This is a genomic window from Paenibacillus campi (genome assembly GCF_034659835.1).
Taxonomy (GTDB): Bacteria; Bacillota; Bacilli; order Paenibacillales; family Paenibacillaceae; genus Saccharibacillus; species Saccharibacillus campi.
Genome location: NZ_JAXSQZ010000002.1, coordinates 346,029 through 403,699, shown reverse-complemented (window position 1 = coordinate 403,699; position 57,671 = coordinate 346,029). Strand labels below are relative to the sequence as shown.

The window sequence follows — 57,671 nt, the reverse complement described above, 5'->3', positions numbered from 1 at the left end:
CTCAACACCACGGAATGTGCGCAGCGGCTCTGCCAGCTCCTGCGGCTGACAACCTGCAGCGATCGCCATCGCACAGGCGGCGAGCGCATTCGCGACATTGTAGCGCCCCGGAATGCCCAGCTCATGTACCGGCACAATCGCTAGTTGCTGCGCACCATCAGTATACATAATTGTACGCTGCATATCATCGTCGACGCCTTCGATAAAGGAAGGCGAAACATACAATGCAGCGGTCGCAAAATGACCTTGTTCCGATGCCGCCGTCAGTGTCGCTCCCAGTTCTTCGTAAATCGAAAACGGGATGATACGCTCCGCTTCCATATAAGGAATAATGCTACGGCAATAGCTATCGTCCCAATTGAGCACTGCCGTATCCCCATCACCTTGATTGGCAAAAATTTTGCGTTTGGATTGTACATAATCGTCCATCGAGCCATGATAATCGAGATGCGTCTCCGCCACATTGAGCAGACAGGCGATGCGCGGACGAAAATCCTGTGTACCTTTCAGCTGAAAGCTGCTTAGCTCGGCAACGATGATCGGCTTGACTGCCGGATCGGCTTCAGCAACCGCCTGACAGAGCGGAATACCGATATTGCCGCCGACGATTGGATGCAAATGGCTCGCTTCCAGCATTTTGCCAACCCAGGTTGTTGTCGTTGTTTTGCCATTGGAACCGGTAATACCGATCATCGGAATAGCGGACAATCGATACGCCAATTCCACCTCGGTAATGACTTCAAGCGCTAGTTGTAATGCTTGCTTGATCGGTGGTGCACTATAAGGAATACCCGGATTTTTGACGACTAACGCCACATCTGGATGAATTAGCCCTGCCGGATGCCCACCGCAGATCACTTCAATCCCTAATTCCTCCAGCTCTGCCGCTTCTGGCGACTGTTCTCTTGGCTTTAGGTCATTAACGGTGACGATTGCGCCTAGACGATGCAGCGCTTTGGCAGCTTCCACCCCACTGCGTGCTAGACCGATGACGACGACCGGACGACCTTGATACGATTCAGGAGCATTCATCAGGACAACCCCTTGCTAATATAAATTCCGATTACAGCCAAAATGAGGCTCACTGCCCAAAATGTCGTCACTACGCGCCATTCCGACCAGCCGGACAACTCGAAATGATGATGAATCGGCGCCATCTTAAATACCCGTTTGCCGTTTCGTGTTTTGTACGATATGACCTGAATGACGACCGACAACAGCTCGATCACGAATACAAGCCCGATCACGAGAAATAGCAATTCATTTTTCGTAACGATGGCAATTCCGCCGATTGCGCCGCCGATGCCAAGTGAACCCATATCGCCCATAAACACTTTGGCTGGATGAGCGTTAAAGACGAGAAAGCCGAGCACTGCACCGATCATCGCCGCCGCACATACAGCAGCAGCAGGCGAAGACATCTGAATCGCAATGACCGCATAAGCTGCAAATGCGATCGCACTCACCCCGGACAGCAAGCCGTCCACACCATCCGTAAAGTTAACCGCATTACTGATCGCAAGCAGCATCACCACGATAAATGGATAATAAAACCACGGGCCCCAGTCAAACGTTACATCGATACCCGGAATGTTAAGCGCGGTGCTATGTCCTTTGTGGATCAGCAAATAACAAATAATCGCTGAGAAGATCAATTGTCCGACCAGTTTCTGTCTTGCCGTCAGCCCAAGTGAACGCTTTAAGCCGATTTTGATATAATCATCCAAAAATCCGATCAAGCCGAATCCTACTGTCGCTGTTAACAACACCCAGAAATTCGTATCGATGACCGAAAATTTAATAAATACGACCGTTGCCGCCAAAATGATTACAATGCCGCCCATCGTTGGCGTACCCGCTTTTTTCAAATGAGTTTGCGGGCCGTCATTGCGAACTTGTTGTCCGAATTTGATCCGGCGCAACACCGGAATTAGAATCGGCATCGCAATGATCGATAAAATAAACGAGGCGGCAGCCGCCAATAGCAATAATTGAAAATCCATCTTGTTATTCCTCCAGCGCTTCTGCGTTGCTTATTGAATCAGGCATCAGCGCCTGTAAAACTTCTTCCAACCTCATGCCTCTGGATGCTTTAAACAGTACAACATCGCCTTGCTGCACCGTGTCCAGCAGCGCCGAGATCAATGCTGACTTGGATGTATACTCGTACACTAGCTCCGGTGACATCTGCGTACGCGCTGCGGCGGCAATATGTCGTCCGCGCTCACCATAGGTGAACAACAGATCGGTATGCTCGGCTGCATAAGCTCCCATTTGTTCATGGTACATACGCTCGTCCGCGCCAAGCTCTAGCATATCGCCCAGCACGGCGATGCGGCGACGATAATCCTTCATGCCATCCAGCACATCCAGCGCTGCCTTCATTGAGCTTGGACTGGCATTGTACGCATCATTCAGCAAGACGACGCCATCTGCCCCTTCCACCTGCTCAATACGCATACCGCTTAGCTTAAGCTCGGACAACCCGGTACGCATCTGCTCGATCGTTACTCCATAATGAACGGCAATCGCCATCGCAGCAAGCGCATTGGTCACATTGTGCAAACCAGGTAGCGGCAATGTCCACGCTTCATCCGGGTAACGATTCGTCGTAAAAATCGTGGAACGTCCACGCGACATCACACCGGTAACTTGCCAATCATTGGATGGTTCGACGCCAAAAGCGATCGTTTGCATCGATTGGGAGTGACGTTCTGGCTCAGCTAACAGGCGATGTAACAGCGGCTCATCACCGTTATAAACAAGCAACCCTTGTGGACGCAAACCGCTAACGATCTCCATTTTGGCACGGGCGATTTGTTCGCGTGTACCGAGCAGCTCCAGATGGGATTCACCGATATTCGTAATGATTGCCGCATGCGGACGCGCAATATTGGACAATAGCTCAATTTCGCCGCGTCCCCGCATACCCATTTCCAAAATAAGCATTTCCGTCTGTTCCGGCATGCCTAGAATCGTTAACGGCAAACCGATATGACTGTTAAAATTGCCTTGCGTTTTATGCACACGGTACGCTTGCCGGAGCAATGCATCTACCATATCTTTGGTCGTTGTTTTGCCGTTGGAGCCGGTGACACCAATGACGGTCGCCTCACTCTGCTCCAAATAAGCACTTGCCAGACGCTGTAATGCTGCCAACGTATCGTCTACGATAATGATATTACCTTCCGGCGCCGCGCCGCGATCACGCTGCCATAACGAAGCCGCAGCTCCTCTGGATAGCACATCCGCTACAAAGTTATGCCCATCAGCGCGTTCGCCAATAATCGGTACAAATAAACTGTTTTCGTACACTTGACGCGAATCAATCACCACGCCGTGGCAGGCAGACTCCGCAGTTCCGCTAAGCTGTCCGCCGCACATTTGTGCAATGCGTCCAATCGTCGTTTTTATCACTTGGAAAGACTCCTTATCGCTTCTTTGGCTACTAACCTGTCATCAAAATCAATCGTTTCCTGACCGATGATTTGATACGTCTCATGACCTTTGCCCGCAATCAATAGTACATCGCCAGGCTGCGCCATTTCAACCGCTTTTTGAATCGCGAGGCGGCGATCTACAATCAACTCGTAACGAGCGGTATCGATTTGCTGCTCTTGCAGCCCTGCTTCAATCTCGGTCAAAATAAAAGCCGGGTCTTCCGTACGCGGATTATCGGACGTAATCAATGTATAATCACTATACTTGGCAGCGACTTTGCCCATTAGTGGACGCTTCGTGCGATCACGATCTCCACCACAGCCAAACACGGTAATGATACGCTGCTGGGCAAATTCCTTAATCGTAGATAGCACATTGTCCAGACCGTCCGGCGTATGCGCATAATCGACAATGACGGCAAACGGCTGTCCCGCCTCTACGAGTTCGACCCGTCCATCCACACCTGGAATCTGTTCTAGACTGTGACGAATTTGTTCCAGCGGCACATTTTCAATCAATGCTGCCGTAATCGCCGCCAGCGCATTGTACACGTTAAATGTACCGACCATTTTCAATGTCACATCGGTTTCGCCACGGAATGTCGTCAAATGAAAACTGGTTCCTGTTGACGTAATGCGGATATTCGATGCACGTACATCAGCAGGCTGTTCTACCCCATATGTAATCACATCAGCAGCCGTAATCCGACGATAATAGTCGGAAGCAGGATCATCTATGTTGAGAACAGCATATTTGCGCTGCTCCGGTTTTGCATAGTTGTTGCCAAGTCGGCTAAAAAACAAACCTTTGGCGGCAATATACTCAGCCATCGTATGATGATAATCAAGATGGTCCTGACTAATGTTCGTAAAAATAGCAGTACGGTAATCCGTGCCTTTAACACGTCCTTGTTCCAACGCATGCGAGGACACTTCCATTACACATGCTTCCACACCTGAATCCGCCATTTGTCCTAGCATCCGCTGCAAAATAAGCGCCTCTGGCGTTGTGCGCGGCATCGGTACAGCATTGCCGTTATAACGCATTTCAATCGTGCCGATCAAACCGGTATTCACGCCATTGTCATTCATAATACGCTCGATCAAATAAGAAGTTGTGGTTTTGCCATTCGTGCCGGTAATGCCGATCATTTTCAAGCGACGGCTTGGATGATCATAAAAAGCATCGCCAAGCACCGCCATCGCATGGCGACAACTGGATACGATCAATTGTGGTACATCAACAGCCAGCTCCCGTTCCACTACAAGGGCTACGGCACCTTTGGCAAGCGCCTGTGCTGCAAAATCATGCCCATCCACCGTCAGCCCGGGCAAACAAATAAACAAATCCCCTGGCTGAACCGCGCGCGAATCCACCTCCATACCGAAAAATGGTATCGCCGGATCACCCTGAATCCGGGACGTTATCAACAGCTCCGACGCCTCCGCTAACAACATATTCATTCCTCTTTTCCAAAATTAATAACGATACCCGGCAAAGTTCAGACCGTTCAGGAGTCATTCCTCCTGTGACTGATTTCTGCCGGGTGATCATCAATCAAGCATAGATCATGCCTTGATGTTACTTCTATTCAGCAAGATACCACTTGCCACTGTAATGCACAAGCGTCAATTCGTTGGTGCACCTTCCGGTTCCGGAATTTTCAAACTCGACGTGGAACCGGAATCCGCTTCTTCACCGGATGTAGATTCCGCTCCGACTTCCGGATCGCCCTCGTTAGTCGCTGACGACTTCTTATCGGCGTTGTTGCTGTCTGATGATTTGGAATCGGTGGATGTGCCTGTCGCTTTATCGTTTGTCGCTTTGGCACCATCCTTTTTAGCGTCTGTTGACGACTCGCTCTCCTCCGAATCATCCACACCAGTGACGGTAGCTTTGGCTGATTTGAGCGTTAATGTCACCGAACGCCGTCCGCCCGATTCGGATTCTACCTGTGAGGACACATAGCCTTCACCAGTCGCCACTACTTCCACCTTCATCAGATTGAGAATTTCCAGCGCATCGCGCAGCGATTCTCCTTTCAGATCGGGGATCGCCATTTTGGTCGGTTCTTCGGTCATCAAATAAATATTTTGCCCGCTGCCCATCGTCGCTCCAGCAGCCGGATATTGTTTGACGACGGTATTGCCCGAACCTACGACTTTATACGAAATGCCGTTAGCTAGCAAATTTTTCTTCGCCAATTCTAGCGGTTTGCCTGTCAAAACAGGTGCTGTATACATAGTTGGCGTTTGCTGTACAGTGGTCGTCGTTTTTTTGCTGTCGCCATCACTTACCTTTGCTACACCCATATAAGGAAGCGCCTGACTGACGATTTGTTTAAAAATCGGTGCCGCTGCTGTACCGCCACCAAGCTTGGAGTTGGACGGCTGGTCAATCACGACGATCATGGCGATTTTAGGATCATTTGCCGGTGCAAAACCGATAAATGATACGACCTGTTTCGTATAATCATACTGCCCGGAACCATCGGTTTTAACTTTAACCGCAGTCCCCGTTTTACCTGCTACACGATAGCCTTCAATATAAGCGTGACGCCCTGTACCGATCTGCTGGTCAGACACGACCTGCTCCAAATAGCCACGTACTTTGGCGGATACTTCCGGCGTGATCGCCTGTCGCACTTCGTGTACCGCCGTATCTGTCGTCACACCGGTATTCGGATCGGTGATCGACTCAACGACATGCGGTGTGAGCACTTTACCGCCATTCGCTACGGCGGATACGGCGACAAGTTGCTGTAATGGCGTCACCTGTACACGTCCATGACCATAGGCGGCAGTGGCAACTTCGGTTTTAATATTCGGACGGAATGTGATCGCACCGGACACTTCACCCGGCAGATCGATCCCTGTCTTCACCCCAAAACCAAATGCGTCGATATATTTACGCAGACGCTCTGCGCCTAGCATTTCATAACCAAGCTTAACAAAAGCAACGTTACTGGAACGCTTCAACCCTTCCAAAAACGTAATATTGCCCCAGCCGACACGGTTGATATCATGTAGTGTAGTGTTGCCGACACGAATCGTACCGGATTGGTAGGTCGCTTCGGGATTAAACAAGTTTTCCTGTACCGCTCCTGATAGCGTAACAATTTTAAACGTTGAACCCGGCTCATAAATCGCCTTAATGCCCAGATTCGTAAAATCATTATATTGATCGGCAGGCACTTCATTATACTTGTTCGGATCAAATGTCGGCATATTCGCCATCGCCAAAATGTTCATCGTATTCGGATCAGCGGCGATGATCGTAATGCTTTTCGGTTGCAGTTGCTTGTACGCTTCTTTCATCGCTTGCTCGGTATAATATTGGATCGTTTCATCGATCGTCAGCTTTAAATTATCGCCGTTTTTGACTGGCGTATACACATCTTGCGAATTCGGCAACTTATCGCCCTGACGATCTTTTTCATACTTTATTCTACCGTCAACACCTTTAAGCTGCTGATCGTAATATGCCTCAATGCCCGCTACCGCTTTACCGTCTTTGTCGGTATAGCCGAGCACATGGGCAGCCAGTTCATTTTTCGGATAATAACGTTTGGAATCGTCAGTTAGCGATATGCCTACATCATAACGTTTGCCGGTCTTCTGTTTGAGCTGCGCGATCAGCGCATTGATCTGATCCGCTTTATCTTGCGGAATTTGGCGTCCACCATTATTGAGTTCACGCCAAATGCGCAGTTGACCTTTATCGTCTTTGGAAGTCGCCTGTTTTTCCAGTTCACTTTCATCTGTGCCGAGAATCGTATGCAAGCTGCTAACGATATCGTTTTTGACGTCAAGTTCAGCAATCACTTTCGGATTAAGCACAACATTGTAAGCCGGCGCATCAATTGCGAGTTCATTGCCATTGCGATCGGTAATCGTACCACGCTTAGCTTTGATCACATTGTCAGTTGTCCAGTTTTCGACTGCACGCGCATGCCACTCCGAGCCTTGAACGATCTGGAGCCAAAATATACGCACAATAAGGACAACAAAAAAGAGGGCGATGCACCCTCCTACAAATAAAGTGCGAAGTTTTATTCTTTTATTCACTGCCATTTCCCCTCGCTTTACTTGCTGTCCTGAGTAGCGGGCGACGAGGTGGACGTTCCCTTTTCACGGGAAACCTGAATTGGATCGGTGTTCACAGGCTCTATGTACCCCAGCGCGGTCGCGCGCTCCACCACTTGGTTTTCAAGCAAGTGCTTGCGCAAATCGTTTTGCACGATCTGCTTTTGCAATGTGGTTGTCGTACTTGCCATATTTTGGATATCTTTGTTCACTTGATAAATATAAGCATAGCGCCACAATACGATACCCGCAATTACAATGCAAAATAACACGGTGCCCAAATAAAGCAATTTCTCCTGCACTGACAGATGTGCACGGCGCACAACTACTTTTGTTGTCTGCCGATACTTTCGGACAACCTTGTCAGCCGCTTTTTCCTTAACGGCGAGATTTCCTCTCGTATAAGCCATAATTCCGTCTCCTTGCTTATTGAATTTGTTGGTTTGTATCCACCTTTTCCGCGACTCGCAACTTGGCTGATCTTGCGCGCTTGTTTGTTGTGACTTCTTCATCAGACGGAAGCAATGGTTTACGATTGACTAATTTCAATACGCCGCCATTACTCACATAAACGGGAAATCCGGGTGGTGCCACATTTTTTTCCAAATATTCAGCTAAAATTTGCTTGCACAAACGATCTTCCAATGAATGGAATGTGATGACCGATACTCTGCCACCCGGTGCAAGACAACGTACCGATTGGTGCAACGCATCTTCAAATGCACCCAGTTCATCGTTGACCGCAATCCGTAGTGCTTGGAAGCTACGCTTGGCGGGATGACCGCCCGTTCTGCGCGCGGCTGCCGGAATGCCTTCTTTGACCAACTCGGCAAGCTCTCCAGTCGTCTCGATCGGAGCGATAGCACGTTGTTTGCCAATGACGGCAGCGATGCGCTTCGAAAACTTTTCTTCCCCATATCGGTATAAGATGCGGGCGATTTCTTCTTCGGGCCAGGTGTTCACAATCGTGCGCGCGGTCAATTCAGTCGATTGATCCATGCGCATATCCAGTTTGGCATCGTGATTGTAACTGAACCCCCTCTCCGCATCGTCAAATTGAGGTGAAGAAACGCCAAGATCAAACAGGATGCCATCGACTTGTGGAATTCCATCTTCCGTTGGAACTCCTGCTTCCAAAAGCTGCTCCTCCAGATGACGAAAATTGCTTTTGATCAACGTAATACGATCCTTATAAGGCGCAAGCACACTTTCAGCATTGCGCAAAGCCGTATCATCCTGGTCAAACGCAATCAGTCTGCCTTCTGCTCCTAAGGCAGCCGCGATTACCGAGCTGTGCCCCGCTCCCCCGAGCGTACAGTCAACATAAATGCCATCCGGTTTGATTTCCAGTGCATTTGTCGCTTCTTCTTTTAATACAGTAATATGATGAAACAAGTTGTTAAACCTCCTAGACGATTACAGATCAAGATCAAAATCAACCAGCTTCTCAGCAATTTCGTTAAATGATTGCTCTGATTCGTTATAATATTGCTCCCAATCGGAGCGACTCCAAATTTCTACCCTGCTGGATACGCCGATCACGATACATTCTTTGTCAAGGCTGGCGTACTGGCGTAAATGGAGCGGGATATTCACCCTGCCCTGCTTATCCCATTCGCCTTCTGTTGCACCAGAAAAGAAAAATCGTGTAAACGCACGAACATCCGCTTTCATGAGCGGCAGCGATTTGAGCTTTTGTTCCAATCGAGACCACTCCTCCATTGGATAGACGAACAGACAGTGGTCGAGCCCTCGTGTAATAACGAACGATTGACCGAGTGAATCGCGAAACTTGGCAGGAATAATTATCCGTCCTTTGTCGTCAATGTTATGTTGAAACTCCCCCATGAACATTGGCGGCTCACTCCTTTAACTATCGTTACCCACTTTACACCACTTTCCACCACTCATCTAGCATAATAGATTCTTCATACAAAATCAAAATCCTGCTCTATCCACTGTTTTTTTCAAAAAAAACATTCTTTTTTAACTTTTATGCGGTTAAGCATAATATTTTATAACAATTAAGCGCAAAAAGTCTGATTTTATACTATTGACAAAGTCATATTTTAAATTTGGCTCTTTAAACTTAATACATGTAAAGAGACTCACATCAATAGTCGCAGATTATAAATAATATAGGTATTAAGACCGTCGATCAAGAAACTTTTATACACGTCAGTGAATAAATGGATAATAATCGCATTATTTTTAATAAAATTTTTGCTGAACGTTGAAAATCACCGTTTCTACATGATCCGCCGCAACGAGCAAGTGCGGATATTGTTTTAGTTTAAAATATAATGCACTCAAAAATACTTTTGTATTATGCAACAAAATATAATCAGTAGCCGGATCATGACTAGGCTGCACATTGGAAAACAGATCGATCCATTGCTGCAAACATGGCTGATCGATCAGTCCATCGACTAGCCCCGGCATGACCGCATACAACATCCTTTCTTCCTCCTGATTCGTTAACACGAATTCATTATGCTCCAGTATACTTCGCACGATATACAATATGCTTACAAACTCAGCCGCCGTCCACCCGTAGTGCCAAACAGAATGAATGCCATCCGCGACATGAGCGAGCGAGTGCGCCCACCCTTTTCCGGAAACATATCCTCTGAAGTCTTTTTCAGTTTTGAGATAGTGTATAATCGCATGTTTAACGTCTTGAATATCGCTGTCGGTCAAAAAAGCGTCTGTTTTGTTTCGTTCCAACAACAGCGGTATAAGCAATGTGGAAAATGAACGCGTAAATATACAATCCGTATGTATTGCTCCTATATTGTAAAACATTCCCTTATTACTTAATGCCGTTTGCTTTATAAATAACAATTGTGCCGTACTCACTGGCTGATGCAAAATAATTTCAACAAATAAGCTATAAATGATATGATCACGAAGTTCTGCATCTGGCGCTCCAATATGGGCAAACATAAGTGCCACAACAGGCTCAAGCGGTTCATGCTGCAATAATTCAGGATTTTGTTTGCACTGTTTAAGAAATTGCTTTGTCTCCATTTCACACCTCATTTTTCAATTTTGCTAATTGGAATAGCTTATTGAAACTCCCTCGATTTCCTTTATATACATATGAAATTTCACAGTTTACACTCCTCCAACAGCATATACGATCCTACGAGCAAGCTGACGATTTAATCTAATATTGTACATCAAAAAAGTCTGACGACGTTTAAGTGTAGCCTACGTCATCAGACTTTTCAATGTGAATGTATAGGAGATCGATTACGACCAGCTATCCAGATACTTTTTCTGTGCATCTGTTAGCGAATCGATGCCGATGCCCAAACTTTCGAGCCGGTAACGTGCTACCTGCTCGTCCAGCTCGTACGGTACATTGATTACGCCTGCGCCAAGCTGCTCGTAATTTTCGTTCACATAACGCAAACCGACCGCTTGCAGTGCAAACGTCATATCCATAATTTCTGCCGGATGCCCGTCGGCTGCACCCAAATTGACGAGGCGTCCTTCTGCTAGTAAATAAATACGGCGTCCGTCTTGCAGTTTGTATTCTTCGATATTTTTACGTGCTGTACGGATCGATACTGCACGTGCCGCCAGATCAGGTTTGTTTGCCTCTACATCAAAGTGACCCGCATTACATACGATCGCGCCATCTTGCATCACATCATAATGCTCACCTGTGATCACATCTTTGTTGCCTGTTACTGTAATGAAGAAATTGCCTTTTTGGGCTGCTTCGATCAGCGGCATTACATGGAAGCCGTCCATATGCGCTTCAACCGCTTTGATCGCGTCCACTTCGGTTACGATTACGTTGGCACCGAGACCTTTGGCGCGCATCGCTACCCCTTTACCGCACCAGCCGTAGCCAACAACAACAACCGTCGCTCCGGCGATCATCAAGTTCGTCGTACGAATAATGCCGTCAAATACGGATTGTCCTGTACCGTAACGGTTATCAAACAAATGTTTACAATACGCATCATTGACCGCGACCATCGGCAATGTGAGCGTGCCTTCTTTTTGCAGCGCCTTCAAGCGAATAATGCCAGTCGTTGTTTCTTCCGCTCCACCGCGAATCGTTGCTAACAGATCAGGACGTTCACCATGCATCAATGTGATCAGATCGCCACCATCGTCGATAATGAGATCAGGTTTTGTTTCCAGTGCATGCAGTACAAGCGATTTGTATTCCACAGGATCAGGGTTATATTTGGCAAATACGGTAATTCCGTCTTCTACTAATGCAGCACATACATCATCCTGCGTCGACAGCGGATTACTACCTGTAATCGTCACTTCAGCACCGCCGGCTTGCACCACTTTTGCCAAATAAGCGGTTTTCGCTTCCAAATGCAAACAGATCGTTACTTTTAAGCCTTTAAACGGCAAATCACGTTCAAATTCCGCACGAATCCGATTTAATACCGGCATATGGGCAGATACCCATTCAATTTTACGATGCCCTTCCGGCGCCAACGCCATATCGGCTACGATACTTTTTGCAATCGATGGCAATGTCATCTTTTCGTTCCTCCACTATGTAGATGATGAGATCATCTGTTTATTTGATTTGAAATGAATCAATACTTCCATTTAATCGTTTAATGAACAGAAAAGCAACCGGCAATTCCTACCGGCTGCTTGACACGTCTATGCTATACGATTGCTTATACGCGAAATGAACGATACGATCCGAGCTAAAGCATCTGTAGGAGCACTAACAACCCTATGTCTCAAACGTCTGCTACCGCTGCGCATGGCTACGCCAATCGTTAGATTAAACAATATAAATGATAGGCAATATAGATGAAGCGAAGTTTACATATACAACAAACGATGACCACCATTCAAATCCGGCTCAAGCGCCAGTAACTGATCAAGCCAACGCTCGCCATAACGACCGATATAATAGTAACTATTGATCGTACGCTCCTGCGGTTTGCCAAACGGATACAACGAATGCGCGATCCGATCCAGTCGACGCAGCCCAACTTCATGCTGCTTTTCCACCGCATTCCTACTTTTACGATGCAAATATTCAATCTGCGCTTCAATTTTATGCTGATTCGTTTGGGCAATATGCGGTAATGACGCATCCACTTCAGCCAGACCGTCCACAAATGGCGCATACAATGCAGCAAATTGACGTTTCAGCTCGTCAAAGCGCTCATCCAAATTGTAATCTTCCTGCGCTTCCAACCACTGACGGCGAATATCGGCAAAACGTTCTCGCACATCATCAAAAGATAATTCAAAACGGCTCATTAACTGCTGAATTTTATCTTCAACGACTGTAAACGACATCCGTGGCACAATCGGCGGCATTTGCATACCGAACGTTTGAAACGCCTGACGGGTTAGCGCCCAATAGGCAATCTCGCCCGTACCGAGGATCGTACCAAGCACCGGAAACAACGATTCCTGCATCAGCGGACGGGTTAACACATTGTTGCTAAAACGTTCAGGATGCCGCTCCACTAGTTCCAACAGCTCTGCTTTGGTGAACGTAACTAAACCTTTACGATCGGTAAAATGTCCATCCCGCTTGAACAGCAGCAGCCGCTCGGCTGTATACACCTCATCGGTATGAATATAAAATAGATTCGCACCATCTTCCGCCACCGTTGCCTGCTCCTCATAACCGGCAGCACGCACTTCATCAGAGGCTGCCATATACGCTTCCGTCAGACGATCATTGTGCTCGATGATACGGCGAAATACCGGCTTTTCCAACTCACGCAGCTCAGGCGCGTCCGAATCAAGCAGAACGAGTCCGAAGCGTCCAAATAGACGACCAAGCTGACGTGCAAATGCACTGCTCAAATTGTCGGACTGCCGCATACATCGTTCCAGTTCAGCGATCCACTGACTTTTGTGCTCTGTATCCGGCAGCAAACTTTCCAGCTGGCGCAGTACAGGCGCAATATGCGCTTCCGTAACAATCGTACGGCTGACCGGTGAGTGTCCTCCACGTTCATGCTCCATCCGAATGCGTACCGCCTGACCGTCTTGATCCGGCAAATACGTATGGTTTACTTCATCCCAGTCATGATCCTCACCAGCAATCCAAAATACCGGCACTACCGGACGACCGAGCAATTCCGACGCATGACGAGCGGATAAAATCAATGTCACCACTTTGTAAATGACCAACAATGCGCCCGTAAACAATCCGCTTTGTTGCCCGCCCACCATCGTCAATGTATGCTGCTGGCGCAGCAGCTGTAATGACTGCTGCACCGCTTCATGCTCATTATGTGTAAGATTGTACTGCACTAGGCAGTCAACCAACGCTCCACGCTCAATCCGGGAGTGCTCTTGCTGATCCAGCCAGGCGGCACGCTGAATCCACGTCTGCGGATCAGTTACATTCATATTGTACAAGCTGCTTACCGATGCAAAATCGTTCATATACCGCTCTGCTAGCGGTTGATTTGCAGGTAGCCTCTCCGGAACTACATTCATGGGGGTAGTGCCTCCTCATCGTTGTTACTTATTGTAACTTTCTAAACCTTATTTGATTGTACGAAAGTATGTCCGTTTAGTCAAAGCTTACCCTACACTTTTTTACATTTTGGAAGAAACAAAAAAACCGCCATACAGTATGGCGGTTTTTGCATATGAAATTTTCGTGCCAGCATGCTGCGGCTCCGACTGAATTGACGCAATTTCAGCCGGAATGCAGCTATACGGCTACGCCTTATTTCATGTTTACGAAACAGGCTGGGATACCCAATGCCCTGGTGAAACTTCGATCAGCTCGGAATTGTCGAGATTGAACGGGTCTTTTGGCACACCCGGATTTGCCGATTCAACCGGTGCTTGTTGCTCATCCGGCAGCAAAATACGGCGTTTGTTCACTTCTACATCCGGGTCAGGGATCGGAATTGCGGACAGCAATGTTTTTGTATACGGATGCAGTGGGTTGGCGTACAGTTCTTCACTTTCAGCCAGCTCTACAATTTTACCCATATACATAACGGCTACACGATCACTAATATGTTTGACCATCGACAGATCGTGCGCGATAAACAGATAGGTCAGACCGAGGCGCTGTTGCAATTCTTCCAACAGTTTAACGACCTGTGCTTGAATCGAGACGTCGAGTGCCGACAATGGCTCATCACAAATAATAAACTTCGGATTCACGGCAAGTGCACGAGCGATCCCGATCCGCTGTCTTTGACCACCGGAAAACTCATGCGGATAGCGCAACGCATGGCTTGGGTTCAGACCGACCATATCAAGCAATTCTTCCACACGCTTTTTGCGTTCGGCACGGCTACCCGCCAGACCGTGGATATCGAGCGATTCACCGATAATATCCATTACGTTAAAGCGCGGATTCAGCGATGCATACGGGTCTTGGAAAATCATCTGCATATCTTTACGCATCGCTTTCATTTTGCGTGGAGACAGGCTGAAAATATCGGTTCCGTTAAACTTTACGCTACCGCCAGTCGGCTCATACAGACGCAGCATCGTACGACCGGTTGTCGATTTACCACAACCGGATTCCCCAACTACGCCAAGCGTTTCGCCTTCATAAATTTTAAAGCTAATATCGTTAACTGCTTTCAAAATATTGCCTTTGCCCAAATTGAAATGCTGACGCAAATTGGTCACTTCAACGAGCGGGCGTGTCGGATCAAGACCAGCTATAGCGGAAGCCATTTTTGGCTTTTTCGGCTCATCCAGACGAGGCAATGCATTCAGCAGGCGTTTCGTATACGGATGCTGCGGATTTTTGAAAATTTCGGACGTTGTGCCGGTTTCGACTACATCGCCTTCTTTCATCACGACAACACGATCACACATACCAGCAACAACACCGAGATCATGTGTAATCAGAATGATCGATGTACCTAGCTTTTGCTGCATATCTTTCATCAAATCGAGAATTTGCGCCTGAATCGTTACATCGAGCGCTGTTGTCGGCTCATCCGCAATTAGCAACGATGGACGGCAAGCAAGCGCGATCGCAATCATCGCACGCTGACGCATACCACCGGAAAACTGGTGCGGATAATGGTTAAAACGAATTTCCGGGTTTTTGATCCCGACAAGCTTCAGCATTTCAAGCGCCGATGCTTTCGCTTCATTCGCATTCATTTTCTGGTGCTTACGCAAAACTTCGGTAATTTGCTTACCGACTTTGATCGTCGGATTAAGCGAAGTCATCGGGTCCTGGAAAATCATACCGATATCTTTACCACGAATCGACTCCATTTGTTTGTCGGTTTTGCTCAGCAGGCTTTCACCGAGAAACGTAATTTCTCCACTTTTAATAATAGAAGGCGGAGAAGGGATCAACCGCATAATCGTTTGAGCTGTTACACTCTTACCACTACCGGATTCCCCGACAATACCGACCGTTTCCCCTTTTCCAATCTCGAAATTTACATCTTTAACGGCTTTAAATTCACCAGCACGAGTATTGAAGGATACGCTCAAGTTTTTTACTGTTAAGATGTTCTCCACTAAGCCCACCTCCTACGGATTTTATTTTTTCAGTTTAGGGTCAAGCGCATCACGCAGACCATCACCAAGCAGGTTAAATGCGAGCATCGTCAAACAGATCAGACCTGCCGGGTACCACATACGCCACGGATACAAGTTCCAACCTTGCAGCGCATCATTGATCATCGAACCAAGTGACGAGATCGGCGCTTGTACACCAAGACCGAGGAAACTCAGAAAAGCTTCCGCAAAAATCGCATTTGGCACAGACAATGTAACGGTAACGATAATCGGACCAAGTGCATTTGGCAGTAAATGTCTGAACAATTGACGTGTGCCACTCGCACCCATCGAACGTGCTGCCAAAATAAAGTCACGATTTTTAAGCTGAATAATTTCACCGCGTACAATCCAGGACATCGTTACCCAACCGGTGACAGCGAGTGCAAAAATAATCGTTTTCAAGCCTGGCTCCAATACGACGAGCAGCAAAATAACAACGAGCAAATACGGAATCGAGTACAAAATTTCGGAAATTTTGTTCATCACTTCATCTGTTTTGCCGCCTTTATAACCCATAATCGCACCATAAATGACGCCGATAAACAGGTCAATCAATGCAGCGGAAAAACCAACGATTAAGGAAATACGTGCGCCCATCCATGTACGAACCCACATATCACGCCCCAGATTATCGGTGCCAAACCAGTGTTCAGCCGATGGAGGTTGGTTCGTACTCATCAGATCATTGCTGTAATAATTATAAGGAAGCATCAGCGGCCCTATAATCGCCATAACAATAACAATAAACAATATGCTAAGACTAACCATCGCTACGGGATTTCTTACGAGCCGATACATCGCGTCCTGAAAGAGCGATACACTCTTTTGGTACGCTGTTGGATCTAACGTTACATCAGCAGTCGTAGGATTTGGAGTTTTACTGTTGTTCGCTGCCAATGGTTAAGCCCCCTTTTTACCTGTCAGTTTAATACGTGGATCAACCACAACATACAAAATATCGGTTATAAAACGAGCCACCATCAAAATAACACCGTAAAAAATCGTCACGCCCATAATCATCGTATAATCACGGTTCGTAATACTTTCTACGAATACTTTACCGATACCACCGATACCGAAAATCTGCTCAATGACGACAGAACCTGTAATAACGTTAGCAGTCATTGGGCCGACATACGTAACTACTGGCAATACGCCGTTACGCAGTACGTGACGAGTCATAATCGTAAAGCCGTTCAAACCTTTAGCTTTGGCTGTTTTAATGTATTCGGAATTGAGCACTTCCAGCATGCTGGAACGAGTCAGACGTGCAATGAATGCAATCGGTTGAACGGCAAGTGCCACGACTGGCAATACTAGATCACTTGGCTTGCTAAAGCCCATTACGTCAAACCAACCGAGTTTGAGTGCAAATAAGTACTGAATTAACGTCGCAAGTACAAAGCTTGGCACCGCTATACCGATAATAGCGAGCACCATCGCCATATGGTCAATCAATTTACGATGATACAATGCCGCTATCATACCGAGTACAATCCCGACAATAATCGAAATAATGATCGCAAAAATACCGATTTGCAAGGAAGGTTTAAATGTTTGCGTAATACGACCGCTTACATCTTGGTTTTGATATTTCATCGAAATCCCAAGATCACCTTGAACGATATTGCCCAGATAGCGTACATACTGTACAGGAATAGGCTGATCAAGTCCATACTGTGCCATCAGACGAGCTTTAATTTGTGGCTGTACAGCTTTCTCGGACATAAACGGATCGCCCGGAATAATTTTCATCAGAAAAAATGTCAGTGAGATCAGTACGAACAGAGATACCAACATAAACAAAAACTTGCCGGCAATGTATCTAACCATTTTTCTGGAGCCCTCCTTTGTTTCATCGTTAAATTTTACGTCAAATCATACTACTTCTTTTGTAGATACAGTTATGCGTATATTATGATAAACGAGAAAAATGCTTGTTGGTGGAAAACAATAAACCAGATTAATTCGCTCTGGTTTACGCGAGCAAGAAGATCGCTTGCTCTTTATCTAAATAAAAAAAGCAACAAGTTTGACACTTGCGATAGTCAACGTTAGAAAAAGCAATATATGGAAAAAATCCATACACACATAAAAGCGGGATATATATGGCTTTGAATCTCCATATATATCCCGCAGCAATCATCTAACTGCCAATTTGTATTGAATTATTGAAAATACGCTCTGGAGAAGTCAACAGAACCACTAAAATCAACAACAATTCCTTTAAGATTAGGCTTAACGAGAGAGATGCTAGTATAGTAGTAGATCGGCATAATTACCATATCATCTTGAATCAGCAATTTCTCTGCTTGCGCCATATCGGTCATACGTTTTGCATTATCTTGTGTTGATTTGGCGTCAGTAATTAATTTGTCGTAAGTCGGATTGCTATATTTCGCATCGTTGTTACCACCATTAGTTACCCACATATCCATGAACGTCATCGGATCGTTATAGTCGGCTGTCCAACCAGCACGAGCGATCTGATAGTTACCGCTTTGACGGTTGTTCAAAAATACGCTCCACTCTTGGTTTTCAGTTTGCACATTAACACCAAGGTTTTTCTTCCACATATCTGCAATCGCCAGTGCAACTTTTTGGTGAGCTTCGCTGGAGTTGTAGATTAGTGTAATTGCAGGCAATGCTGTCAGACCTTCTTCTTTCAGACCTTGTGCCAACAAAGCTTTTGCTTGTGTAACATCTTCTTTGAAGTAGTCATCTTTAAACTCGGTACGGAATTCTTCGTTTTGGCCTTTAATACCTGGAGGTACGAAGCCATATGCAGGCAATTGACCACCCAGTGTTACTTTATCAACGATCGCTTGGCGATCAATCGACATGGCAAACGCTTTACGGATGTTTGCGTTATCAAAAGGCTTTTCTTTATTGTTAAATTCATAGTAGTACGTGCTTGCAATACCTTTAGCGTTGAATTGATCAGGATATTGCTGTTTTGCTGCAGCGATTTGGTCGGTAGGGATTTCACCAGTTGGTGAGCCTGCATAATCCAACTGTCCACTTTGGTAACTCGCATACTCAGTTGCGCCGGAGTTAACGAGTGAAGCTGTAATTGTGTTCAGCTTAATGTTATCTTTATCCCAATATTTATCGTTTTTCGTCCAAACGAGTTGTTGACCTGTTGTCCATGTAGTCAGTGTGAACGGTCCATTCGTTACCATTGTGTCTGCTTTGGCAGCCCACTGTGGATTCGCTTCAACGTTCTTTTTGTTTACAGGATAGTACGTGTAGAAGGATGTCAGACCGAGCCAGTAAGGAGTCGGAGCTGTCAGTGTCACTTCCAACGTTTTGTCGTCAACAGCTTTTACGCCGACTTGGGAGAAATCTTTGATTTTACCCGTGTTGAACGCTTCGCCATTTTTCAGGTAGTAAAGCTGGTAAGCATATTCAGATGCTGGAGTTGTTGCCGGGCTCAATACGCGTTCCCAAGCATACACAAAGTCTTGTGCTGTTACAGGATCGCCATTGCTCCAAATTGCATTATTGCGAAGATGGAACGTATATTTCAACCCGTCTTCGGAAACATCCCATTTCTCGGCTGCGCCAGGAGTCGGGTTACCATCGGCACCCATACGTGTCAGACCATCGTACATCAGCTTCAGAGCGGTGTTTGTTTGTGTATCTTTTGCCTGAGCTGGGTCAAAAGTAGGCGGTTCAGCACTCATGTTAATGCGCAGATCCTGCGATGCTGTCGTTCCGTTTCCTGTGTCTCCACTTGTACCTGTACTGCTGTTTTCGGAGCTGCCGCAAGCTGCGAGCAATGACCCGAAAGCCAGTACGAGTACCATAAGTACTAACCAACTTTTCTTTTTCATCTAGCAGTGTCCCCCTAAAAAATGTGGTATATGCTTTTAGATTATACAACCAGTGGTCAAAAAAATCTATATCTTAAACTTAAAAAAAACGTTTTTTTTCGTTTTTTTCAACAATTTCGTCACATTATGCAGTAAATTATGCTCCATCCTACGGACGAATACCTAACATGAAGCAAGATTATTCCAATTTTCGACACGTTTATCGTGTTATGTATTGCAATATTGCAATAACTAGCAGCACGATGTAACCTAAGCTCAAAAAGAAAAACGATAATCGCCAAACGGCTCGAAATAAACGCTGGACATCAACTTTTCCTTTTAGACGGTTTTGTGCACTGCCAATTAGACCTAAAGCAAGTAATAAAATAAGCAAAAAAAGATAAAATCCAAGCCTGCTATTAAAAATCGTATTAAATAATGCCGCGACCGAAATGTACAAAAATGGCGTTGTCACATCCATCGCAATGCCTAGTACTTGCTTTTTCGTCCGTTTGCGCAAGCTGGCGATCACATATGTAGCAATAAACGGAATGAATGGCAATAAGCTCAGAAAGATAGCACCATCTAGCAACCACCCGAACAATCCTCCCATTCAATCGACCTCCTCTACGGTTAATGATTCGATGAGCGTGCACATCCACTCATGTGCAAAAGCTTGCATAGGCACACGCCGAGCGAGCTCGATAATCGCTCCATTAATCCAGCGAATCTCAGTTCGTTTACTATGCAGCACATCAGCCAGCATCGAAGATGTATTGGCGGCTGTTGCTTGACACACTTGTAAAATATCATGCCACCATGCTTCCGACCATTCGATATGATGCCAGGTATACACGGCTATCGCCTCATCAAACAATTGTCGCATGACCGCTATACGCGCCTCGCTTGCTAACAGTTCTCCATTCGGAATACGCCATAACGCCGTCAACGGATTAATTACCGCATTTATTGTTAGTTTCCGATACACATCGATCCGTATATTGTTCGACAATGCTACTTTAAATCCTGCTTCCATCAGTGATCTTAACAGCGATGCTATCGTTCTTTGCTCATATTCCTGTACCGCTAACGTCTCGGAAAGTAAAGCGGAAGAACGATACAATAGCGCCGCATTGCCGATTGCAGTCTGTCCACGCCCGGAATGCATAACTCCGACAGGTGAGAGTTTCTTCGCCCCTTCTGTCGTAATCGCGACATAAACGTTCCATGTTGGCGGCCAAATCGAATCGGTGCGCAGCCCGTTTTGCATCGTAATCAGCACAGTCCCCTTATGCATCCGTTTGGACAGCCAATGTATAAGTTCAGCTGTCACATGCTGCTGTTTGACCGTCAGTAAAATAATATCTGCTTTGTCCGTTTCTATTGCGGCTGCGGCTTGCTCGGTACTCGTTTGTACGGCGGCTACCGAGCAACTTGCAAGCGAAGACGGCATAAAACGCTGGAGCGGCTGATCCGATCCAGCTTGAAATGAAACCCCTTCTTCTTGAATACGTTTTGCCTGCTCACTCGTTCGTGTCCATAGCCAGAGTTGATCTGCCAAGCTGTGCGCGGCTGTTGTATTATGGATCGTATTCGCATGCTGTGTTAATGCCAATTTACTAAAAAAAAGCAATCCAAGCGAGCCACCGCCCACAATATCGATGTGCATGCTGTTTCCCTCCTTGCTATTCATACGCTACAATAATAATGCTGGATATGTTACTGCGCACAATGATTCATTAAGCTGTCAGCAAAAAAAGTGCAGTTAATCATTTATTATACAGGGAGGCGGCGATTCATGAAACTATTTAAGTATAAACGACTTATCGGCTGCCTTCTGCTGACTACGATTATGATCGTTGCCGAAATTGTACAAGCACCGCGTATTAGCGCTGCTACGGATACGATATCCACTCAGCCAATGCCCACGCCAAATAAAATGGATGAAACGACACGCCAATTGTTAGAACATAGTTTGTCCGCTCAAGAATTGGATCATGAAATCGCCCGCGTTGGCGCCAAAGAGCAAGCAGCACGCAAACAGCATAACCAGCTTCAGCAGGAACTGGTCGTGCAGCAGCAACAGCTTTATGCTGCACGCACGCAATCCGACCGCGTGCTTGTCGCTTATTATACGGGCGAGCGAGATCAACTTTGGCTGGCACTGCTTAGCACAGGCAGTCTATCCGGCATGCTGACCTTTTATGAATATTATCAAATGATTATCGATCATGACCATCGTATTATGAACAGCTATCAGCAACAATACAATCAAATGCTGGACAAACAGCAGCAATTGGCGCGCACATCGTCGGAACTGCAACAGATCGGTACTAATCTGAAACAGCAAAAAGAACGTGTCGCTCTGCTTCGCCAGCAAATTGATTCCGGCATCGCTTCATCTTCCAATCCCGCCACCATGCGTCAATTGATACAAGAGCTGAATACCTATTGGGAAAATATCGGATTGTATGAAGTAAGAGGTTATTTTGAAATTTTGGCACAGTCGATGAATCAGTTTCCGAGCTTTCTCAAATCCGAACCGGATGCGATCCGTATCCACGGTCGCAGCTATACGATTACGATTAGCGAGCAACAGCTTAATCAATTTCTACACCAGCAAGGTCGCTTGCCAGACAGTTTTCAATTTCATTTTAACGAGCAAGGAATCGTTGTTAACGGACAGGAAGGCAACTTAAAGCTGGACATTGCCGGTCATTATGAGGTAGAACAACAACCGCAAAATGCGATTCGTTTTCAGGTCGATCGGCTTATTTTTAACGGTTTGGAATTGCCTAATACGACTAGGCAACAGTTGGAAAATCAATTTGATCTTGGCTTTTATCCAGGGCAAATCATCTCCTATTTAAAAGCCAAACATGTACAGATGTCCAATGGACAAATGCAGATTGAGCTGGAACTGTCATTATAAATGAATATTGTTGTTGTCTATACTGATTGTATATAAAGGAGAAGCTATTACACAACTTTAGGCAGGTTTAACGCTTTATCGATGTTTTATTAACACTACTATATCGTATCAGCAGCACTAGTAGGCTGTCTCAAATGAAAATCGTGTTTAACCGTCCCTAAATCGATTCAGCACCAAGCAATGGTTAGATCGACAAACTGTAAATGTACTTAAGATAAGCTATCAGTTTGATGTATAGGTGATATTTGATCGATATAACGGATCGATCGCCATGCACGAAAAAAGCCCTCTGTTTCGTATGATGCGAAACAGAGGGCTTTGCTTATTAAAAAGACAAGCGCCCGTTTACAACAAATCGGCGGCAAGCTGAGCAAGCTTGGAGCGTTCGCCTTTTTCCAGCGTAATATGACCGCTAATGCCTTCTTGTTTGAAATGTTCCACCACATGGGTCAACCCGTTACTCATCGAATCCAAATACGGATGGTCGATTTGATCTGGGTCACCGACAAGTACGATTTTACTGCCTTCACCGACACGGGACACGATCGTTTTCACCTCGTGACGCGATAAGTTTTGCGCTTCATCGATAATGATAAATTGTCCTGGAATGGAGCGTCCACGAATATACGTTAACGCTTCTACCTGAATACTGCCCATGCCCATCAATATTTTATCGATATCGCCGGCTTTTTTCGTATCAAACAAAAATTCCAGATTATCGTAAATCGGCTGCATCCACGGACGAAGCTTTTCTTCCTTTTCACCTGGCAAATAACCGATATCTTTGCCCATTGGCACGACAGGTCGTGCGATAAGCAGTTTTTTGTATTTTTGCTCGTCTTCCACTTTAGACAGTGAAGCCGCTAGTGCTAGCAATGTTTTACCAGTACCCGCTTTACCTGTAATCGTTACGAGCGGAATTTCATCATTGAGCAGTAATTCCAGCGCCATCCGTTGCTGTGCATTGCGGGCGGCGATTCCCCATACCGGCTCATTGCTCAGAAACAGCGGTTCCAACCGATTCGCATCGGCGTTTACTTTAAGCAAGGCGGATTTGGCACTGCCTATCTCGTCTTTGAGAATAACAAATTCGTTCGGGTAAAACGAATAGCCTTGTTGCAATTGCAGCGAACCTACTGCCAAATATCGATGATTGTAAAAGTCATCGATAATCGATGGATGCACTTTAAGCGTTGTATATCCGCTATACATCTCATTCGGCTCAGCGGCACGATCAGACAAATAATCTTCGGTTTGCACACCAAGCACATCCGCTTTTACCCGTACAAGCACATCTTTACTGACGAGAATAACATGCCGCTCCGAATGCTTTTCTTCTTCTTCCAGCTTATAATTTAGCGCAACCGCCAAAATGCGGTTATCGTTCGTAATCTCTCCAAACATATCATGAACACGAGCAAAGCTGCGATGGTTTAACTCAACACGAAGGGTGCCTCCATTGTCTAGCTGTACTCCATCATGCAGATGACCGATCATACGCAGCGCATCTAACGAACGGGACACTCCGCGGGCATTACGACCAATTTCGTCAGCATTTCGTTTCTTCGAGTCGATTTCTTCCAATACGACAGCGGGAATAATCACATCATTTTCCTCAAAAGCGAAAATGGCATTCGGATCGTGAAGAAGCACATTGGTATCCAATACAAAAATCTTTTTCATGGAGATTCCCCCCCGGGTACGAATTGTTTGTGATCGCTGATATCTCCAGCTTATGCTTCCCGCTTTCTGAATCGCCAAGCCTCACCCTCCTCTTTTAATGAAAGCAAAAAAGTCTGAACCTGATAAAAGGTCAGACTTTGCCTATCGCAAGAAATGATGAACACAAGCCATTCCAATCCATACTACTTGCACCGCGCAACGGCATAACATAGACCGCTACCGCACAACATATGACCGGCTTCCACATCGTACACAACTGTATTCGTCTCGGCATGGTCAATCCCCCAATCACTACTTGGCTGTCATCAAAGATAAGTGCACAGATAGTATAACATAAATACTTTACATGTAAAATGAAACCATTTTACTCGGAATGCCCAACAAAATAGAGGAGCAAACACGAGCTGTATGCTGGCAGGATCATCGATCGTACCTACAGTTGGGCTCTTGTTCACTCCTCCATAAGCAGAGAACTGATACATTTATTGCGTTGAAGTTCCGCTACCGCTTGTCTCGCTTGTAGTCGGATTATCAAACTGATCGGTATGTGTAGCCGTACCTTGCAGTTCATCTTGCAACGCTTGTTTGGCGTTAGCTAGCTCTGTTTCATTAATGTACACATACGGGCTGCGCCAATCGCCGGTCACTGGCATATACTTAATATTCGCTTTTGGAATATTCCAGTACGTAGTCAGCAAGTTCGTAAACTGGCTACCTTCGATATCGGTCTCCATATTATCATCTACGGATTGAATAATCGAACTTAGCTTAGTAATTCCGTTAAACGACTGGATTTTGTCGACTACCGAATTGAGCACTTCATTTTGACGCTTATTACGGTCAAAATCGCTCGATTCTTTTGTGCGCGGACTACATCCTTTGCCAGAGTGACGATAGCGAACGTAACCTAATGCTTTTTCCCCATCCAAATGTTGAGGGCCTGCTTTAATGTTAATGTTCGTACCATCGGCATTATCGATATAACACATATTCATCGCTGCATCCACATCAACGCCACCAACCGCATCCACGACATCGCTAAAACCTTTGAAGTTAATGACGGTCGTATAATCGATATCAATACCGAGATACTTGCCGAGCATCGCTTGCATTTCCTGCATCGCATCGTTCGTACCTTGCTTTTTATCCTGTGCATAAAACTTTGGATAATAAGAGTTCAGCTTGTTCGGAACATAACCGTCAAGCTGGAAATACGTATCACGCGGCAACGATACAATCGTAGCTGACTTCGTATCCGGATTGAGTGTTGCGACCATAACGACATCGGTCAAACGCGTACCGGTTTGCTTACGATAGTCGGTACCGAGCAACATCATCGTAATCGGCTTTTCTTTGGCGGATTTGGACGGTACTCTCGTATCTACGACAGCGGAATTTGGCGTTGTGCCGCCTCCCTTGCCATCGAACATATTTTCCACCTGATAATACAAATAACCGGCATACGCCATCACGCCAACTACACTTAGCAAAAAGACGATCAGTACAATTTGCATAAAGCGCTTGAAGCCGCTTGCCTTTTTCTTTTGTTTCTTTTTGGGCTTGGAATTGTCAGCTTTTTGAGCCTTATTTCCCGCGCGCGGCGGAAGCCCTCCTGTTGTCGTACTCATTGCTCTCAACACCTGTTCCATCGTATTTAGCGTTTGGCTCTTACCGCACATATCCATCGGTTGCCAGAACCATCTATGTATATAAGCTCTGACCGGGATCAAGACCACACAGCAAACGTCTTATCTTTGCAGATAAGGGAAGGTGACTGAATCGCCAGCGCTCGTTATGCAAGCGTTACGATTCAGCCACCTAATATAATGAACAATTCAGGTTACAATTGCAATTTAACGGCCAGCTTCTGCCGTTTTGCGATGTTTCTCCGCACGTTCGCGCTCGCTCTTATTCAGAATCTTTTTGCGCAGGCGAATCGCTTTTGGCGTAATTTCACAAAATTCGTCATCGTTCAAATATTCCAGTGCTTGCTCCAACGAGAACAGGCGCGGCGTTTTCATTTTGACCGTATCGTCCTTTGTTGCCGAACGAACGTTAGTCAGTTGTTTTTCTTTACAGATGTTCACGACGATATCGTTATCGCGTGTGTGCTCGCCGACGATCATGCCTTCGTAGATTTCAGCGCCTGGCTCAACGAACAATGTACCGCGATCTTCAACAGACAGAATACCGTACAGTGTGGAAGAACCGTTTTCGCTGGAAACGAGTACGCCTTGGTGACGTCCGCCAACTTGACCGGCTACGAGTGGACCATAGCTGTCAAACGCATGGTTCATAATGCCGTAACCGCGCGTTAGTGTCAGGAAGTACGTACGATAACCGATCAAACCGCGCGCCGGAATTAGGAACTCCAGACGTACTTGACCCGAACCGTTATTCACCATGTTTACCATCTCGGCTTTGCGTGTTCCGAGACTTTCCATTACCGCACCCATGCTCTCCTCCGGAACATCGATCATCAGACGCTCGATTGGCTCCATGCGTACGCCATCGATTTCGCGGATGATAACTTCCGGCTTGGACACTTGCAGCTCATAACCTTCACGACGCATATTTTCGATCAGGATACCGAGGTGAAGTTCACCGCGACCGGATACGATATAAGCATCTGGGCTTTCCGTTTCGTCTACACGCAAGCTTACGTCTGTTTCCAACTCTTTGAACAGACGATCGCGCAGACGACGGGAAGTTACCCATTTACCCTCACGTCCAGCGAATGGACTGTTGTTCACGAGGAATGTCATTTGCAGTGTTGGCTCATCGATTTTCAGAACCGGCAAAGCTTCCGGATTTTGCGGATCGGCAATCGTTTCACCGATGTTAATATCTTTAATACCGGCGATTGCGATAATGTCACCTGCACCTGCTTCTTCCACTTCAACACGTTTCAGACCTTGGAAACCGAACAGCTTCTCGATGCGTGCCGTTTTCTTCTGTCCTTCGCGTGTGATTACCGTTACCGGCTGTCCTTGACGAATCACACCACGGTTAACACGACCGACCGCGATACGTCCCAAGTATTCGTTATAATCCATCAGCGTAACGAGGAATTGCAGCGGTTGCTCTGTGTCCTCAGTTGGTGCCGGGATGTTGCTAACAACGGTATCGTAGATCGCTTGCATGTTATCGTCTTGTTTAGCAGGATCATCTTCCATGCTCGATGTACCGTTCAGTGCGGAAGCATACACAACCGGGAAGTCCAGTTGATCGTCATTCGCGCCCAGCTCGATAAACAGTTCCAGCACTTCGTCGATTACTTCAGCCGGACGTGCAGCTGGACGGTCGATTTTGTTGACGACAACGATTGGAGTCAAATTATGTTCCAATGCTTTGCGCAATACGAATTTCGTTTGTGGCATACAGCCTTCGTAAGCATCAACAACGAGTAATACGCCGTCAACCATTTTCATAATGCGCTCTACTTCGCCACCAAAATCGGCGTGTCCCGGAGTATCCACGATATTGATCAGGTATTCTTTATAAGTAATTGCTGTATTTTTAGCCAGAATCGTAATACCGCGTTCGCGCTCCAAATCATTGGAATCCATCGCACGCTCCTGCAGGGTTTCGTGGTCACGGAAAATGCCGGACTGCTGAAGAAGCTTGTCAACCAGTGTTGTTTTGCCGTGGTCAACGTGGGCAATAATAGCGATATTGCGGATATTTTCTCTCAAATGCATAAAATTCTCCAAATCCTCTCCATAAAAGGAGCGTCGGTCAATGATGCCGACGCTCTACATTTTGTTATGAAACTTAATGAAACTGTTGAAAACCGTCATTCGCAAATTGATTCATTATTCATTATACGTTATAAATCCCATAAATCAAGCAAAATTACTGTCATTTACGCATTCTGCCGGACTTATTTTGTCCCAAAAATAACCACAGTGCCGCCGCAATCAAAGCGATTGCGATCACATACAGCAGTGCGGCACCGAGCAGCGTAATTAGCAGCAGCCCAATCGTAAGCGCTCCAAGCAGGATCGAGCCTAAACCGATACGACGATCGATCCGAACCGGTGACAGCGTATAGTATTCGTAAAGTCCAAGTGCTACGCCACCGATAAATAGTGGCCATAATACGTCCAGTAACCCCCAACCCCATGTGTTGCACAGGAAAAACAATACGCCATACACGGTCAACATACCTGCCGGTATGAGCCAATAGGACGAAATGCTGCGGCTAAAATAAGCAAGCTGCAACACGACACCAGGCAGCAAAATAAGCAATGGCCAAAACGCACGCCCCAAAAATGCAAATACACCTAACTTTCCTAACAAAATAACGATGCCTGCAACAATCAGCAAGACGATCCAAACACCCTGATTACGGTTATTCACAACATGTCGCCCTCCTTCTATCATGACTGTTTATTTACGATTTAAATTTCGCGACCGTTATAATTACATCATATGTGCAACCTGATTCATTTCCAATACGTATGCTTTAACATAAACAATGTCGCTCAAACAACTTATCGATGATGAGGCGATTAAAGTAGTTGCTTGCTATTCTATTATCGGTCTGTTGGCAGTATTCTGTTATGCCTATGTGTCACGATAACAGGTCAGAATTGCATCCGCTGCGTCTGTAAACTGCAATCGTATAGTAAGTAGTATTTATTTGATGAAGGAGTGAATGTAATGGACGTTACACAGGCTGCATTCTGGCTATCTTTACTTAATATTATTTTTATCGATTTGATTTTGGCTGGTGATAATGCGATTGTTATCGGTCTTGCCGCACGCAAGCTGCCGCAACAGAGCCAGAAAAAAGCGATTATTTACGGGATGGGTGGCGCGGTTGTAATCCGGATCGTCGCTACGGTAGCCGTGATCTGGCTGCTGCAAATTCCGTGGTTGCTCGCGATTGGCGGACTGTTGCTCATTGCAATCGCTTATAAATTGCTAACCGATAATGAAGAACACAAAGAAGTAAAAGCAGGCACATCGCTTTGGAGCGCCGTCTGGACGATTATCGTAGCGGATGCGGCGATGGGATTGGATAATGTAATCGCTGTTGCTGGCGCTGCTAATCAGCATGTTATTTTGGTCATTATCGGATTATGTATTAGTGTACCGATCGTCGTCTGGGGCAGTACGATTTTTATTAAAATCATCAATCGTTTCCCGTGGATTATCTATGTCGGTAGCGCGGTGCTTGCTTATACCGCTTCCCATATGATTACCGAAGAAAGCCGCTTGCAGTCGGTATTCGGCGCTCATCCGCTGTGGACATGGATGTTTATCGCCTTTATCGTGATCGGTGTGTTGCTGGCAGGGTATTTAAGAAATCGGCAAACCGCCAGTCAGGCGAGTGAATAATGCGAATGACGCAATCGATCAACATCTTATTGCATTGATCCACTCTGCGAAACCGGCTATTTAGCTAATCCAAACGAGCAGGATGTCCGAGCTGATCCAGCGACAGTACGTATGTAGGTATGTGCGCTGTTCCAACCTAATCGTAGGCACATCGATATGTGCGGCATACGGCGCGCAAGATCGGTGAAGGCAGTTCTAATCTAATCTAATCTAATCGTATGCACATCGGTTGCTGTGCATACGGTTGTATGTTGTATATTGCACATATGACAGAGCGATTAAGCTTTTATCATATAACCTAACCAAAAACGCCTCGACCGACATTAGTGATGACGGATCAGGGCGTTTTCGTTTTCGACAACCTATTGTTTGTTATGTCCTGTATAGCTTGGTGCGTGAACTGAATGGAACACCACTTCCTTCAATCCAGTTAAATCAGAACCAGTCTGATTCCGCCGCCTCTGTTGTTATGGTCGACAAGGCGGAAGGCATACCTGGCGTAATGTCCAGCAATTCCGTTTGTTGTACCGCCCGCTCAATCATCTCGTCGAGCGCCATACTTTCCTCTACCTTTTCCACAACACGCCGATTCGGATTCGTTGCCGGCGAGCGCGGAACAAACAGTGTACAGCAATCTTCATATGGCAAAATGGACAGCTCATACGTTCCAATCTGCTGCGCTGTAGCGATAATCTCGTCTTTGTCTTGCATGACGAGTGGACGCAGTATCGGCAAATCGGTCGCACGCTCAATCACATTCATACTATTCAGCGTTTGGCTAGCAACTTGACCGAGACTTTCGCCGGTTACAATCGCTAGCGCTTTTTGCTGTTCTGCTAGACGGGTCGTAATCCGCAACATCGCCCGGCGCATTAACGTAATCATTAAATTATCCTGACGTGTTGTCGTAAACGCCGTTTGGATTTCGGTAAACGGCACGACATGCAAACGGATTTTGCCACCATAACCGGACAGCACTTTTGCCAGATCAATCACTTTCTCACGTGCCCGTTCGCTCGTAAACGGATAGCTATGAAAATGCACACATTCGATCTCTAGCCCACGCTTCATCGCATACCAGCCAGCTACCGGGCTATCGATACCACCGGACAGCATCAACATCGCACGCCCATTGCTTCCGCGTGGAAAACCGCCAGCAGCGGGAATGATCTGGCTATAAATATAAGCGATTCCTTCGCGCACTTCGACACGCAGCTCGATATCAGGCTTACGCACTTCGACTTTGAGCAGTGGATAAGTACGCAGCACAGGTGAGCTAATCAGTCGATTCATCTCCTGTGATGAATGCGAGAACCCTTTCCATACCCGGCGTGCATTCACTTTAAATGACGTCTCCTGCTCTAACGCATACTCACCGATTAGCCCGATCGCTGCCTCTACAATCGCTTCCAGTTCCGGCGCGGTATGCTTGATCGGAATAATGTCGATAATACCGAATATCGTTCGCAAACGCTCGATCAGTTGCACGGCAGGAACACCGCCGGTATCGACATACATTCTGCCGTATTCACGTTGCAGCTTTGCCATCGGATATGGACGCAGCACTTCACGCACATGTTCAGCGATCGTTTTTTCAAAACGTCCTCTGTTTTTCCCTTTTAATGTAATCTCACCTAAGCGAAGCATAAGGCGATCCGTATGTCCGATCATTTTGCTTTATCTCCTCTCTAACGGTCGCAACGAGTGTACCGTATGTCGCAGGGCAGCGACCAATTGTGTAATATCGTCCGCCGTATGCTCATCGCCCAGACTGATGCGAATACCGCTCATTGCCACTTCCGTATCTATGCCCATTGAGCGCAGCACACGACTCGGCTTGGCACGTCTGGATGCGCATGCCGACTGGGTCGATACGAGCATGCCCTGCTGCTCTAAACTGTGCAGCACGACTTCAGCTTTCATACCCGGATACGTAAAATGCACGATATGCGGTGCCGGCTGTGCCAGCTCGGTTAGCAGCAGACCCGGAATGGTACGAATGTGTGCGCGTAACTGATCCGATAAACTGCGCATATGCCGCTCCTGCTCGGCTTGGCGCTCGGCTGACAGGCGCAGCGCTTTAGTCATACCGGCGATCCCTGCCACATTTTCCGTACCTGAGCGATAGCCGTTCTCCTGCCCGCCACCCGCAAGTAGCGGCAATAGCTCGGTGCCTTGTTTCACATATAACAGACCGACACCGCGTGGCCCGCGCAGCTTATGTGCAGACAGGCTATACAGATCAATATTGCCTTCCGCCAGCGGCAATGGTGCCAGACGACCAAATCCTTGTACACCATCCACATGTACAATCGTACGTGGATGATGACGTTTGATCCAGCGTGCAACATCGATTACCGGCTGTACAGCACCTGTTTCATTGTTTACATGCATCATGCTAAACAGAATCGTATCGTGCCGAAATGCTGCTTCAATACGTTCCAGCGCTACGCTCCCGTCCGGCTCTGCATCGACATAACTGACCTCAAAACCAAGCTGCTCCAATTGACGACATGCCTCATACACCGAAGCATGCTCGATTGCAGTCGTTACGATATGTCCGCTTAGACGTCCTCGACGCATCGCTATGCCTTTAATGGCGAGATTGTTACTTTCCGTTGCACCTGATGTCCAGATCAGCTCATCCGGCTGTACGCGCAGCACGCTTGCACTTATTTCACGCGCACGACGCAGCAAACGATCCGCTTCTTCACCATAACGATGTAGTGAGGATGGATTGCCATACTGCTGCTCCATCATTTCTGCCATCGCACGCACAACCTCAGGATAAGGAGGTGTCGTGGCGGCATAATCAAAATATTTCATCAGACATTCCTCCACCAGCTCTATAGTACGTTTGCATATATGCTAAGCAAGTACATACAAAAAGATCAAAAAGGGATCAACCTGCGCTCCACCTTTTGATCTCTATCAACCTATCATTCGTCTCATTCATTGCAAACGGATGACTAATCGAAAACCGATACGATTAGCCAAATGTATATAAGCAGTACATATGCTGCTCACCATTATAACATAATCGATCACGGTCATGCCTATTTGTGTTATTGATTGTGAAACCATTCATCCGTGATCGATGTGCATGCATACGACATAAACGACTGAACATATGAGCTTGTCCATACGCTGCAGAATGATATGTATAACACGCTCTGTAGCTACGGTATAACATGAACTATTGGGTAACTAAAAATAAACAGCCGGAGCGCACACGAACGTGCATCCGGCTGAACTGGACTGTATAAGCGAGCAATAGTACTACGCTCCTGTCTAGTGGGCAAACGATGCTAATTGTGAGCAACTTTTCAGCGTTGCGTACATAAGACTGACTATATAATCGATAACGAGCGAACGATACATAACGATTACAGTGCGTATTTTTGCTGCGCCGCTTCAATTTTGCCGATATAACGCTGTGTTTCTTTGGGCAATTGATTGAATTTCTCCATCAGTTCCTGGTCGTTTGAAATGCCGAGGCGCTGTAAACGTCCTGGTCCGGCATTGTAGGCGGCAAGTGCTGTTTTGATGTTATTGTCATAGCGCTTAAGCTGGTACGATAAATATTTCGTTCCACCATCGATATTTTGCTCAGGGTCCAACGAATTGCTTACGCCTAGTCCGGCAGCCGTACCATCCATCAATTGCATCAGCCCTTTAGCACCAGCGGATGAACCTGCATTCGGATTAAAGGAAGATTCCACATCGATAACCGCTTTGATCAGCGATTCCGGAATGCCGTATTTGCTGCTGGCAGAGCTAATAAATTCATTATAAGCGGTCGCTTTGCTACCATGATCATCCGTTCCCGGCAAGCCAGACAAGCTGCTGGCACGATCCGCACTGCCGATACTGCCTGTACCTGCGCCCATCGACATACCGGCACCGTTCATGAGCAGACGCGCCGTTGTAGTCGAGTTGGAAGGATCAACTTCAGGCAATTGATCAAAATTCGTCCACGGATCGCTTGCTCCCATTGTCTGCGTACCCGCTCCGAGCGTATTGGCGCCGCCGTACGTATTGCCTGTAACCGAAGTCGCATTGCCGTCAGCAAGCAGCTTTGCCATCGCCGTAACGCTGGAACCCGAGCTACTCGTATCGCTGGATGTGCCCATATTTTGCTGCAACATCATCTGAAATAGCTCATCTGTATCATTCGTATTGACGTCCATTCCACCGGTACTGCCTCCGCCCGAGGCGTTCAAATAACGAAGCTCAAGCAGTTGCTTGGCTGTTTTGGCATCAATTTGCATACGATGTGTATCTCCTGTCTATAAAGTAATATCCGTAAAATAATCCATGTAATTAAAATGATTCCGTTCCCATATGATCGCGATCAAATAGCGCTAATTCCAGTGTACTATGTTCCTTGACGTCCGACTATGGGAAGTTTAGGCGAATCATGCTGACGATCCAAGACAGCGACCAACCTTATATTCCTACCAACTTGCGCCTAAGCTTTATGGAACAGCATAATTTCAATATGTCGATTTCATCGTTAATCGATGACGTTACTGTACTGTTTTTAACTTTTCGGATTGTTCATTAGCTGCTGAAGGCTCATTTTTAAACTGTATATGTCCGACTGATTCCGGAATTACAGTATGTCTTATTATACTTTTCGTCAAACATACCGTTTTTTTGAATAATAGATGACGATGTTTTTTATAAGTTGTTAATCAATCCGGTACATTCCGCTTCACATCATAATCTGCTTATACAACATCATCCAGTGCCGATCATAGAGCAGTGATAGCATAGCTATGTTCATATGATCGGTATAATCATACTTGTATTAGAGTACATATTGGCGATAATTCCATCTACAAATCCCCAAGCATCCTAAAGCGAATGAAAGTTATACACGACGTGTAGATCATGATCGACTTCCTTTCATTGCTGCAAATACATATCCGTTTCAGGCAAAATTTCATTGTATGATGTTAGTGTTGCGGAAATTTTTATATACATATTATGTAATATCAATCGACATCAATCCTACATAAAGCTGTCGAATGTAAAGTATATTTTTACATTGCTGTTTTGCTAAAAAAGCCGGATATCGCTATCTCATCCGCGTTTCTTCACCTGCATCATTACCCATTCGCGCTACGCCTATTGTCCTACTCATCTATTGGATTTCATTTCATAAAAAAAGGATGCCTATGCAGGCACCCTTCATCAGATCGATCCGCCAAATTAGCTCATGTACAGCTAGCTACTCACACGCGAACAATCCGCTTTAATTACGCATGGCGCTGGTTCATACGGCGCTGTGTCAGATAATCGCTTTCGTAATAAGCCAGATCATCACGCAGCTCCTCAAACGTTCTGGTCACTTCAAGAATAATGTCTCGCACCGGTTTTACTGGAGTTTGACGGAAACGAATCGCTTCCTGCCCGGTGTAAGCATAACGTCCATCTTCGGAATAGCACTCATTTTTGGGATAAAAAAAGCTGTTCACGCATTGATGATACGTACTGTACAGCGCTTTTTCCGCAGAATCGACATCAAAGTTCGCACGACGCAGCACGACTCCAAGCTTTTCATAAGATACTTCGGAAAATACGAGCAAATGGCGAAGGTCCGCCAAAAAGCCTTTGTAAAAAGGCAATGTGTCCTGTCCTTGTTCAGATGCCAGAGCGCTCAAGGAGTATTCGTTTAAAAACTCCTCTAGTTTTTCAATGGCTGGTTTCAACTTTTCCCGTGTGCTTTCACTCAATTTGTGGACATTTGCAGCTGACATATCTGTAGCTCCCCCTTAATTGGTTCCTTAAAAACCGGGTTGTATCATCATACAAGTTAACCCTGATTTACATTACATCCTACCATAAATGCAGCCAAAGTGGTAACTTTGCTCGCATAAGCAACCGCATCATCATAACGGATTCACGATCAGTTTGACATTTCAATCGTCGGCTCACTTTGCTTATTCATTTTTTAACCAGCGTTTACAATGATGAAAACCTATCGCATCAATATATCAGCTAATGAATGGTTTGATATCATATAGATTACTTTGAATTCTCTCAACAATCAAGATGTATGACAGGTCTGATTAAAAAGATTAATCGCTCCTATTACGACTGCCAACAAATCGATATCGCCTATGTCATCAACTCAGCAAAAAGACGGTGCGATCTTCATAGTGAAGGACGCACCGCCCTAATTCAGCGGATATTATGTTTGTTCATTTCTGTCTGCATAGCTATAACGCATAGCAGAGCAAAAACGGTGCCGACTTTCAAGTGAACGAGATCACCGGAAAGATGGCTTTCATTCAGCTCTATCCTTACGTGGCGTCAGTTGGGAAAGTTTCTCATAAGCCGGGTTCTGTGCCAGTTGTGGTGCAGACGGGAACTACCCTCCCACTTTTGGCGACAATCATCTATCTAGGCCAGGCATTGCTGACTGGCTCCAGCGACCAACCTCGATACACCTCGGGCAAAGGCTGCTTTTCCGTAAAGAAAAGCTGTATCTCTTTAGGTCTTGCTCCAGATGGGGTTTACCAGGAACGAAGTCACCAGCGTTCCTCGGGGTCTCTTACACCTCGGTTCCATCCTTGCCTGTGACGGATTGCTCCGTCCATCGGCGGTCCATTTCTGTGGCACTATCCTTCAGTTCGCACTGACTGGATGTTATCCAGCACCCTGCCCTGCGGAGCCCGGACTTTCCTCCCGTAACCTCGCGATTACCGGCGATTGTCTGTTAAACTTTCCGCGAACGCAACACTCTATATTATATAAGCGTTCACATCGCGTGGCAAGTCTTTTTTTATATTAACATGATGCCCGATTTACACGAATCGGAATACTTCGGTATCAACGATCGATGCATACACCGGTGTATCGTATTGATCCGCTTGCAGACGTGCACGCAATACGCCAGCTACGCCGGGCTTCATAATCTTTTCGGTATTGTGACCTGGGTCGATAATGGCAATGCCTGCCAGCAATGCATCATGAGCCGTATGATAATCGATATCCCCGGTCACGATCACATCAGCACCTTTAAATCGAGCGCCATTCACATATCGGCTGCCCGAGCCGCCTAGTACAGCAGCTTTTTTTACCGTGCGCTGCAAGTCGCCAACGACACGTACCGTATCCACCTCAAGCCCTTGTTTGACGGTATGTACAAACTCAGCCAGCGTGACCGGTTTATCGAGCTTGCCAATTCGACCTAGCCCATACGCTTTGCCTGGTAAGGCAAGTGGGTACAGATCGTAGGCGACTTCTTCATATGGATGAGCTTTAATCAGCGCTTGTACGGCTTTATTTTGCAAACTCGCCGGAATGATCGTCTCTAAGCGTACTTCAGGCGCATGCTCCAGACGCCCCTGTTCGCCGTTATACGGCTGTGTGCCTTGCTCCGGCAAAAAAGTACCGGTGCCTTCAGTCGTAAAGCTACAATGGCTATAAGCGCCGATATGCCCGGCTCCTGCTGCCCACACTGCCGCACGCACCGCATCCAGATGCATAGACGGCACAAAGGTGACTAGTTTTACATACTCATCCGCAGACGTTTGTTCGATCGGCACCGTATTGCGCAAACCGAGCGCTTCTGCCATCCAATCATTCACACCGCCGTCAGCGATATCCAAATTCGTATGGCTAATATAGACAGCGATATCGTGTTTGATCAGCTTTTCATACAATCGTCCCATCGGTGTGCTCGTTTGCAAGCTTTTGAGCGGACGGAAAATGATCGCATGATGCGCGATGATCAAATTGACTCCGTGCGCAATCGCCTCGTCAATGACCGCATCGGTCACATCGAGCGCAATTAGCACGCCTGTAATGTCCTTTTGCAATGTGCCGAGCTGTAAGCCGATCCGGTCATCCGGCATCGCAATCGATTTCGGCGCAAACTGTTCCATATATTGAATTACAGTTTGTCCTTTGGCAAGCATGTCAGTACCTCCTTCACCAGCTTAATTTGCTGCTGTAATGCAGCCGCTTTCAGTCGGGATTCGTCATTGTCAGAACGCTCGACCGACGCTTTCACCTTTTCCAGCTTTACGATTTCTTGCGCCCATTTCTCGCGGAATATCGGCGCCGCTTCGTCCAGCAAATACGGACCGAATTGCACCAGCTCCGTCACCGCTAAATCAACACGTAATCCATGTGCTCCTTGCAACAGGCGGGCACGATACAGCTGTTCATTTTGCGCTTGTGCATCATCCAATCGATCAGCCGTCAAAATTTCATATATACGACCATCTTCTTCCAAAATCTGCTCTGAACACAAATACCAGCCTTGTTCCAGCAACCAACGACGCACGAATTCCTCGCCCACATTCGGCTGCAAAATTAAGCGTGATACGCCTGCCAGCTTAGCGCTACCTTCAGACAAAATCGTGACGATCAATGCGCCGCCCATACCAGCAATCGTAATTACATCCACTTCACCTGGCTGCACAACAGCCAATCCATTACCTAACCGTGGCTGAATCATATGACCAAGCCCTGCTTCATCAACCTGACGCTGCGCCGCATCCAGTGGCCCTTGATTGACTTCGCCGGCGATCGCCTGACTAACTAAGCCTTGCCGCACCGCATACACCGGCAGCAGCCCATGATCGGAACCGATGTCCGCCAAACGGCTCCCCGCCGGAATTTGCTGTGCGATTGTTGTTAATCTTGTTGATAATTTCATGCAGTCACCCACACTATCCATTTTTTTCGTAATACAAATAACACTATGCATGCCAGCGCAATTTTCACAATACAGAGCACAGTAAAAATATCCGGCAGCTGTCCGCGCAGCACCGTCTCATCGACTTCCGGCATAAACCAGATCGCAATACCACTCGTAAAATAGACCGCCGCCAACTTACCGCCCCGATGATGCACAAGCCAGCTAAACCATACAAACAACATACTCAGCGGCAACCATAGCGCTTGCAGCATCATCCATGACGCATCCGGTTTCACCTGTGCAAAAAAGCCACCGTATACCATCACAAGCGCACCGAATCCAATATATAGCAAAATCGGACTGGAAATTACATATCCCATTATACACCAGATGATCGCACAACCAATAACGAGCACCGGTATCCACACCGTCGGCTCCAACCGATGTTGTTGTATGACCATCATACCGAGTCCAAGCAGCAAGAAACTGCCAAATGCAAGCAATACCGATGAAGCGGCAGGATGACGATTTTGCACACGAATGCCAACGGTATAACAAACCGCCGCAAATACCGGAATCGAAATCAGTTGCATCAGAAATGGAAACGCCGAGAAATACAACACTACCAAACAAATAAAACAAAGCATCAAAAAAATAAACAGCCATGTTCGCAAACTGCCCTGCTTGAGCGAACTCATCGACAATAGCTTTTTGTCCATTCGTTCCTGCTCATGATCTACATCATACAAATTCGATAAAAAATCGCAATAATGCTCAGGTAACAGCCGATTTTCACGCCAATATTGAATTTCATCCAAAATAACTTCACGTCGTTCCTGATTCAAAGCTGTCCCCCACTTCCGCATCGCATTGTTACGGCGCGTTCCCCCTACATGCGCCGATCATTCCGTCTCTTTATATATCGCTGAAATGATCGTAAAAGTAAAGGGCTGGCAGCTGCAAAAATGACTGTTATTGTTAGCTTGCAGCAATTGGGCTGCTATCTAACAATCGTCACCATAAAAAGAAGCCTGCGCATTAGCAGCAGGCTTCCCATAACACGTATCGCTAACGGTAACATCGATCGGCTTACCATACACATATACCATTTAGAACATAGAACTAAATGCTATTCGAGGAAATCTTTCAGGCGTTTGCTGCGACTTGGATGGCGCAGTTTACGCAAAGCTTTCGCTTCGATCTGACGAATCCGCTCACGGGTAACGCCGAATACTTTACCAACTTCTTCCAGCGTGCGCGTACGACCATCATCCAGACCAAAACGCAGGCGTAGTACATTTTCCTCACGCTCGGTCAACGTATCCAGTACGTCTTCCAATTGCTCTTTTAACAGCTCGTAAGCTGCCGCATCAGCAGGGGCGAGCGCGTCTTGATCTTCGATAAAGTCGCCCAGATGCGAATCGTCTTCTTCGCCGATTGGCGTCTCCAACGATACCGGCTCTTGCGCAATTTTCATAATTTCGCGCACTTTTTCGACGCTCAGTTCCATCTCGGCGGCGATTTCTTCCGGCGTCGGTTCGCGCCCCAGCTCTTGCAGGAGCTGACGGGATACGCGGATCAATTTGTTAATCGTTTCGACCATATGCACCGGAATCCGGATCGTTCTTGCCTGGTCAGCAATCGCACGGGTGATCGCCTGGCGAATCCACCATGTTGCGTACGTACTGAACTTGTATCCTTTGGTGTGGTCAAATTTCTCAACCGCTTTGATCAGACCCATATTACCTTCTTGAATCAGATCAAGGAACAGCATGCCACGACCGACATAACGCTTGGCGATACTGACGACAAGACGCAAGTTCGCTTCAGCCAGACGACGTTTGGCTTCTTCATCGCCTTGTTCAATCCGTTTCGCTAGCTCCACTTCGCTGTCAGCAGACAGCAATGGCACACGACCGATTTCTTTCAGGTACATCCGTACCGGGTCATTAATTTTGATACCAGGTGGCAATGCCAAATCATCGTCAAAACTAAAATCATTATCGCCGTTTTCGTTCTCATTGTCGGAATCTTGACGGATTTCCTCGTCACCTTCATTGATTACCTCAACGCCGTTATCACCCAATTGCTCATAAAACTCATCAATTTGCTCGGCATCCTGGTCAAATGCAGCCAGTCTTTCCGTAATATCTTTGTAGTTCAAGGAGCCTCTTTTTTTACCTACTTCCATAAGCTGTTCCTTGACCTGTTCCAATGTTAATTCGGTTTCCAATTCAGTATGCTGATCGTTCGCCATCTTTCGACTCCCTCCTCCCTGCAACTAACCGTAGCGGACGGTTATCCACGTTCCAGGGCGATAATCTCACTTGCAATTTGAGCCGCTTGCAGAAAATCACCAGCTTTCTCTGCACGCAGCATTTCTTCTCTTTTGTGCTCGATTTGCTTCTGCTTCGGAAACTTCTTAATCTCGCGAATATAGTCATCCATTCCGCGTAAGCTTGTATCAAGCGGCTCATCCATCATCGAGATGGACGTTGCCGTTTTTTCCAACCGATCGTCCTGAAGCGAGGCGATCAGCCGACTAATATCAGGTGGCTTGCCCTGTGCATAATATGAATAAATATATGCCGCAAGTGCAGCATGCTCTGGAATATTAAATCCGTCACCCAACTGATCGCTCACATAGGTGGCAGCCTCTCCATCCTGAAGCATGATGGACAGCAAACGTCGCTCTGCCACATGATAAGCAGGCAACAACGTTGGCGCGGCAGCCTGCTTGCGCGAACCGCCACGGACAGGCTTGCCTGACGTCCCTGCGCCTATGTTGCGGTTGCTGTGCTGGCTTTGTGCCTGTTTGCGGCTGAATGCCTGACGTGCCAGATTGCAATCCTGCTTTAGGCTTTCCAATGACACACCGACCTCGGTGGATAACTCCTTGAGGTAAACTTCTCGTTCGGTCGGTGAAGCAAGCTGGGCGATAATGCCGATCGCTTCTTGCGCATAGGCAGCCTTGCCATCTTCTTCAAGCAAATTATGATGTTTCTTCACATTAATCAGTCTGAACTTGGTAGTGGATACCGCTCCGTGAATAATCTGATCGACAAAACGTTCCTTGCTGTACATTTTGATGTAATCATCCGGATCAAGCCCGTTTTGTAACACCGCCACCTTCACATGCAAGCCCGCTTCTTCCAGAATCGGAATACTTTTCAAGGCAGCTGCCTGACCGGCATTGTCACCGTCATAACAGACGACCACTTCTTCGGTCAGTGTACGAATGAGCGCAGCATGATTTTCAGTCAAGGCTGTGCCCATTGTTGCTACAGTATGTTGTACCCCGGCATCCCATGCGGCAATCACATCACCAAAGCCTTCCATCAATACGACTTGTCCTTGCTTGCGGATCGCTCCTTTGGCAAGATTCAAATTATACAGTGTACGGCTTTTGTTGAACAGACGACTTTCGGGTGAATTTAAATATTTCGGCTGACCGTCTCCAAGTATTCGCCCTGCAAAGGCAATAACCCTGCCGCTGCGATTCATAATTGGAAACATAATCCGCCCGCGAAAACGATCTACATAACCGGAGCCATTTTGACGCGATGACAGCAGCCCGCCTTTTTCCATTTCTTTGAGATCAAACGAACGCTTTTCAAAAAACTGCACTAACGTATCCCAACGATCCGGCGCATAACCGATTTGAAACTGATCGATCAGCTTGTCGCCAAACCCCCGTTCACGCAAATAATCCATTGCAGCTTTGCCATGCTCCGTATTTTTGAGCAAATAATGGAACAGCTTGGCAGCCCATTCATGTGCCTGGAGCAAACGCTCCAGCTCCTTATTTTGCGGCGAGATCGCGGTTCCCTTATTGTCATGAAAAGGAACATGCGATTCTTCCGCCATCAATCTGACCGCTTCCGGAAAGGACAAGCCTTCAATTTCCATACGGAATTTAATCGCATTGCCTCCGGCACCGCATCCGTAACAGTAAAAAATCTGACGTTCCGGCGTTACCGTAAACGAAGGCGTCTTTTCGGAATGAAACGGGCAGAGGCCCTTCATATACTTTCCTTGTTTGGTCAGATGAACGTATTTGCTTACCGTATCGACAATGTCATTATGCTGTAAGACAGCTTCAATGACTTCCTCAGGAATACCACCGCTATGTCCGGTGTTCATCGTTACCACCTTCATCTCTTTTCGCACGATACATAATATTCGCTATTCAGAATGAAATTCCTGCATCTTTATTAAAAGTTTTACCAGCTCGGTCTGGAAATTTTTGCGATCTTCAAATGTGAGCGGGCGTTGCCCTTTTCCATATTTACCTTGACGACGTGCCTTTGCCTGCGCATGACGCCGTGCTAGCAAAAATTCAATATTGTCCGCATGAAATTCCATGCCGCGAAACGACAGCACTAGGCATCGTCTTGCCAGTGCAATCGTAGCCAGCCCATAATCCTGCGTAATAACAATATCGCCGGGCTGGATATGATTCACAATATACAAATCAGCGCTTTGATCGCCGCGGTCAACCTGTACGACACGTACGCCTTCCTCCGCCTCAATCCGGTGATCAAACGAAGAAACGATCAGTACGGGCACTTGAAAGGCGCGCGCCGTGTCAGCGATTTCCGCTTTGACGGGACAGGCATCGCCGTCAACAACGATAGTAGGACGTTTCTCTACTTCGGATGGCAAATGACCTCTCCTTTCCGTTGTGCATAACGAATAACCGCTTCGTTTAACCGTCGATTGACAGCATTCGTCATGGAGCATACGTTCGTTCAAAAAGCGGAAAATACGGAACGACCCTATTAGGTAATCGTTCCGTATCCAAGTATAAGTGAGTATGAAATGCGTCGTTTATAGGGCAGATGACAAAGGCGCTATGTTTTAAGTGGCAAACATTGCCTGTCCACATTGCTCCAGCTTCGCATTTCCAATTCAATTGATGCAACAGGCGCTTAAGCTCCCGTATCGTTTATTTAACCAGCTTGGAGAAATCTGCAAACCGCTTTACATCGCGATCGATTGCCGCGAGCAAAGCAAGCCGATTGTCACGTACCGCTTCATCATCGACCATTACCATAATCTGCTCGAAGAAAGCGGTAATGGCAGGACGCAGTGTTGCCAGCAATGCTAGCGCCGCACCGGTCTCATTGCCATCCATTAAGCTGTTATAGTTGCCAGTAACAGCTTTCCACGCTGCATACAGCTCGCGTTCGCCCGCTTCACTAAAGAGCGCTGCGTTCACGGTATGCCCTGCGGACTTGGCTGCCAGATTAGATACACGTTCAAATGACTCAATAGTCAGCTTGAAATCAGGCACTTCCTGCACCGCTTTCATCAAATCATTACCGCGCGCTACAACGGAACCGATATGGCTAAAACCTGCCGAAATGACGGCATCGACCACGTCGTAGCGGAGTGTTTCGGACAGCAGCTTTTTGACGCGCAGACCGAAAAACTCATTTAAATCTATACGTATTATATCGGAAGAACGTTTCAACTTCCTTAAATTTTCATGAATATTCAACGTAATGTCAAAGATTTGCTCCAATGTCAGCGGAAGTTCACGCTCCAACAAAATCTGTACGATTCCGGCTGCCTGACGACGCAACGCATACGGGTCTTGCGAGCCTGTCGGAATGATACCGATCGAGAAGCAGGCAACGATCGTATCGATCTTCTCAGCGATGCTAATGATCGAACCGGTTAACGATGCAGGCGCACTGTCACCGGAAAAACGAGGCTGATAATGTTCAAAAATAGCGCGTGCCACTTCTTCGCTTTCCCCGGCTTTACGGGCATAATCTTCACCCATTACACCTTGCAGTTCAGGGAACTCGTAGACCATTTGCGTAACTAGATCGAATTTGAAAATATCGGCGGTACGACTAATCGTTGCCGCTTGCTCAGGCGCTACGTGCAGCGCTGCACCGAGCTGATCGGCAATTTGACGCACACGGCGAACTTTTTCGCCCAGCGTACCGATCTCCTCATGAAATACGATATTGTCGAGCTTTGCTACCGCATCGGCGATCTTCAGCTTTTGATCTTCCTCGTAGAAAAACTTCGCATCCGACAGACGGGCACGCAGCACCTTTTCGTTTCCTTTGGCAATCACATCTAGTGCGCGATCATTACCGTTACGTACAGTTACGAAAAATGGCAGCAATTGCCCTTCTTTGTCTAGCACTGGGAAATAACGCTGATGTTCACGCATCGAAGTAATCAGCACATCTTGCGGAATGTGCAGAAAGGCGGGATCAAATGTGCCGTACAGCACGGTCGGCGTCTCGACCAGGAACAATACTTCTTCCAGCAGATCATCTTTGACATCGATATGCCAATGTTGCTCAGCTGCCAGATGGGCGATTTGCGCGCTAATCATCGCTTGACGTTCTTCGACATCTGCGATCACATGCTGCTGGCGCAATGCTTCCATATACAGCGTCGGCTCAGCGATCTCGGTATCAGCACCGAGGAAACGATGTCCACGCGTCGTACGTCCTGTACGCACACCGGTAATTTCAAAATCGATCACATCATGTCCCCACAGCGCTACCAGCCAGCGGATTGGACGCACAAAACGGAAATCATGATCGCCCCAACGCATATTTTTGGGAAACGTTAGCGATGTAATAATCTGGTGCAGCGCGTCGGCAACGATACTTTCCGTGCTTGTACCGACACTGCTTTTTTGCGCATAAATGTATTCTACACCGCCCACTTCGCGGAACGTAAACTCAGCCGGATCGACACCTTGACTACGGGCAAAACCGAGTGCAGCTTTGCTCCAGTTGCCGGTTTCGTCCTGGGCGATTTTGCGGGACGGCCCTTTTACTTCTTCGTTGATATCTTCCTGCTTTTCCGCTACGTCTTTGACCCATACCGCCAAACGGCGTGGAGTGGCAAATACTTTGGCATCACCGTGCGACAGACGGGAATCGTCCAGCCATTTTACCGTTTTATCGTGCAACTGGTTCATCGCTGCCCGCAAAAAGCGCGCCGGCACTTCTTCCAAACCGATTTCAAGCAACAAATCTTTTGCCATGATTAAACCTCTCCCTTCTTGAGCATCGGGAAGCCGAGCTTCTCACGATTTTCCAGATACGTTGCGGCGACCTGACGTGCCAGATTACGCACGCGCGTAATGTAGCCGGTACGCTCGGTCACGCTGATCGCACCGCGTGCATCAAGCAGGTTGAATGTATGCGAGCATTTCAGCACATAATCATACGCCGGGAATACAAGCTTCAAATCCATCGCACGCTTCGCTTCTTGTTCATACGTGCTGAACAAAGTTAGCAGCATCGACACATCGGATACTTCAAAAGTGTACGTGGAATGCTCAAACTCCGGCTGATGGAATACATCGCCATACGTAATCCCTTCGACCCATTCCAGATCGAACACATTTTCTTTCTCCTGAATATAGGAAGCAAGACGCTCCATACCGTACGTAATTTCTACTGATACCGGATTCGTCTCAATACCGCCCACTTGCTGAAAATACGTAAACTGGGTAATTTCCATCCCGTCCAGCCATACTTCCCAACCAAGTCCGGCACAACCGAGCGACGGATTTTCCCAGTTATCTTCAACAAAACGAATATCATGATCAAGCGGCTCGATGCCAAGCGCGCGTAAGCTGTCCAAATACACTTCCTGAATATTGTCTGGAGACGGCTTAATAATGACCTGGAACTGGTGATGCTGGTACAGACGGTTCGGGTTTTCCCCATAACGACCGTCGGATGGGCGACGGGACGGCTCTACATAAGCGACACGCCACGGTTCAGGGCCAATCGAGCGCAGGAATGTCATCGGGTTCATCGTACCTGCACCTTTTTCGGTGTCATATGGCTGCACGATAATACAGTTGTGCGCAGCCCAGAAGTTTTGCAGCGTCAAAATCATTTGCTGGAAATTCATCGACATTACTCCTTTTCGATTCGGTTTGTTAGCGGTGCCAGATCGGCAAATGGTGACGCTGAAACGGCATCTTCATCTGCAACGCACGCAAAAAACTCCCGTTCCTACGCCTGGTCACAGACATAGGGACGAGAGGTTCATTTCCCGCGGTTCCACCCTACTTGAAGACATGCTAGGCATGTCATCCACTTTTCCGTATTCAGCTCATATGCTCACGGATGCCATTCGGCTAGCGGTCGTCATCAGGCTCACACAATCCCTGATTCGCTTAGGACGATCATCGGCAGCTTACTTTTCCGGTCAACGCATCATGTGTGGTCACATTAGGCACCACAATATAGTTTAGATCATACCGGAATTGATATCGTTCGTCAATACGGTAGTAGGATAACACACGACTTTTTCACAGCTCAAACCGCTCCAACTGCTCCAAAAAGCGACGCGATTTCAGCTTAAGTCCAAGCTGCACTTCCATAAATGCGCTCATCATTTGCTTGATCTCCGCTCTTGTCTCCTCACGCACATCGATATTGCCGAGCCGACGAATATCGAGTCTGGCAAACAATCGTAGCAGTCGCAGCACACCTGGTGAAAGTGCAATCGCAGCTGGGTCTTGGCGGCGTTCGCGTTTGGATAAAATACCGCCAAGACGTACGCTTAACCAGAAGTCGCCTTCCGTTTCCTCTGAAAACATGCATGCATCGACCTGTGGGCCATAACCTGCCGCCTGCAATACTTTCATTTCGAATAAAGCGGTTAGGATGACCGGATCACGTCCTTCACCCAGAAACGACAAATACGCTTTAAGTTGGTCAAACCAGAAATGCCCGGTTTCGTTATCGAGCAGCGCCTTATCGACCAGCTCGCATCCGTATGCGCCATAAGCAGCCAGCGTAATATCTTCGCGCAGTTTATAGTTCGATTCGATCACTTCGCCTTGATTGAGCGTGCCCATTCCGGTGCCGCTGCGGATAAAATTAAACTCGCCATACGTAAACGGCTGTACGAGCGCAGCATGTCGACTTTTTGCCTTTCTTGCTCCACGTACGAACACGGCGATTTTACCGTGCGACTCCGTGCACAGCGTAATAATTTTGTTGCCTTCACCGTAATCCATGCTGCGGATTACGATTCCTTGGACTCGGTATAACACACGCCAGCCTCCGATCTCGTTGCTCGCCATACTTGTGTCCGCCTAGTTCGTCCAGCTTTTGAACAGCACATGGACGACTTGCAGTATACATAAGACGTACCTATTACTGTAATGATAAAACAGGACAGCATTGCGTTAACGAAAGAAACAGGGCATTTGCTTCAATGCCCTGTTTCCGCATACACGACACAGCAGAAGCAAACGTACATATCTTCTATTTCTATGTCAACACGTTTATTTACTACGTTTAAGCATCCTTATGGAAGCCGAGGTCTTTTAGCACACGATCCTGGTTACGCCAGTCTTTTTTCACTTTTACCCATAGCTCCAAAAATGTTTTGGAACCGAGCAAATTTTGAATATCCATCCGTGCGCGTTTGCCTACTTCTTTGAGCAAGGCGCCTTGTTTGCCGATAATGATACCTTTTTGGGAATCACGCTCTACAAAAATAACAGCCGAAATATTAACGACACCATTTTCCTGTGTATACATATCCTCGATCGTAACGGCGATTGAATGCGGAATTTCCTCGCGTGTCATTTGCAAAATTTTCTCGCGAATTAGTTCGGCACAAACGAATTGTTCCGGATGATCGGTCACTTGATCGTCCGGGTAATATTGCGGACCTTGCGGCAAATATTTGCCCAACTGTTCCAGCAATGTCGTCACATTGCTGCCTAGCTTCGCTGAAATCGGTACGATTTCGGCAAACTCATGCAGCGCACGATATTTATCGATAAGCGGCAGCAGTTCTTCCGGCTTCACCTGATCGATTTTATTCAGCACGAGAAAAACCGGTGTTTTCACCTTTTTCAAATGCTCGATAATAAAACGATCGCCACCGCCCAAACCTTCGGCTGCATCGATAAGGAACAGTGCCGCTTCGACCTCATTCAATGTGTTAAGCGCCGTCTGATTCATATAATCGCCCAGCTTGGATTGGCGTTTGTGCACGCCTGGTGTATCGAGAAATACGATTTGCATATCGTCTGTCGTATAGACGCCATGAATTTTGTTGCGTGTCGTTTGCGGCTTATCGGACATAATCGCAATCTTTTGCCCGATCACCTGGTTCATTAGCGTTGACTTGCCTACATTCGGACGGCCCACAATCGCGACAAAACCGGATTTAAAAGATTTTTTTGACATAGTACACTCCGTTCATCGGCAATTTCTGCTGTTGCAGAACTGCCTGTATTATGAATTTCTCAAAACGATCAAGATGGTTTGTTTAAATTCCACGGTCCAAAAGCATGCGGCAATAGCTCGGCAATCGTGGTCATTCGTGTATCGCCTTTCATGTTAGCGAGCAGCACCGGCATATCCGGCTTGCACAGCTCTACCATCACCTGACGACATACGCCGCAAGGGGCAATCGGTTCATCGGTAGCGCCTACCACCGCCAGCATACGGAATGAGCCAGGACGATGTCCCTGTGCAATCGCACTGAACAATGCTGTACGTTCTGCACAATTGCTTGGCGAATAGCCTGCATTTTCAATATTACAGCCGTGATGCACATTGCCATCTTCATCCAGCAATGCTGCGCCAACGGAAAAATGGGAATAAGGTACATACGCTTTTGCACGGGCGATAATCGCCTCTTGCAGCAATTGGGATGATTCCATGTGGTTCCTCCAGTATACAATCGAATCGTTGCACAAAGGCGTGCGCTTGATCAGCCGAACGCCCAAAGAGTTTACTTCCATTTTACATCATTTGCCACGATTCGCCCATAGTTTGCGGGCAGTTTTCGATATTTCGGTACTTGGCTATACAGTATACGACAAGCCCCTTGCCTGAATACGGTCAAGGGGCTTGTTTGTTATGCACGCTTTGATGTCGTATTAGCTATACGTGTACCCGGCTAGATCACACACGATAATGCAATCTGCGCCAACCTATGCAGCAAGCAGGTGGAGCAATAGAACCGCTCTCTCGGAGGGCAACTTTTGCTGCTGCACTCCTAAATAATCCGCTTGCTTGCTTTGCAGCCACGCTTCCACACGGTCAATGACCGAGCAACAGGGACAGCCAGTCCGCAACCGGCTTCCAAAATACGATCACTCCAATCACCGCGGCTGTTGCAGAGGCGATCAGCACCGCCCCGGCTGCGGCATCCTTTGCTTTTTTGGCAAACGGATGCCAGTCGGGTGATACGAGATCGACAGCAGCTTCAACGGCGGTGTTCATTAACTCCGCACCAAGCACCATACCGATCGCCAGCGTAAGCAGCATCCAATCGAGCGAACTAACTTGGAAAAACCAGGCTGCCGCCACAATCGCGAGCGTTGCCAACACATGAACGCGGAAATTACGCTCGGTGCGAAAAGTAGCGATAACACCTTCGGTTGCGGAATAAAATACGTCTCTCCACGTCCTCTTTTTCATCAGCGAGTCAATCCGATCTGCTGCAACACTTGCTCCTGCTTGCCCATCATCTCCGCTTCGCTCTCCTCATCCTGATGATCATAGCCAAGCAAATGCAAAAAGCCATGTACAAACAGGAATCCCAGCTCGCGTTCTACCGAATGCCCATATTCTTCGCTCTGCACGATCGCACGCGGTACGGAAATAATAATATCGCCCAGCATGATGTCCGGCTCACCGTCCGCTTCCGCCTCGGCTTCACCGTAATGAATGAGCGGCTCATCGTCCAGCGACTCATTCATTGCAAATGACAGCACATCGGTCGGACGATCGATATGACGGTATTCCAGATTCAGCTCATGAATCGCCTCGTCATCGACAAAAGTGAGCGCCACTTCGCCTTCCGTCACACCTTCACGTTTACCGGCTTCCTGCAAAACCTGTTCCAGCAGCTCGATTAGCTCACCTGTAATTTCATATTCACTTTGCTCATTCTCCCATGCGAGCTGTAAACTCATGCCTTGTTCTCCTTTACATCCGGCTTTTTCACATCTTCCGGATACTCGATACGTGAATGGAAAATCCCCATAACCGCTTCCTTCAGCGTTTGAGCGATCACATCCAGCTCTTTCATCGTCAGATCGCAGTCATTAAACTGGTGATCATCAAGCCGACCTTTGATAATCTTCTCGATCATCGTCTCCACCTGCTCGACGGTCGGCTGTTTGAGCGAACGTACCGCCGCCTCCACGCTATCAGCAATGCCGACAACCGCCGCTTCTTTCGTCTGCGCCTTCGGCCCTGCATAACGGAAATCGTCTTCGGTAAAGTCTGGCTCTACGCCTTGTTCTTCCGCCTGTTTGAGCGCTTTCTGGTAAAAGAAATACAGAAATGTCGTGCCATGATGCTGCTCCGCGATATCGCGAATCGGCTTCGGCAACTTATATTCCTTTTGCATTTCCACACCGTCGCGTGCATGGGCGATAATGATCGATTTGCTCAGCTTCGGATCGATGCTGTCATGCGGATTTTCCATATGATTTTGATTTTCGATAAAATAACCGGGGCGCTTCGTCTTCCCGATATCATGATAATACGAACCGACCCGGCACAGCAATCCATTCGCCCCGATCGCTTCGGCAGCCGCCTCGGACAAATTGCCAACCATCACGCTATGATGATACGTTCCCGGCGTTTCGATCAACAGCTTGCGCAGCAGCGGATGGTTCGGATTGGACAGCTCAATCAGCTTCAGCGCTGACAAAATGCCAAATGTCGTCTCGAAAAAGGGCATTAGACCGAGCACAAGCACCGTTGTGAGCAAGCCCCCGATAAAGGTAAAGCCAAGCGTATACAGCACGGTCATGCGCGTCCATTCCTTATCATGCAGCAATACAAACGTTAGCACACAAATCGCGCCAAACAGACAAGTCATAATGCCTGCCTTCAAAATGGTCGAGCGCTGGCTGGCACGATGAATCGAATGAATCGCCGCAAACGAGACAACGAGCGTAAACAGTCCAAACTGATAGTCAAACATATCACCTTGACGCATATTCAAAATCACACTCGCCAGCACGCTCAAAATGATGGAACATACATAAGCGAGATGAATATCGAGCAGCAGTGTAATCAATGTCGCGCCAAGCGCCGCCGGCACCAAATAGCCAAAATAAGGCGAATTGCCAATCTGCAAAATACGCACAAGATGAAATGCCAGTATCGTAATTACAAAAATCAGGATTAGCATCAACAGTTGGGCATTATTGTACTGAACACCGCGCTGTGCCGACTGACGAATAAACAAATAGACCCCCAGTGTAAGCAGAAGCGACAACAACAATAAGCCGAGTTGAGGCCAATAATTCACCTCATTTTTGAGCAAATTGTTCTCATCGAGCAGTGTGTACATATCCTGTGTAATGACCTGACCTGCCGGCACGATCACTTCTCCCTGCTGCACATACACAACCGGCGTATTTTCGCGCGCTTCGACTTTGGCGGCTTTGGTCGCTTCTTCATCGTAAAACTTGTTTGCGGTCAACACACCGCGAATAAGCTCCTGCGCCACTTCGCGCGCCGTCCGGCTTTCCAGCGAGCTTGTATTGACCATCTCCGCTACCCGTGCGCGCGCCGATTGCGCATCGGTAATCTGATCGCTCATTAGCCGGGTAACGATCGATGTTGCCACCTGGCTCATCTGCTGAATGTCAGCGTTGGACAGACGGGGAATTTTTAGAAATGTTTCTTCCGGTATGCTGTACGCTTGATTCGAAATCGTACGCTGCATTTCATCGAGCAACTGTGCAGAGTACGTATCACTTTCACGCTGCTTGCGAATAAAGTTAGCGACCGAATTGCGAATCCGGTCTGGAATTTCCTGACTGTAAATTTGCGCTTTATCAGCGCTTGATATTTGATCATCCTGATTCAGCGACTCAATGCGTTCCAGCATCTGGGCGATCACTGTGTCGCGATGCATGGACACGATTTTGTACACCGGCTCTACGCGCTCTGCCGCTTCCTCCTGTGCCTGCAATGTCGCTTTGTTGTTCGGAAGCTGCATCGGCGCGATAATGTCCTTATCGGTCGCTGCGCCTACGTGGATATCAAAACGTTGTGGCAGCAAATTCGGAGCCAGACTGGCATAAAACAGCACAAGCAATAATACAAACAGCACATACTGTGTTCTAGGGCCGGTCTTCCACCCTGCCAGCTTGGAATAGAATGAATTGCTTTTAGACGGTTCCTTGGATGCCATACTTACAGTCCTCTCACTTCTGAATATTCAAAATGTGCGGTTGCTGCCTGTCCACTGACCATCTGCTATTCCAGATTCTCGGATGCTTTGTCATAAGCAACGATAATTTTTTGTACCAGTGAATGCCGCACAACGTCCTGCTCGGCAAAAGTAACAAAACCAATTTCCGCAATTCCGTCCAGCACTAATCTCGCTTCGACAAGCCCGGATTTTTTGCCGCGTGGCAGATCAATCTGGGTCACATCACCAGTAATGACCATTTTGGAACCGAAACCAAGACGTGTCAAAAACATCTTCATCTGTTCAGCTGTCGTATTTTGCGCTTCATCCAAAATAATAAATGAATCATCAAGCGTGCGTCCGCGCATATAAGCGAGCGGCGCGATTTCAATCAAGCCGCGCTCCAGCGCTTTGACCGTTTGTTCTTGACCCATGACATCGTACAAAGCGTCATACAACGGACGCAAATACGGGTCTACTTTTTCCTGCAAATCACCCGGCAAAAAACCGAGACTTTCGCCCGCTTCCACCGCCGGACGCGTCAGGATAATGCGTTTGACTTTGCCTTCTTTAAGCGCTGCCACCGCTAGCACTACCGCTAAATACGTTTTACCGGTACCAGCAGGACCGATGCCAAATACGATATCGCGCTTCTGAATCGTGGACACATAATATTTTTGTCCGATCGTTTTCACACGAATCGGTTTGCCGCGAAACGTCTGCGTGATCTCTCCTTTATATAAGTCGAGCAGTTGATCCGCTCTCATATCTTTTGCAAGCTCAATTGCATATAAAATATCCCGTTCGGTTAGAACATAACTTTTGCGAACTAGCTCAAGCAGCACTTCAAACAACTGCTGCATCTGGTCTACGACCGGAGCGGGACCCTGAATGACAATCTCGGCTTCACGACTGCCGATTTTTGCCTCGGTCTCACGTTCGATAATTTTCAAAAACTGATCCTGAGGACCGAACAGGGCCAGTCCTTCTTCCACGTTTTGCAAGGGAATTCTGATGCTTTGCGTTTGCTCTGACAAATAGCCTCAATCTCCTCAGTTGTAGAATAATAGTCATATTACCTTCTCATAAACTTTACCATTGTATCGAAGCGCATGCAAAATTTTTTGACTAGGTGGTGTCTTCAAACCGTCCTACGTATTATTTATTGTTCACAAAGGTTAGAAATTAATACGACGCCACTACTTTGTTAATGGATAAAAAACCGGTCTTTAGTAAGACCGGCTCGACATTTATACGATATTCATACCCAAAATTTACATTTATTGCAGTATCCATTCATTTGAACGAGATTACGCTTCATTAGGGCGCTGTTCAGAGCGCTGTGCACTGGCAGCCTTACGTCCAAAACTGCCGGCATGACGGGAACGCGGCGGGCTTAAAATCTCTGCCCACAGCACACCTTGTGTCGCCTGCGCAGGGTCGAGGCGCAACCCGCCAGATGCTACAGATGCGTTATCGGTCGTATCGGTCGTTGACGGCGACTGTACAGACGACAAATCCATACGATCCAACCGCTCGTTCATGCCATAACTCAGTTGATCAAGACGCTGCTGTATTTCGTTTCGATACTGCTCGGCGGTACGACCGGTTTCGGTCGTTGCTTCCATACGTGAACCTTCGAACGTATCGGCGTCGGTATACGAGCCTTCGCTGCCAGAAGTGCCTTCTTGTGACAAAGGCACACGTGAGCTGCCTTGCCCCATATCTCTGTCCATTGGCTGCCGATCAAACTGACGTTGTGCTTCATTGTAACGGCGTTGTGCCTCATCTTCACGCTGCTGCGCAGTCTGTGACGGCGTCAGTGGACGTCTGCCTGGCACATCAGGACCACCGCCAAATGTCGGCATGCCCTGGCGCCGATTGCGCGCTTTATTTTTGCCGGAACGGCTGCTAATCGCGGTGAAGATCGCAAACGCAATAATAACGATGATGTACAGATGGCCTAACAGAAAGTCAATCATAGGAACACATCCTTATTTCAGCGGCTGCTGGTCATTACCGCCCTGATTCGGATCGTTAGCTTTGCCAAGCGAGCCTCTCATATGCGTATCAGCTTCGATATTTTTCAGGTTCATATAATCCATGACGCCCATCTGTCCGTTACGCAGCGCTTCCGCCATCGCCAGCGGCACATCGGATTCGGATTCGACGACACGCGCTCTCATTTCGATCACTTTCGCTTTCATCTCTTGCTCTTGCGCTACCGCCATTGCACGACGCTCCTCGGCTTTTGCCTGGGCGATCCGTTTGTCGGCTTCCGCCTGTTCAGTTTGCAGCATTGCACCGATGTTTTTGCCTACATCAACATCCGCGATATCGATCGACAAAATTTCAAAGGCAGTACCGGAATCAAGCCCTTTTTGCAAGACGGTACGGGAGATTAAGTCCGGATTTTCCAGTACTTGTTTGTGAGAATTACTTGAACCGACGGTCGTAACGATACCTTCACCAACACGGGCGATAATCGTTTCTTCACCTGCACCACCGACGAGTCGGTCGATATTGGCACGTACGGTAACACGTGCTTTAACGCGAACTTCGATACCGTCTTTGGCGACCGCAGCTACGACAGGTGTTTCGATTACTTTCGGGTTAACGCTCATCTGTACAGCCTGCAATACGTCACGACCAGCAAGGTCGATCGCTGCCGCACGTTCAAATTCCAGCGGGATATTCGCACGCTGTGCAGCGATTAGCGCATTGACGACGCGATCGACATTACCACCGGCAAGATAGTGACTTTCCAACTGGTTCAAATTCAAACCGAGACCCGCTTTATGCGCTTTAATTTGCGGATTGACGATCCGCGACGGTGTAACACGACGCAGACGCATCGCCACCAGCGTAATAATACCGACACGCACACCGGAAGCGACTGCCGAAATCCACAGCGCCAGCGGGAAAAAACTGAAAAATACGCTTAACACGATAATTGCAACGACGACGATAAAAATAAAGCTTACGATAGGTGATGCCATTAGAACAATCACACTCCTGTTCAATAAATTGGGTCAAACTGCCGGCGTCCTGGCTGTCATTGACCGTTAAGTTATGTAAGAGTAGCAGATGGATACTAAGCTATAGCAAAGTTCATGCGCCTTTGCTTCATCTGCTTCTCTCCGGTACGTGGCAGCTAGCTGAAAAGATTGCGCCGGATGATGCGATAGGAACGAATGTCAACTCCGCTACTGCTACGACCGTATATGTCTATAGGCAGTATACAATGGCGAATATGCTTCAAGCTACTAGACTGCTCGTCAGCTAAGCGGTTTCGCTGTGCCTGTAGTCGCACCTTCCAACTGCTCAGGCAGCTCATCAACAATGATACGACTGCCATCGATGCGAATAATGCGGATCGGGCGATCACGCTCGATATAACCGCCTTGCGTGACCACATCGATATGACGGCCTTCCACGAGCACTGTACCGGATGGACGAAGTGGTGTCAAACTTTTGCCTTCCAGACCGAGCAGCTGTTCACGCTGTAAATTTTCCATATAACTTTCGTCAGACGTCAGCTGCTCGCTCAAAATAAAGCGATTCCATACACCGCGTTTACGTAACGCATACGCGACAAAACCGACAAAGATCGCTGCCGATACAAACGCGATTCCAAGTGACAATATCGCATCCGATGTGTCGTATGCTGCCCGAATGACCGCAGCAATCAAACTCGCTGTGCCAAGTACTCCAAGTATGCCAAAGCTTGGTATAAATACTTCCAGCACGAGCAGCAGCAAACCGATCGCAAACAATACCCATGTTTCCGAACCTGAATAACCGGCGATATAACTGCCAAAGAAAAACAAGCCAAACGCGACAATTCCGATTGCCCCCGGAGCGATCACGCCCGGCACAAGAATTTCAATCGCAATACCGGCAATACCGATAAACAGTAAAATCGTAGATACAACCGGATGCGTCAGAAAAACAGCGATCTGTGAAGCCAATCCAGGTTGTGCGGAAGCAGCCTGCGCAGCAGCATGTACCGGAGCCGCAAAAAGTACAAACGAAACAACAACCAGCAGCATCGACATCATCCATGCGCCAAACGGCTGACGATCATAACGTCTCCAGCCGTCCATGATCTTATTCATTCGTTCTTGCCCCCTTCTTTTCAGCTATAATGATGCACCATATGCACGATCCACTTATGTAGAAAACGACCGTCTCCGTCGAAACGGTAGTACACAAGCAGGGAATGCTTATACTTATTATACGTATTTACAAGCCGCGACGTTTCACAAAAATGTAATCATTGTCATATTAATTTGCAGTGATATAACACGCTAGCAAATAAAAATGAAGATGTGCACAAATAACAAATAGCAAACTAACGAACGAACTAACAAACTACAAATAGCAAATTAAACAATAACAGACTAAAGAAAAAAGCTCCTTCTTTACATTCCGTAAAGAAGGAGCTTTTGAATTTGTTTATTGCAGAAGTTGTTGAACCGCTTGATTCACAACTTTTCCGTCTGCGCGACCTTTGACCTTAGGCATCAAGGCGCTCATTACTTTTCCCATATCGGCTTTTGAAGAAGCACCGGTCTCCAGGATGGTCTGCTGTACAATGACTTTAATTTCTTCTTCAGAAAGCTGGGCAGGCAGATACTGCGAAATGATCTCAATCTCCGCACTAAGGTTGGTTGTCAGGTCGTCACGACCTGCTTTTTCAAATTCTTGGAGGGCATCTTTGCGCTGTTTGATCTCACGGCTAAGAATATCAAGCACTTCCTCGTCGTTCAAGTCACGTTTCAAATCAATTACTTGATTTTGAATTGTGGAACGTACCATGCGAATGGTGGACAATTTGAACTTGTCCTTGTCCCTCATCGCTTGCTTCATATCCTCGTTCAATCGTTCGCTCAGACTCATAACGGATAAATCCTCCTAAAACTTTCTCTTGCGCGCAGCTTCGGATTTTTTCTTACGCTTTACGCTCGGCTTTTCATAATGTTTGCGTTTTTTCACCT

Annotated in this window: 47 protein-coding genes and 1 other RNA gene (2 of these 48 cut by a window edge); 2 read left to right on the top strand and 46 right to left on the bottom strand. The window is 47.1% G+C overall.

Annotation, left to right across the window (positions count from 1 at the left end; all coding sequences use genetic code 11):
• The 17 genes from murD to U1I11_RS06905 form a co-directional block, all read right to left on the bottom strand.
• A protein-coding gene (gene murD, locus U1I11_RS06985) for a UDP-N-acetylmuramoyl-L-alanine--D-glutamate ligase (RefSeq protein WP_322905087.1) crosses the window boundary here: on the bottom strand, positions 1–1,032 show its 5' portion. The gene continues 441 nt to the left of window position 1, outside the view; 1,032 of the gene's 1,473 nt are visible here — the first part of the coding sequence; it begins with the start codon at positions 1,030–1,032; its stop codon lies beyond the left edge, outside the window.
• The gene (mraY, locus tag U1I11_RS06980; protein WP_322905085.1) at positions 1,032–2,003 is read right to left on the bottom strand and encodes a phospho-N-acetylmuramoyl-pentapeptide-transferase; all 972 of its coding nucleotides are present in this window, start codon (positions 2,001–2,003) and stop codon (positions 1,032–1,034) included. The genes murD and mraY overlap by 1 nt, the downstream gene beginning before the upstream one ends.
• A gap of 4 nt (positions 2,004–2,007) precedes the next feature.
• The gene (locus U1I11_RS06975) at positions 2,008–3,417 is read right to left on the bottom strand and encodes a UDP-N-acetylmuramoyl-tripeptide--D-alanyl-D-alanine ligase (RefSeq protein ID WP_322905083.1); all 1,410 of its coding nucleotides are present in this window, start codon (positions 3,415–3,417) and stop codon (positions 2,008–2,010) included.
• On the bottom strand, positions 3,414–4,898 hold the full coding sequence (locus tag U1I11_RS06970) for a UDP-N-acetylmuramoyl-L-alanyl-D-glutamate--2,6-diaminopimelate ligase (RefSeq protein ID WP_322905742.1): 1,485 nt from the start codon (positions 4,896–4,898) through the stop codon (positions 3,414–3,416). Before U1I11_RS06970 ends, U1I11_RS06975 begins: the two co-directional genes overlap by 4 nt.
• 171 nt (positions 4,899–5,069) lie before the next feature.
• Entirely contained in the window at positions 5,070–7,508 is a 2,439-nt protein-coding gene (locus U1I11_RS06965) for a penicillin-binding transpeptidase domain-containing protein (RefSeq protein ID WP_416235599.1), read from the bottom strand.
• Between the two features lie 17 nt (positions 7,509–7,525).
• On the bottom strand, positions 7,526–7,936 hold the full coding sequence (locus U1I11_RS06960; protein ID WP_322905079.1) for a hypothetical protein: 411 nt from the start codon (positions 7,934–7,936) through the stop codon (positions 7,526–7,528).
• Positions 7,937–7,952: 16 nt separating this feature from the next.
• A complete protein-coding gene (gene rsmH / locus U1I11_RS06955) occupies positions 7,953–8,921 on the bottom strand; it encodes a 16S rRNA (cytosine(1402)-N(4))-methyltransferase RsmH (protein ID WP_322905078.1) in 969 nt (322 codons plus the stop codon).
• Positions 8,922–8,942: 21 nt separating this feature from the next.
• Complete coding sequence (mraZ, locus tag U1I11_RS06950; protein ID WP_322905077.1) at positions 8,943–9,380, bottom strand: division/cell wall cluster transcriptional repressor MraZ; 438 nt, start codon at positions 9,378–9,380, stop codon at positions 8,943–8,945.
• A gap of 357 nt (positions 9,381–9,737) precedes the next feature.
• Positions 9,738–10,556, bottom strand: a complete 819-nt coding sequence (locus tag U1I11_RS06945; protein ID WP_322905076.1) for a DUF2785 domain-containing protein — start codon at positions 10,554–10,556, stop codon at positions 9,738–9,740.
• Positions 10,557–10,781: 225 nt separating this feature from the next.
• Positions 10,782–12,044, bottom strand: coding sequence for an adenosylhomocysteinase (locus U1I11_RS06940; RefSeq protein ID WP_322905074.1), 1,263 nt, complete (start codon positions 12,042–12,044; stop codon positions 10,782–10,784).
• Positions 12,045–12,341: 297 nt separating this feature from the next.
• The gene (gene bshC, locus U1I11_RS06935) at positions 12,342–13,988 is read right to left on the bottom strand and encodes a bacillithiol biosynthesis cysteine-adding enzyme BshC (protein WP_322905072.1); all 1,647 of its coding nucleotides are present in this window, start codon (positions 13,986–13,988) and stop codon (positions 12,342–12,344) included.
• A gap of 246 nt (positions 13,989–14,234) precedes the next feature.
• Positions 14,235–16,004, bottom strand: a complete 1,770-nt coding sequence (locus U1I11_RS06930) for an ABC transporter ATP-binding protein (RefSeq protein WP_322905070.1) — start codon at positions 16,002–16,004, stop codon at positions 14,235–14,237.
• A 21-nt stretch (positions 16,005–16,025) separates the two neighbouring features.
• Positions 16,026–16,943 carry an ABC transporter permease gene (locus U1I11_RS06925; RefSeq protein ID WP_322905068.1) on the bottom strand — a complete coding sequence of 306 codons (918 nt, stop codon included), beginning with the start codon at positions 16,941–16,943 and terminating at the stop codon, positions 16,026–16,028.
• A gap of 3 nt (positions 16,944–16,946) precedes the next feature.
• Complete coding sequence (locus U1I11_RS06920) at positions 16,947–17,879, bottom strand: ABC transporter permease (RefSeq protein ID WP_322905066.1); 933 nt, start codon at positions 17,877–17,879, stop codon at positions 16,947–16,949.
• 335 nt (positions 17,880–18,214) lie between these two features.
• Complete coding sequence (locus U1I11_RS06915; protein ID WP_322905064.1) at positions 18,215–19,882, bottom strand: peptide ABC transporter substrate-binding protein; 1,668 nt, start codon at positions 19,880–19,882, stop codon at positions 18,215–18,217.
• A gap of 199 nt (positions 19,883–20,081) precedes the next feature.
• The gene (locus tag U1I11_RS06910; RefSeq protein WP_322905062.1) at positions 20,082–20,474 is read right to left on the bottom strand and encodes a DUF3397 domain-containing protein; all 393 of its coding nucleotides are present in this window, start codon (positions 20,472–20,474) and stop codon (positions 20,082–20,084) included.
• On the bottom strand, positions 20,475–21,530 hold the full coding sequence (locus U1I11_RS06905) for a 2-dehydropantoate 2-reductase (protein ID WP_322905060.1): 1,056 nt from the start codon (positions 21,528–21,530) through the stop codon (positions 20,475–20,477).
• A gap of 129 nt (positions 21,531–21,659) precedes the next feature.
• Between U1I11_RS06905 and U1I11_RS06900 the strand changes: the two genes are divergently transcribed.
• Positions 21,660–22,793 carry a hypothetical protein gene (locus tag U1I11_RS06900; protein WP_322905058.1) on the top strand — a complete coding sequence of 378 codons (1,134 nt, stop codon included), beginning with the start codon at positions 21,660–21,662 and terminating at the stop codon, positions 22,791–22,793.
• A 345-nt stretch (positions 22,794–23,138) separates the two neighbouring features.
• Here U1I11_RS06900 and U1I11_RS06895 read toward each other — a convergent pair whose 3' ends face one another.
• The 4 genes from U1I11_RS06895 to U1I11_RS06880 all read right to left on the bottom strand — a co-directional run bounded on the left by U1I11_RS06895 (position 23,139) and on the right by U1I11_RS06880 (position 28,838).
• Complete coding sequence (locus U1I11_RS06895) at positions 23,139–24,476, bottom strand: PhoH family protein (RefSeq protein ID WP_322905056.1); 1,338 nt, start codon at positions 24,474–24,476, stop codon at positions 23,139–23,141.
• Positions 24,477–24,958: 482 nt separating this feature from the next.
• On the bottom strand, positions 24,959–26,104 hold the full coding sequence (locus tag U1I11_RS06890) for an LCP family protein (RefSeq protein ID WP_322905055.1): 1,146 nt from the start codon (positions 26,102–26,104) through the stop codon (positions 24,959–24,961).
• 225 nt (positions 26,105–26,329) lie between these two features.
• The gene (gene typA / locus U1I11_RS06885; RefSeq protein WP_322905053.1) at positions 26,330–28,177 is read right to left on the bottom strand and encodes a translational GTPase TypA; all 1,848 of its coding nucleotides are present in this window, start codon (positions 28,175–28,177) and stop codon (positions 26,330–26,332) included.
• 160 nt (positions 28,178–28,337) lie between these two features.
• Positions 28,338–28,838 carry a hypothetical protein gene (locus U1I11_RS06880; protein WP_322905051.1) on the bottom strand — a complete coding sequence of 167 codons (501 nt, stop codon included), beginning with the start codon at positions 28,836–28,838 and terminating at the stop codon, positions 28,338–28,340.
• A 303-nt stretch (positions 28,839–29,141) separates the two neighbouring features.
• On the opposite strand from U1I11_RS06880, the gene U1I11_RS06875 reads away from it, so the two are divergent.
• Positions 29,142–29,822, top strand: coding sequence for a TerC family protein (locus tag U1I11_RS06875; RefSeq protein WP_322905049.1), 681 nt, complete (start codon positions 29,142–29,144; stop codon positions 29,820–29,822).
• 435 nt (positions 29,823–30,257) lie between these two features.
• Here U1I11_RS06875 and thiI read toward each other — a convergent pair whose 3' ends face one another.
• The 25 genes from thiI to rpsU all read right to left on the bottom strand — a co-directional run.
• On the bottom strand, positions 30,258–31,493 hold the full coding sequence (gene thiI, locus U1I11_RS06870; protein WP_322905048.1) for a tRNA uracil 4-sulfurtransferase ThiI: 1,236 nt from the start codon (positions 31,491–31,493) through the stop codon (positions 30,258–30,260).
• 6 nt (positions 31,494–31,499) lie between these two features.
• Positions 31,500–32,648 (bottom strand): cysteine desulfurase family protein, encoded by a 1,149-nt coding sequence (locus U1I11_RS06865; protein WP_322905047.1) that lies wholly within the window; start codon positions 32,646–32,648, stop codon positions 31,500–31,502.
• Positions 32,649–33,208: 560 nt separating this feature from the next.
• Positions 33,209–34,093: a lytic transglycosylase domain-containing protein gene (locus tag U1I11_RS06860; RefSeq protein WP_322905045.1), complete on the bottom strand. Its 885-nt coding sequence runs from the start codon at positions 34,091–34,093 to the stop codon at positions 33,209–33,211.
• Positions 34,094–35,086: 993 nt separating this feature from the next.
• Complete coding sequence (locus tag U1I11_RS06855; RefSeq protein WP_322905043.1) at positions 35,087–35,587, bottom strand: YpuI family protein; 501 nt, start codon at positions 35,585–35,587, stop codon at positions 35,087–35,089.
• A gap of 561 nt (positions 35,588–36,148) precedes the next feature.
• Positions 36,149–36,558, bottom strand: an RNA gene (gene rnpB / locus U1I11_RS06850) — RNase P RNA component class A.
• 79 nt (positions 36,559–36,637) lie between these two features.
• On the bottom strand, positions 36,638–37,753 hold the full coding sequence (locus U1I11_RS06845; RefSeq protein WP_322905041.1) for a Nif3-like dinuclear metal center hexameric protein: 1,116 nt from the start codon (positions 37,751–37,753) through the stop codon (positions 36,638–36,640).
• Positions 37,729–38,499 carry a tRNA (adenine(22)-N(1))-methyltransferase gene (locus tag U1I11_RS06840; protein ID WP_322905040.1) on the bottom strand — a complete coding sequence of 257 codons (771 nt, stop codon included), beginning with the start codon at positions 38,497–38,499 and terminating at the stop codon, positions 37,729–37,731. The genes U1I11_RS06845 and U1I11_RS06840 overlap by 25 nt, the downstream gene beginning before the upstream one ends.
• Positions 38,496–39,326 (bottom strand): UbiA prenyltransferase family protein, encoded by an 831-nt coding sequence (locus U1I11_RS06835; protein WP_322905039.1) that lies wholly within the window; start codon positions 39,324–39,326, stop codon positions 38,496–38,498. Before U1I11_RS06835 ends, U1I11_RS06840 begins: the two co-directional genes overlap by 4 nt.
• A gap of 284 nt (positions 39,327–39,610) precedes the next feature.
• Positions 39,611–40,738 (bottom strand): RNA polymerase sigma factor RpoD, encoded by a 1,128-nt coding sequence (gene rpoD, locus U1I11_RS06830; RefSeq protein ID WP_322905037.1) that lies wholly within the window; start codon positions 40,736–40,738, stop codon positions 39,611–39,613.
• 41 nt (positions 40,739–40,779) lie between these two features.
• On the bottom strand, positions 40,780–42,624 hold the full coding sequence (gene dnaG / locus U1I11_RS06825; RefSeq protein WP_322905035.1) for a DNA primase: 1,845 nt from the start codon (positions 42,622–42,624) through the stop codon (positions 40,780–40,782).
• A gap of 42 nt (positions 42,625–42,666) precedes the next feature.
• Positions 42,667–43,146, bottom strand: coding sequence for a YaiI/YqxD family protein (locus U1I11_RS06820; RefSeq protein WP_322905034.1), 480 nt, complete (start codon positions 43,144–43,146; stop codon positions 42,667–42,669).
• Positions 43,147–43,429: 283 nt separating this feature from the next.
• Positions 43,430–45,505 carry a glycine--tRNA ligase subunit beta gene (gene glyS, locus U1I11_RS06815; protein WP_322905032.1) on the bottom strand — a complete coding sequence of 692 codons (2,076 nt, stop codon included), beginning with the start codon at positions 45,503–45,505 and terminating at the stop codon, positions 43,430–43,432.
• A gap of 2 nt (positions 45,506–45,507) precedes the next feature.
• Positions 45,508–46,386 (bottom strand): glycine--tRNA ligase subunit alpha, encoded by an 879-nt coding sequence (gene glyQ, locus U1I11_RS06810; RefSeq protein ID WP_322905030.1) that lies wholly within the window; start codon positions 46,384–46,386, stop codon positions 45,508–45,510.
• A gap of 403 nt (positions 46,387–46,789) precedes the next feature.
• Entirely contained in the window at positions 46,790–47,539 is a 750-nt protein-coding gene (gene recO / locus U1I11_RS06805) for a DNA repair protein RecO (RefSeq protein WP_322905741.1), read from the bottom strand.
• A 247-nt stretch (positions 47,540–47,786) separates the two neighbouring features.
• Positions 47,787–48,689, bottom strand: coding sequence for a GTPase Era (gene era / locus U1I11_RS06800; protein ID WP_322905028.1), 903 nt, complete (start codon positions 48,687–48,689; stop codon positions 47,787–47,789).
• A 68-nt stretch (positions 48,690–48,757) separates the two neighbouring features.
• Positions 48,758–49,168, bottom strand: a complete 411-nt coding sequence (gene cdd, locus U1I11_RS06795) for a cytidine deaminase (protein WP_322905027.1) — start codon at positions 49,166–49,168, stop codon at positions 48,758–48,760.
• Between the two features lie 382 nt (positions 49,169–49,550).
• Positions 49,551–49,931 (bottom strand): diacylglycerol kinase family protein, encoded by a 381-nt coding sequence (locus U1I11_RS06790; RefSeq protein WP_322905025.1) that lies wholly within the window; start codon positions 49,929–49,931, stop codon positions 49,551–49,553.
• Positions 49,931–50,428, bottom strand: a complete 498-nt coding sequence (gene ybeY / locus U1I11_RS06785) for an rRNA maturation RNase YbeY (RefSeq protein ID WP_322905023.1) — start codon at positions 50,426–50,428, stop codon at positions 49,931–49,933. The genes U1I11_RS06790 and ybeY overlap by 1 nt, the downstream gene beginning before the upstream one ends.
• Positions 50,425–52,671: an HD family phosphohydrolase gene (locus tag U1I11_RS06780; RefSeq protein WP_322905021.1), complete on the bottom strand. Its 2,247-nt coding sequence runs from the start codon at positions 52,669–52,671 to the stop codon at positions 50,425–50,427. Before U1I11_RS06780 ends, ybeY begins: the two co-directional genes overlap by 4 nt.
• A gap of 65 nt (positions 52,672–52,736) precedes the next feature.
• Positions 52,737–53,708, bottom strand: coding sequence for a PhoH family protein (locus U1I11_RS06775; protein WP_322905019.1), 972 nt, complete (start codon positions 53,706–53,708; stop codon positions 52,737–52,739).
• Positions 53,709–53,981: 273 nt separating this feature from the next.
• Positions 53,982–54,653 (bottom strand): hypothetical protein, encoded by a 672-nt coding sequence (locus tag U1I11_RS06770; RefSeq protein ID WP_322905017.1) that lies wholly within the window; start codon positions 54,651–54,653, stop codon positions 53,982–53,984.
• A 12-nt stretch (positions 54,654–54,665) separates the two neighbouring features.
• Entirely contained in the window at positions 54,666–55,670 is a 1,005-nt protein-coding gene (gene floA / locus U1I11_RS06765; protein WP_322905014.1) for a flotillin-like protein FloA, read from the bottom strand.
• A 279-nt stretch (positions 55,671–55,949) separates the two neighbouring features.
• On the bottom strand, positions 55,950–56,789 hold the full coding sequence (locus U1I11_RS06760; RefSeq protein WP_322905013.1) for an NfeD family protein: 840 nt from the start codon (positions 56,787–56,789) through the stop codon (positions 55,950–55,952).
• 340 nt (positions 56,790–57,129) lie between these two features.
• Complete coding sequence (locus U1I11_RS06755) at positions 57,130–57,573, bottom strand: GatB/YqeY domain-containing protein (protein ID WP_188776347.1); 444 nt, start codon at positions 57,571–57,573, stop codon at positions 57,130–57,132.
• 15 nt (positions 57,574–57,588) lie between these two features.
• A protein-coding gene (gene rpsU, locus U1I11_RS06750) for a 30S ribosomal protein S21 (RefSeq protein WP_005547957.1) crosses the window boundary here: on the bottom strand, positions 57,589–57,671 show its end. 91 nt of this gene lie beyond the right edge of the window; 83 of the gene's 174 nt are visible here — the last part of the coding sequence; its start codon lies off the right edge, out of view — the gene reads right to left on this strand; it ends in the stop codon at positions 57,589–57,591.

Coding starts and splice junctions, on each gene's coding strand:
- mraY (WP_322905085.1), bottom strand. CDS start 2,003: ATGGATTTTCAATTATTGCTATTGGCGGCTGCCGCCTCGTTTATTTTA.
- U1I11_RS06970 (WP_322905742.1), bottom strand. CDS start 4,898: ATGTTGTTAGCGGAGGCGTCGGAGCTGTTGATAACGTCCCGGATTCAG.
- U1I11_RS06960 (WP_322905079.1), bottom strand. CDS start 7,936: ATGGCTTATACGAGAGGAAATCTCGCCGTTAAGGAAAAAGCGGCTGAC.
- mraZ (WP_322905077.1), bottom strand. CDS start 9,380: ATGTTCATGGGGGAGTTTCAACATAACATTGACGACAAAGGACGGATA.
- U1I11_RS06945 (WP_322905076.1), bottom strand. CDS start 10,556: ATGGAGACAAAGCAATTTCTTAAACAGTGCAAACAAAATCCTGAATTA.
- U1I11_RS06940 (WP_322905074.1), bottom strand. CDS start 12,044: ATGACATTGCCATCGATTGCAAAAAGTATCGTAGCCGATATGGCGTTG.
- bshC (WP_322905072.1), bottom strand. CDS start 13,988: ATGAATGTAGTTCCGGAGAGGCTACCTGCAAATCAACCGCTAGCAGAG.
- U1I11_RS06920 (WP_322905066.1), bottom strand. CDS start 17,879: ATGGTTAGATACATTGCCGGCAAGTTTTTGTTTATGTTGGTATCTCTG.
- U1I11_RS06915 (WP_322905064.1), bottom strand. CDS start 19,882: ATGAAAAAGAAAAGTTGGTTAGTACTTATGGTACTCGTACTGGCTTTC.
- U1I11_RS06910 (WP_322905062.1), bottom strand. CDS start 20,474: ATGGGAGGATTGTTCGGGTGGTTGCTAGATGGTGCTATCTTTCTGAGC.
- U1I11_RS06905 (WP_322905060.1), bottom strand. CDS start 21,530: ATGCACATCGATATTGTGGGCGGTGGCTCGCTTGGATTGCTTTTTTTT.
- U1I11_RS06900 (WP_322905058.1), top strand. CDS start 21,660: ATGAAACTATTTAAGTATAAACGACTTATCGGCTGCCTTCTGCTGACT.
- U1I11_RS06895 (WP_322905056.1), bottom strand. CDS start 24,476: ATGAAAAAGATTTTTGTATTGGATACCAATGTGCTTCTTCACGATCCG.
- U1I11_RS06890 (WP_322905055.1), bottom strand. CDS start 26,104: ATGAGTACGACAACAGGAGGGCTTCCGCCGCGCGCGGGAAATAAGGCT.
- typA (WP_322905053.1), bottom strand. CDS start 28,177: ATGCATTTGAGAGAAAATATCCGCAATATCGCTATTATTGCCCACGTT.
- U1I11_RS06875 (WP_322905049.1), top strand. CDS start 29,142: ATGGACGTTACACAGGCTGCATTCTGGCTATCTTTACTTAATATTATT.
- thiI (WP_322905048.1), bottom strand. CDS start 31,493: ATGATCGGACATACGGATCGCCTTATGCTTCGCTTAGGTGAGATTACA.
- U1I11_RS06865 (WP_322905047.1), bottom strand. CDS start 32,648: ATGAAATATTTTGATTATGCCGCCACGACACCTCCTTATCCTGAGGTT.
- U1I11_RS06860 (WP_322905045.1), bottom strand. CDS start 34,093: ATGCAAATTGATGCCAAAACAGCCAAGCAACTGCTTGAGCTTCGTTAT.
- U1I11_RS06855 (WP_322905043.1), bottom strand. CDS start 35,587: ATGTCAGCTGCAAATGTCCACAAATTGAGTGAAAGCACACGGGAAAAG.
- U1I11_RS06845 (WP_322905041.1), bottom strand. CDS start 37,753: ATGCTTGCCAAAGGACAAACTGTAATTCAATATATGGAACAGTTTGCG.
- U1I11_RS06840 (WP_322905040.1), bottom strand. CDS start 38,499: ATGAAATTATCAACAAGATTAACAACAATCGCACAGCAAATTCCGGCG.
- rpoD (WP_322905037.1), bottom strand. CDS start 40,738: ATGGCGAACGATCAGCATACTGAATTGGAAACCGAATTAACATTGGAA.
- dnaG (WP_322905035.1), bottom strand. CDS start 42,624: ATGAACACCGGACATAGCGGTGGTATTCCTGAGGAAGTCATTGAAGCT.
- glyS (WP_322905032.1), bottom strand. CDS start 45,505: ATGGCAAAAGATTTGTTGCTTGAAATCGGTTTGGAAGAAGTGCCGGCG.
- glyQ (WP_322905030.1), bottom strand. CDS start 46,386: ATGAATTTCCAGCAAATGATTTTGACGCTGCAAAACTTCTGGGCTGCG.
- era (WP_322905028.1), bottom strand. CDS start 48,689: ATGTCAAAAAAATCTTTTAAATCCGGTTTTGTCGCGATTGTGGGCCGT.
- cdd (WP_322905027.1), bottom strand. CDS start 49,168: ATGGAATCATCCCAATTGCTGCAAGAGGCGATTATCGCCCGTGCAAAA.
- U1I11_RS06790 (WP_322905025.1), bottom strand. CDS start 49,931: ATGAAAAAGAGGACGTGGAGAGACGTATTTTATTCCGCAACCGAAGGT.
- ybeY (WP_322905023.1), bottom strand. CDS start 50,428: ATGAGTTTACAGCTCGCATGGGAGAATGAGCAAAGTGAATATGAAATT.
- U1I11_RS06780 (WP_322905021.1), bottom strand. CDS start 52,671: ATGGCATCCAAGGAACCGTCTAAAAGCAATTCATTCTATTCCAAGCTG.
- U1I11_RS06770 (WP_322905017.1), bottom strand. CDS start 54,653: ATGATTGACTTTCTGTTAGGCCATCTGTACATCATCGTTATTATTGCG.
- floA (WP_322905014.1), bottom strand. CDS start 55,670: ATGGCATCACCTATCGTAAGCTTTATTTTTATCGTCGTCGTTGCAATT.
- U1I11_RS06760 (WP_322905013.1), bottom strand. CDS start 56,789: ATGAATAAGATCATGGACGGCTGGAGACGTTATGATCGTCAGCCGTTT.
- U1I11_RS06755 (WP_188776347.1), bottom strand. CDS start 57,573: ATGAGTCTGAGCGAACGATTGAACGAGGATATGAAGCAAGCGATGAGG.